56 protein-coding genes (1 of these 56 cut by a window edge) are annotated in these 56,026 nt (G+C 68.4%); 33 read left to right on the forward strand and 23 right to left on the reverse strand.

What is annotated here, in order from left to right; genetic code table 11:
- Positions 1 to 112: 112 nt before the first annotated feature.
- Entirely contained in the window at positions 113 to 430 is a 318-nt protein-coding gene (locus ACJH6H_RS22120; protein WP_318986416.1) for a hypothetical protein, read from the reverse strand.
- Between the two features lie 78 nt (positions 431 to 508).
- A complete protein-coding gene (locus ACJH6H_RS22125; RefSeq protein ID WP_318986417.1) occupies positions 509 to 2,308 on the reverse strand; it encodes an acetyl/propionyl/methylcrotonyl-CoA carboxylase subunit alpha in 1,800 nt (599 codons plus the stop codon).
- 180 nt (positions 2,309 to 2,488) lie between these two features.
- On the opposite strand from ACJH6H_RS22125, the gene ACJH6H_RS22130 reads away from it, so the two are divergent.
- A complete protein-coding gene (locus tag ACJH6H_RS22130) occupies positions 2,489 to 3,220 on the forward strand; it encodes an acyltransferase (RefSeq protein ID WP_318986418.1) in 732 nt (243 codons plus the stop codon).
- Positions 3,221 to 3,232: 12 nt separating this feature from the next.
- Here the strand turns inward: ACJH6H_RS22130 and ACJH6H_RS22135 are convergent, their stop codons facing one another.
- Entirely contained in the window at positions 3,233 to 3,661 is a 429-nt protein-coding gene (locus ACJH6H_RS22135) for a SufE family protein (RefSeq protein ID WP_163693044.1), read from the reverse strand.
- Entirely contained in the window at positions 3,658 to 4,554 is an 897-nt protein-coding gene (locus tag ACJH6H_RS22140; protein WP_073693458.1) for a sulfurtransferase, read from the reverse strand. Before ACJH6H_RS22140 ends, ACJH6H_RS22135 begins: the two co-directional genes overlap by 4 nt.
- A 123-nt stretch (positions 4,555 to 4,677) precedes the next feature.
- Here ACJH6H_RS22140 and ACJH6H_RS22145 point away from each other — a divergent pair, with 123 nt between their 5' ends.
- The 5 genes from ACJH6H_RS22145 (at position 4,678) to ACJH6H_RS22165 (ending at position 9,622) form a co-directional block, all read left to right on the forward strand.
- Positions 4,678 to 6,021, forward strand: a complete 1,344-nt coding sequence (locus tag ACJH6H_RS22145; RefSeq protein ID WP_061004685.1) for a nucleotide sugar dehydrogenase — start codon at positions 4,678 to 4,680, stop codon at positions 6,019 to 6,021.
- Entirely contained in the window at positions 6,014 to 6,994 is a 981-nt protein-coding gene (locus tag ACJH6H_RS22150) for an NAD(P)-dependent oxidoreductase (RefSeq protein WP_061004683.1), read from the forward strand. Before ACJH6H_RS22145 ends, ACJH6H_RS22150 begins: the two co-directional genes overlap by 8 nt.
- Positions 6,995 to 7,012: 18 nt before the next feature.
- Positions 7,013 to 7,771 (forward strand): DUF4333 domain-containing protein, encoded by a 759-nt coding sequence (locus ACJH6H_RS22155; protein ID WP_061004680.1) that lies wholly within the window; start codon positions 7,013 to 7,015, stop codon positions 7,769 to 7,771.
- Positions 7,772 to 7,835: 64 nt separating this feature from the next.
- Positions 7,836 to 9,194, forward strand: a complete 1,359-nt coding sequence (locus ACJH6H_RS22160) for a TIGR01777 family oxidoreductase (protein WP_406775828.1) — start codon at positions 7,836 to 7,838, stop codon at positions 9,192 to 9,194.
- Positions 9,191 to 9,622, forward strand: coding sequence for an SRPBCC family protein (locus ACJH6H_RS22165; RefSeq protein ID WP_061002698.1), 432 nt, complete (start codon positions 9,191 to 9,193; stop codon positions 9,620 to 9,622). Before ACJH6H_RS22160 ends, ACJH6H_RS22165 begins: the two co-directional genes overlap by 4 nt.
- Positions 9,623 to 9,637: 15 nt before the next feature.
- Here the strand turns inward: ACJH6H_RS22165 and ACJH6H_RS22170 are convergent, their stop codons facing one another.
- The 10 genes from ACJH6H_RS22170 to ACJH6H_RS22215 all read right to left on the reverse strand — a co-directional run bounded on the left by ACJH6H_RS22170 (position 9,638) and on the right by ACJH6H_RS22215 (position 18,658).
- Positions 9,638 to 10,585, reverse strand: a complete 948-nt coding sequence (locus ACJH6H_RS22170; RefSeq protein ID WP_061010728.1) for an SDR family NAD(P)-dependent oxidoreductase — start codon at positions 10,583 to 10,585, stop codon at positions 9,638 to 9,640.
- Positions 10,585 to 11,331 (reverse strand): anti-sigma factor domain-containing protein, encoded by a 747-nt coding sequence (locus ACJH6H_RS22175; protein WP_135355367.1) that lies wholly within the window; start codon positions 11,329 to 11,331, stop codon positions 10,585 to 10,587. The genes ACJH6H_RS22170 and ACJH6H_RS22175 overlap by 1 nt, the downstream gene beginning before the upstream one ends.
- Positions 11,324 to 11,962, reverse strand: a complete 639-nt coding sequence (sigK, locus tag ACJH6H_RS22180) for an ECF RNA polymerase sigma factor SigK (RefSeq protein ID WP_406775829.1) — start codon at positions 11,960 to 11,962, stop codon at positions 11,324 to 11,326. Before sigK ends, ACJH6H_RS22175 begins: the two co-directional genes overlap by 8 nt.
- Entirely contained in the window at positions 11,959 to 13,251 is a 1,293-nt protein-coding gene (locus ACJH6H_RS22185; protein WP_318986428.1) for a cyclopropane-fatty-acyl-phospholipid synthase family protein, read from the reverse strand. Before ACJH6H_RS22185 ends, sigK begins: the two co-directional genes overlap by 4 nt.
- Entirely contained in the window at positions 13,248 to 13,970 is a 723-nt protein-coding gene (locus ACJH6H_RS22190) for a DUF1365 domain-containing protein (protein WP_318986429.1), read from the reverse strand. Before ACJH6H_RS22190 ends, ACJH6H_RS22185 begins: the two co-directional genes overlap by 4 nt.
- Positions 13,967 to 15,271: an FAD-dependent oxidoreductase gene (locus ACJH6H_RS22195; RefSeq protein ID WP_318986451.1), complete on the reverse strand. Its 1,305-nt coding sequence runs from the start codon at positions 15,269 to 15,271 to the stop codon at positions 13,967 to 13,969. Before ACJH6H_RS22195 ends, ACJH6H_RS22190 begins: the two co-directional genes overlap by 4 nt.
- Before the next feature lie 83 nt (positions 15,272 to 15,354).
- On the reverse strand, positions 15,355 to 15,993 hold the full coding sequence (locus ACJH6H_RS22200; protein WP_406775830.1) for a Maf family protein: 639 nt from the start codon (positions 15,991 to 15,993) through the stop codon (positions 15,355 to 15,357).
- Entirely contained in the window at positions 15,990 to 16,244 is a 255-nt protein-coding gene (locus ACJH6H_RS22205) for an acyl-CoA carboxylase subunit epsilon (RefSeq protein WP_318986431.1), read from the reverse strand. The genes ACJH6H_RS22200 and ACJH6H_RS22205 overlap by 4 nt, the downstream gene beginning before the upstream one ends.
- Positions 16,241 to 17,869: an acyl-CoA carboxylase subunit beta gene (locus ACJH6H_RS22210; protein ID WP_061005204.1), complete on the reverse strand. Its 1,629-nt coding sequence runs from the start codon at positions 17,867 to 17,869 to the stop codon at positions 16,241 to 16,243. The genes ACJH6H_RS22205 and ACJH6H_RS22210 overlap by 4 nt, the downstream gene beginning before the upstream one ends.
- A gap of 60 nt (positions 17,870 to 17,929) precedes the next feature.
- A complete protein-coding gene (locus tag ACJH6H_RS22215) occupies positions 17,930 to 18,658 on the reverse strand; it encodes a bifunctional 2-polyprenyl-6-hydroxyphenol methylase/3-demethylubiquinol 3-O-methyltransferase UbiG (RefSeq protein WP_234785291.1) in 729 nt (242 codons plus the stop codon).
- Between the two features lie 444 nt (positions 18,659 to 19,102).
- On the opposite strand from ACJH6H_RS22215, the gene ACJH6H_RS22220 reads away from it, so the two are divergent.
- The 6 genes from ACJH6H_RS22220 to ACJH6H_RS22245 are packed head-to-tail and all read left to right on the forward strand — an operon-like array spanning position 19,103 to position 25,562.
- Positions 19,103 to 20,251 carry a glycosyltransferase gene (locus ACJH6H_RS22220; protein WP_234785290.1) on the forward strand — a complete coding sequence of 383 codons (1,149 nt, stop codon included), beginning with the start codon at positions 19,103 to 19,105 and terminating at the stop codon, positions 20,249 to 20,251.
- Positions 20,251 to 21,396, forward strand: coding sequence for a glycosyltransferase (locus tag ACJH6H_RS22225; protein WP_406775831.1), 1,146 nt, complete (start codon positions 20,251 to 20,253; stop codon positions 21,394 to 21,396). Before ACJH6H_RS22220 ends, ACJH6H_RS22225 begins: the two co-directional genes overlap by 1 nt.
- A gap of 54 nt (positions 21,397 to 21,450) precedes the next feature.
- Complete coding sequence (locus ACJH6H_RS22230; protein ID WP_406775832.1) at positions 21,451 to 22,128, forward strand: acyltransferase; 678 nt, start codon at positions 21,451 to 21,453, stop codon at positions 22,126 to 22,128.
- Positions 22,128 to 23,255, forward strand: coding sequence for a glycosyltransferase family 4 protein (locus ACJH6H_RS22235; protein WP_406775833.1), 1,128 nt, complete (start codon positions 22,128 to 22,130; stop codon positions 23,253 to 23,255). The genes ACJH6H_RS22230 and ACJH6H_RS22235 overlap by 1 nt, the downstream gene beginning before the upstream one ends.
- 31 nt (positions 23,256 to 23,286) lie before the next feature.
- The gene (locus ACJH6H_RS22240; RefSeq protein ID WP_406775834.1) at positions 23,287 to 24,423 is read left to right on the forward strand and encodes a hypothetical protein; all 1,137 of its coding nucleotides are present in this window, start codon (positions 23,287 to 23,289) and stop codon (positions 24,421 to 24,423) included.
- Entirely contained in the window at positions 24,420 to 25,562 is a 1,143-nt protein-coding gene (locus ACJH6H_RS22245; RefSeq protein WP_406775835.1) for a glycosyltransferase, read from the forward strand. The genes ACJH6H_RS22240 and ACJH6H_RS22245 overlap by 4 nt, the downstream gene beginning before the upstream one ends.
- Here ACJH6H_RS22245 and ACJH6H_RS22250 read toward each other — a convergent pair.
- The gene (locus tag ACJH6H_RS22250) at positions 25,553 to 27,097 is read right to left on the reverse strand and encodes a cellulase family glycosylhydrolase (protein ID WP_406775836.1); all 1,545 of its coding nucleotides are present in this window, start codon (positions 27,095 to 27,097) and stop codon (positions 25,553 to 25,555) included. The two genes, ACJH6H_RS22245 and ACJH6H_RS22250, sit on opposite strands and share 10 nt — an antisense overlap.
- A gap of 48 nt (positions 27,098 to 27,145) precedes the next feature.
- Positions 27,146 to 28,561 (reverse strand): O-antigen ligase family protein, encoded by a 1,416-nt coding sequence (locus ACJH6H_RS22255; RefSeq protein WP_406775837.1) that lies wholly within the window; start codon positions 28,559 to 28,561, stop codon positions 27,146 to 27,148.
- Between the two features lie 131 nt (positions 28,562 to 28,692).
- Here ACJH6H_RS22255 and ACJH6H_RS22260 point away from each other — a divergent pair, with 131 nt between their 5' ends.
- The 12 genes from ACJH6H_RS22260 to ACJH6H_RS22315 all read left to right on the forward strand — a co-directional run bounded on the left by ACJH6H_RS22260 (position 28,693) and on the right by ACJH6H_RS22315 (position 41,515).
- Positions 28,693 to 30,168: an AAA family ATPase gene (locus ACJH6H_RS22260; protein ID WP_406775838.1), complete on the forward strand. Its 1,476-nt coding sequence runs from the start codon at positions 28,693 to 28,695 to the stop codon at positions 30,166 to 30,168.
- Positions 30,168 to 31,451 (forward strand): lipase family protein, encoded by a 1,284-nt coding sequence (locus ACJH6H_RS22265; protein WP_406775839.1) that lies wholly within the window; start codon positions 30,168 to 30,170, stop codon positions 31,449 to 31,451. Before ACJH6H_RS22260 ends, ACJH6H_RS22265 begins: the two co-directional genes overlap by 1 nt.
- Positions 31,448 to 32,116 (forward strand): YveK family protein, encoded by a 669-nt coding sequence (locus ACJH6H_RS22270; RefSeq protein WP_061000786.1) that lies wholly within the window; start codon positions 31,448 to 31,450, stop codon positions 32,114 to 32,116. Before ACJH6H_RS22265 ends, ACJH6H_RS22270 begins: the two co-directional genes overlap by 4 nt.
- Entirely contained in the window at positions 32,113 to 33,366 is a 1,254-nt protein-coding gene (locus ACJH6H_RS22275) for an alpha/beta fold hydrolase (protein WP_061009598.1), read from the forward strand. The genes ACJH6H_RS22270 and ACJH6H_RS22275 overlap by 4 nt, the downstream gene beginning before the upstream one ends.
- Positions 33,363 to 34,592 (forward strand): acyltransferase, encoded by a 1,230-nt coding sequence (locus ACJH6H_RS22280; RefSeq protein ID WP_061000781.1) that lies wholly within the window; start codon positions 33,363 to 33,365, stop codon positions 34,590 to 34,592. The genes ACJH6H_RS22275 and ACJH6H_RS22280 overlap by 4 nt, the downstream gene beginning before the upstream one ends.
- Positions 34,593 to 35,849, forward strand: a complete 1,257-nt coding sequence (locus tag ACJH6H_RS22285; RefSeq protein ID WP_406775840.1) for a lipase family protein — start codon at positions 34,593 to 34,595, stop codon at positions 35,847 to 35,849.
- The gene (locus tag ACJH6H_RS22290; RefSeq protein ID WP_064858287.1) at positions 35,821 to 36,717 is read left to right on the forward strand and encodes a sialate O-acetylesterase; all 897 of its coding nucleotides are present in this window, start codon (positions 35,821 to 35,823) and stop codon (positions 36,715 to 36,717) included. Before ACJH6H_RS22285 ends, ACJH6H_RS22290 begins: the two co-directional genes overlap by 29 nt.
- Positions 36,704 to 37,279, forward strand: coding sequence for a YdcF family protein (locus tag ACJH6H_RS22295; RefSeq protein WP_064858286.1), 576 nt, complete (start codon positions 36,704 to 36,706; stop codon positions 37,277 to 37,279). The genes ACJH6H_RS22290 and ACJH6H_RS22295 overlap by 14 nt, the downstream gene beginning before the upstream one ends.
- A gap of 113 nt (positions 37,280 to 37,392) precedes the next feature.
- On the forward strand, positions 37,393 to 38,916 hold the full coding sequence (locus tag ACJH6H_RS22300; RefSeq protein ID WP_244602182.1) for a sugar transferase: 1,524 nt from the start codon (positions 37,393 to 37,395) through the stop codon (positions 38,914 to 38,916).
- Between the two features lie 37 nt (positions 38,917 to 38,953).
- Positions 38,954 to 40,183: a lipase family protein gene (locus ACJH6H_RS22305; RefSeq protein ID WP_406775841.1), complete on the forward strand. Its 1,230-nt coding sequence runs from the start codon at positions 38,954 to 38,956 to the stop codon at positions 40,181 to 40,183.
- On the forward strand, positions 40,173 to 40,976 hold the full coding sequence (locus ACJH6H_RS22310; protein ID WP_061000768.1) for a biotin--[acetyl-CoA-carboxylase] ligase: 804 nt from the start codon (positions 40,173 to 40,175) through the stop codon (positions 40,974 to 40,976). Before ACJH6H_RS22305 ends, ACJH6H_RS22310 begins: the two co-directional genes overlap by 11 nt.
- 20 nt (positions 40,977 to 40,996) lie before the next feature.
- A complete protein-coding gene (locus ACJH6H_RS22315) occupies positions 40,997 to 41,515 on the forward strand; it encodes a PH domain-containing protein (protein WP_061000766.1) in 519 nt (172 codons plus the stop codon).
- On the opposite strand, the gene ACJH6H_RS22320 is transcribed toward ACJH6H_RS22315, so the two are convergent.
- Positions 41,470 to 42,084, reverse strand: a complete 615-nt coding sequence (locus ACJH6H_RS22320; protein ID WP_061000763.1) for a GtrA family protein — start codon at positions 42,082 to 42,084, stop codon at positions 41,470 to 41,472. The genes ACJH6H_RS22315 and ACJH6H_RS22320 overlap by 46 nt on opposite strands.
- A 117-nt stretch (positions 42,085 to 42,201) precedes the next feature.
- Here ACJH6H_RS22320 and ACJH6H_RS22325 point away from each other — a divergent pair, with 117 nt between their 5' ends.
- From ACJH6H_RS22325 to ACJH6H_RS22340, 4 genes are read left to right on the forward strand one after another with little or no spacing between them, the layout of a single operon-like run.
- Entirely contained in the window at positions 42,202 to 43,419 is a 1,218-nt protein-coding gene (locus ACJH6H_RS22325; RefSeq protein WP_267886845.1) for a 5-(carboxyamino)imidazole ribonucleotide synthase, read from the forward strand.
- The gene (purE, locus tag ACJH6H_RS22330) at positions 43,412 to 43,927 is read left to right on the forward strand and encodes a 5-(carboxyamino)imidazole ribonucleotide mutase (RefSeq protein WP_061000797.1); all 516 of its coding nucleotides are present in this window, start codon (positions 43,412 to 43,414) and stop codon (positions 43,925 to 43,927) included. Before ACJH6H_RS22325 ends, purE begins: the two co-directional genes overlap by 8 nt.
- Positions 43,928 to 43,938: 11 nt before the next feature.
- Positions 43,939 to 44,763 carry a class I SAM-dependent methyltransferase gene (locus ACJH6H_RS22335; RefSeq protein ID WP_061000759.1) on the forward strand — a complete coding sequence of 275 codons (825 nt, stop codon included), beginning with the start codon at positions 43,939 to 43,941 and terminating at the stop codon, positions 44,761 to 44,763.
- A 56-nt stretch (positions 44,764 to 44,819) separates the two neighbouring features.
- Positions 44,820 to 45,980, forward strand: coding sequence for an acyl-CoA dehydrogenase (locus tag ACJH6H_RS22340; RefSeq protein WP_064861130.1), 1,161 nt, complete (start codon positions 44,820 to 44,822; stop codon positions 45,978 to 45,980).
- A 9-nt stretch (positions 45,981 to 45,989) separates the two neighbouring features.
- On the opposite strand, the gene ACJH6H_RS22345 is transcribed toward ACJH6H_RS22340, so the two are convergent.
- Together ACJH6H_RS22345 and ACJH6H_RS22350 are read right to left on the reverse strand one after the other, a co-directional pair.
- Positions 45,990 to 46,718: a TIGR03089 family protein gene (locus tag ACJH6H_RS22345; protein ID WP_406775842.1), complete on the reverse strand. Its 729-nt coding sequence runs from the start codon at positions 46,716 to 46,718 to the stop codon at positions 45,990 to 45,992.
- A gap of 2 nt (positions 46,719 to 46,720) precedes the next feature.
- Positions 46,721 to 48,157 (reverse strand): LCP family protein, encoded by a 1,437-nt coding sequence (locus ACJH6H_RS22350; protein WP_110783717.1) that lies wholly within the window; start codon positions 48,155 to 48,157, stop codon positions 46,721 to 46,723.
- Positions 48,158 to 48,292: 135 nt separating this feature from the next.
- On the opposite strand from ACJH6H_RS22350, the gene ACJH6H_RS22355 reads away from it, so the two are divergent.
- Together ACJH6H_RS22355 and ACJH6H_RS22360 are read left to right on the forward strand one after the other, a co-directional pair.
- Entirely contained in the window at positions 48,293 to 49,210 is a 918-nt protein-coding gene (locus ACJH6H_RS22355) for a glycosyltransferase family 2 protein (RefSeq protein ID WP_133426913.1), read from the forward strand.
- Positions 49,211 to 49,260: 50 nt separating this feature from the next.
- Complete coding sequence (locus ACJH6H_RS22360) at positions 49,261 to 50,337, forward strand: sugar phosphate nucleotidyltransferase (protein WP_406775846.1); 1,077 nt, start codon at positions 49,261 to 49,263, stop codon at positions 50,335 to 50,337.
- Here the strand turns inward: ACJH6H_RS22360 and ACJH6H_RS22365 are convergent.
- From ACJH6H_RS22365 to cofD, 3 genes are read right to left on the reverse strand one after another with little or no spacing between them, the layout of a single operon-like run.
- Entirely contained in the window at positions 50,319 to 50,864 is a 546-nt protein-coding gene (locus tag ACJH6H_RS22365) for an NUDIX hydrolase (protein ID WP_073696550.1), read from the reverse strand. The two genes, ACJH6H_RS22360 and ACJH6H_RS22365, sit on opposite strands and share 19 nt — an antisense overlap.
- On the reverse strand, positions 50,861 to 52,210 hold the full coding sequence (locus ACJH6H_RS22370) for a coenzyme F420-0:L-glutamate ligase (RefSeq protein ID WP_061000744.1): 1,350 nt from the start codon (positions 52,208 to 52,210) through the stop codon (positions 50,861 to 50,863). Before ACJH6H_RS22370 ends, ACJH6H_RS22365 begins: the two co-directional genes overlap by 4 nt.
- On the reverse strand, positions 52,207 to 53,199 hold the full coding sequence (gene cofD, locus ACJH6H_RS22375) for a 2-phospho-L-lactate transferase (RefSeq protein WP_061009600.1): 993 nt from the start codon (positions 53,197 to 53,199) through the stop codon (positions 52,207 to 52,209). The genes ACJH6H_RS22370 and cofD overlap by 4 nt, the downstream gene beginning before the upstream one ends.
- A gap of 536 nt (positions 53,200 to 53,735) precedes the next feature.
- Between cofD and ACJH6H_RS22380 the strand changes: the two genes are divergently transcribed.
- Positions 53,736 to 53,999 (forward strand): WhiB family transcriptional regulator, encoded by a 264-nt coding sequence (locus ACJH6H_RS22380; protein ID WP_406775847.1) that lies wholly within the window; start codon positions 53,736 to 53,738, stop codon positions 53,997 to 53,999.
- 23 nt (positions 54,000 to 54,022) lie between these two features.
- Here ACJH6H_RS22380 and ACJH6H_RS22385 read toward each other — a convergent pair whose 3' ends face one another.
- Positions 54,023 to 54,445 (reverse strand): metallopeptidase family protein, encoded by a 423-nt coding sequence (locus tag ACJH6H_RS22385; protein WP_061000795.1) that lies wholly within the window; start codon positions 54,443 to 54,445, stop codon positions 54,023 to 54,025.
- A gap of 119 nt (positions 54,446 to 54,564) precedes the next feature.
- Between ACJH6H_RS22385 and ACJH6H_RS22390 the strand changes: the two genes are divergently transcribed.
- Both ACJH6H_RS22390 and ACJH6H_RS22395 read left to right on the forward strand, forming a co-directional pair.
- On the forward strand, positions 54,565 to 54,996 hold the full coding sequence (locus ACJH6H_RS22390) for a DUF3499 domain-containing protein (protein WP_061000741.1): 432 nt from the start codon (positions 54,565 to 54,567) through the stop codon (positions 54,994 to 54,996).
- A 118-nt stretch (positions 54,997 to 55,114) separates the two neighbouring features.
- Positions 55,115 to 56,026: the 5' portion of a phosphomannomutase/phosphoglucomutase gene (locus ACJH6H_RS22395; protein WP_061000738.1), read on the forward strand. The gene runs 468 nt beyond the window's last position; the window shows 912 of its 1,380 coding nt (coding positions 1–912); its start codon is at positions 55,115 to 55,117; its stop codon lies beyond the right edge, outside the window.

Below are 56,026 nucleotides of genomic sequence, written 5' to 3' on the forward strand. Positions count from 1 at the left end.
GACACCCCAGCCCAACGCCTAGCCGCGCTCTTGAACCAAGCCGCCTAGCCACGTTGCACTAATCGATTGACTTTGAGCGTGAAAATTCGCCATCAAGTTCACGTTCGGCGCGTCAACCGAGCATCGCGGCCGCGAAGCGGCGCACTGACTCGACGCCCGTCGCGGCGGCGTCGTCGAACCCCTCGCGGGTGCGTACGGAAATCTCCCGCGTGGCGGGGTCCAAGGTGATCTCGGCCAGCAGCTCGCCGGTCGTCGGCTCGCAGACCGCCCACGAGTACAGCGTGTCGGATTCCCATTGCGCCGTACGGGTTTCGACGTGATCGGGGGAGTGCTCACCCAAGTCCGCGAGTGACGGCCGGTCATCCATGCGGTCGTCGGCACGCAGGGCGCGCAGGTACCAGGCTCCGGCGTTGATTTCGATGGGTTCCATGACGCTCCTCAAATGCAACTCAGGGCTGCGATCCGCGGTGGATCGCAGCCCTGAGTCGTAAAACCAGCGGACTGGAAACTAGTCCTTCAGCTCGGCGATGACGGTGCCCTGCGTGATGGCGGCGCCGGCCTCGACCGACAGGCCGGTCACGGTGCCGTCCTTGTGCGCGGTCACCGGGTTCTCCATCTTCATGGCCTCCAGCACCACGATCAGATCACCCGCGGAGACCTGCTGGCCCTCCTCGACGGCGACCTTCACGACGGTGCCCTGCATCGGCGCGGTGACCGAGTCGCCCGAGGCGGCCTTGCCGCCGGCGGCGCCACGCTTACGCGGCTTCGGCTTCTTCTTGATGACGCCGGTGGCCGCGCCACCACCGCCACCACCGATGGCCAGATCGCCGGGCAGCGACACCTCGACGCGACGGCCACCGACCTCGACGACGACCTTCTGACGCGGCGCGGCGTCTTCGTCGTCCAGCGCCTCGCCACCGGTGAACGGCTCGACCGTGTTGTTCCACTCGGTCTCGATCCAGCGGGTGTGCACGTCGAACTTGTCGCCGTCACCGATGAAGGCCGGGTCGGAGACCACGGCGCGGTGGAACGGGATGACCGTGGCCAGACCCTCGACGTTGAACTCCGCCAGCGCACGACGCGAGCGGGCCAGGGCCTCTTCGCGGGTGGCGCCGGTGACGATCAGCTTGGCCAGCATCGAGTCGAACTGACCGCCGATGACCGAGCCGGACTCCACGCCCGAGTCCATGCGGACGCCGGGGCCGGTCGGCGCCTCGAACTTGGTGACCGGGCCGGGGGCCGGCAGGAAGCCGCGACCGGCGTCCTCGCCGTTGATGCGGAACTCGAACGAGTGGCCGCGCGGGGCCGGGTCCTCGGTGATGTCCAGGGCCTCGCCGTTGGCGATCTTGAACTGCTGCAGCACCAGGTCGATGCCCGAGGTCTCCTCGGTGACCGGGTGTTCCACCTGCAGACGGGTGTTGACCTCGAGGAACGAGATCAGGCCGTCCTGGCCGACCAGGTACTCGACGGTGCCCGCACCGTAGTAGCCGGCTTCCTTGCAGATGCGCTTGGCCGACTCGTGGATTTCCTTGCGCTGCGCGTCGGACAGGAACGGCGCGGGGGCCTCCTCGACGAGCTTCTGGAAGCGGCGCTGCAGCGAGCAGTCGCGGGTACCGGCGACGACGACGTTGCCGTGGGTGTCGGCGATGACCTGGGCCTCGACGTGGCGCGGCTTGTCCAGGTAGCGCTCGACGAAGCACTCACCACGGCCGAAGGCGGCGACGGCCTCACGGGTGGCCGAGTCGAACAGCTCGGGGATCTCCTCGAGGGTGCGGGCGACCTTCATGCCGCGGCCGCCACCACCGAAGGCGGCCTTGATGGCGATCGGCAGGCCGTGCTCCTTGGCGAAGGCCAGGATTTCGTCGGCGTCCTTGACCGGGTCCGGGGTACCCGGCACCAGCGGCGCGTTGGCCTTGGCGGCGATGTGGCGCGCGGTGACCTTGTCACCGAGGTCGCGGATGGACTGCGGGCTCGGCCCGATCCAGATCAGCCCGGCGTCGAGGACGGCCTGGGCGAAGTCGGCGTTCTCGGACAGGAAGCCGTAGCCCGGGTGGATGGCGTTGGCGCCGGACTTGGCGGCGGCGTCGAGGATCTTGTCGAAGACGAGGTAGGACTCGGCCGAGGTCTGGCCACCCAGGGCGAAGGCCTCGTCGGCCAGCCGCACGTGCGGCGCGTCGGCGTCCGGCTCGGCGTAAACGGCGACGCTGGCCAGTCCGGCGTCCTTGGCAGCCCGGATGACCCGGACGGCAATCTCTCCACGGTTGGCGACTAGCACCTTGGAGATCTTGGAACTGGCGTGGTTGGCCACAGTGCCTCCTGACGGCGGTTCTCTAAGAAATGTCTTTAAGAATGTATCGCGTGCAGTGTAAGGCCTAACCGGCGGATCCCCACTTCGGGATACGCGGGCGCCGGGACGTTTTCTTAGAGATTGCCCAATCGACCCACTTGACCCGCGCTTTCTCACCGAACATCTGCTTGGGTGATACTGGTGCCGCACCGGACCCGCCGGGGAGCCACGAGTAAGGGGACACCGTTGTTCGTCGAGCCGCAGGCCTCAGACCCCGAATTGATCGCGCGCAAGCGGGCGGTCAACCCGAACGTCCGCATCCCACCGAAGATGCAGTGGGTGACCGACGAGGACGGCAACATCCTCAAGCACGAGCTGCCGGGCGAGACGCTGTGGCACCGAATCCGGGACACCTACGCCGCGCTGTTCTACAGCTCGATCGTCACCCACATCCCGTTCCACTTCATCCGGCTGGGCTACCTCCGGCTGTTCGGGGCGAAGATCGGCAAGGGCACCGCGATCAACCGCGGCACCAGCGTCTGGTCCATTCCGTACCTGGTGATCGGCGACCGGGTGTCCATCGGCTTCCGCTGCCTGCTGGACGCGCGCGCGGGCATCGCGATCGGCAACGACGTCGTCATCGCCAGCGACACGCACATCATCGCCGGCGGTCACGACATCAATCACCCGAACTTCGTGCCGGCACCCAACCCCCCGGACCCCATCGTGATCGACGACCACGTGTGGATCGCGACGCGCGCCATGATCCTGCCGTGCCTGCTCGGCCGCGGCGCTGTGGTGGCCGCACACACCGTCGTCAACAAAGAGGTGCCGCCGTTCGGCATCGTCGGCGGCGTGCCCGGCAAGATCATCGGCCAGCGCAACCCGGACGCGCTGCACTACAGCGGCAAGTTCAAGCTGCCGTTCTTCTGAGCCTGATCCGCATCAAGCGTCACGCAGCCGGCGCTTGATGCGCGTCAGCATCGCCGACATGCCCCGCAGGCGCAGCGGGCTGATCAGCTTGGCCAGCCCCAGGTCGGCGTAGAAGTCGTCGGGCACCGCGAGGATGTCGGACGCCGGCAGGCCGTCCAGACCGGCCGCGAGGATGGCCGCGAAACCCCGTGTCGTCGGGGCCTCGGCCGGCGCACTGAAGTACAACCGCACGTGCTCGGGGTCTGCGGCGTCGACGTGCAGGAACAACGGCGACTGGCATTCCGGCACCGGCTCCATCGCGGCTTCTTCGAGCGACGACGGCAGCGGCGGGAGTTCGTTCGCGAACTCCAGCAGCAGTGCCAGCTTGTCCTGTCCCTGGACGTCGGCGAAATCCGACACCACCTCGGCCAGGGCTTCAGGCATGGGGCCGGGGACGGTCATGCCGAGCCCGGCGCCGGCCCCGGTTCCTCACCAACGGCGACGGGCACCCGCACCGCGTTGCCCCACTCGGTCCACGAACCGTCGTAATTGCGGACGGCGGGCAGGCCGATCAGGTGCGTCAGCACGAACCAGGTGTGGCTGGAGCGCTCGCCGATGCGGCAGTACGCGACGGCCTTGTCGTCGGGAGAGATGAAGCCGTAGAGCTCGTCCAGTTCGGCGCGACTACGGAACCGGCCGCTGTCGTCGACGGCCTTTGCCCACGGGATGGACCGCGCCGTGGGGATGTGGCCGCCGCGCAGCGCACCCTCCTCCGGGTAGTCGGGCATGTGGGTGCGCTCGCCGGTGTACTCCTGCGGCGAGCGGACGTCGATCAGCGGCTCTTTGCCGAGGATCGCGAGGACGTCGTCCTTGAAGGCGCGGATCGGTGCGTCGTTGCGCTCGACCACCGGGTACCCCGTGGTCTGCTTGCTCGGGACGTCCAGCGTGGTGTCCCGGCCGTTGGTGATCCACAGATCGCGGCCACCGTCGAGCAGGCGGACATCCGGGTGCCCGAAGAGCGTGAACACCCACAGCGCGTAGGCCGCCCACCAGTTGCTCTTGTCGCCGTAGATCACCACGGTGTCGTCCCGGCTGATGCCCTTGCGGTCCATCAGCGCGGCGAACTGCGCGCCGTCGATGTAATCGCGGACATGCGGGTCGTTGAGGTCGGTATGCCAGTCGATCTTCACCGCGCCGGGGATGTGGCCGGTGTCGTACAACAGGACGTCCTCGTCGGATTCGACGATGGCCAGACCCGGGCGTCCGATGTTGCCGGACAGCCAGTCGGCGGTCACCAGCCGATCGGGATGCGCGTAGGTGGCGAAAGCGGGATGTGGGTCTGCAGGCAGCGGCACACTGGAAGCGTACCTAGGCCCGAAATGCGCCGCCGACCCGTAAGGTCGAAACTTGTTTGCGCGACAGCTGCTGCGGTATGAAAACAGCCGTCTCCCACAGGGCTGACTGGAGGGATTGAGGATTTGCCAGAGAAATACGACGTCGGAATCATCGGCCTGGGATATGTGGGGCTGACGCTGGCCACCGTGTTGGCCGAGGCCGGCAACTCCGTCATCGGAATCGAGACCCGTCAGGAATTGGTCGATATGACCAATCAGGGTTTGCCGCATTTCACCGAGACCGGCCTGCCCGACGCCCTCGAGGGCGTCACCCGATTCGGGAAACTGAAGGCCGTCACCGCATTTGACGACAGCTTCTCGTGCGACACCTACATCATCACCGTCGGCACGCCGTTGTCGGCGGACGGTGTCGCGCGCGTCGACATGATCGAGGCCGCGGCCCGCGACATCGCCGGAAACATGCAGGACGGCGCGCTGGTCATCCTGCGGTCGACGGTCAAGGTCGGCACCACCCGCGACGTGGTGGCGCCGATGCTGGCCGCCAGCGGCAAGAGCTTCGACATCGCGATGTGCCCCGAGCGCACCCTGGAAGGCAAGGCGCTGCAGGAACTGCGCGAGCTGCCGCAGATCGTCGGCGCCGACGATCCGGCCGTCGCCGACCGGGCGGCCGCGGTATTCCGAAAACTCACCAGCTCGATCGTGCTGGTCTCCGATATCGAGACCGCCGAGATCATCAAATTGGTGAGCAATACGTTCCGCGATGTTCAGTTCGCGTTTGCCAACGAGGTCGCCCGGATTTGCGACGCATTCGGCGTCAGCGCCTATGAGGTGATCTCGGCGGGCAAACTCGGATACAACCGCACCAATATCCCGTTGCCGGGTCTGGTCGGCGGGCCGTGCCTGGAGAAGGACCCGCACATCCTGATGGAGAGCGTCCGCGAGCGCGGCGTCACCCTCGACATCACCGCCGCCGGCCGCCTGGTCAACGAGCGGCAGCCCGCCGAGACGGTGCGGTTCATCAGCAGCGAGATCGCGCGCCGGAAGCTGGGCGCCGACGGGCCGCTGAAGATCAACCTGCTGGGCATGGCGTTCAAGGGCCAGCCCGAGACCAGTGACCTGCGCGGGTCGATGTCCATCAAGGTTTTCAACGAGCTGAAGGCCGCGCACCCGGATGCCGAGATCGGTGTCTACGACCCGGTCACGCCGAATGACGTTCTGGCCGAGGCCTTTCCGGGGCACAAGGTGTACAACCGGTTCGGTGACGCGGTGAGCGGCGCGGATGTCGTCGTCCTCGGCAACAACCACCCGTCGCTCGGCACCATCTCGCCGCGCACCATCAGCGAGTTCATCAGCCCCGACGGTTTCGTCTTCGACTACTGGAACCACTACAGCCACCTGCCGGCCACCGAACTGGGCGACAGCTACTTCGCGGTGGGCCGCAGCGGAAAGGTCGTCGAGCGTGTCTAAGCGGGTCGTGGTCACCGGTGGTGGCGGATTCATCGGCGCCTACCTGGTCAAGCGGCTGGTGCGGGACGGCTGGCAGGTCGCGGTGGTGGACTCCATGGTCCGCGGCGATGCCAGCAGATTCGCCGAAGTCGCCTCGGACGTAGAGCTTTTCACGTGCGACGTCCGCGATCAGGACGCCCTCGAGAAGGCATTCGCCGGCGCCGAGGTGGTCATGCACCTGGCCGCCATCAACGGCACCCAGAACTTCTACACCCAACCGGAACTGGTGCTCGAGGTCGGCATGCTGGGCGCGCTGGCGGTCGTCAACGCGGGCCGCAACGCCGGTGTGCCGGATCTGGTGGTGGCGTCCACGGCCGAGGTCTATCAGACACCGTCGATCATCCCGACGCCCGAGACCATCCCGCTGATGCTGCCCGACAGCCTCAACCCCCGGTACTCCTACGGCGGCGGCAAGATCGCCAGTGAACTGATCGCCTTCAACTACGGTCAGGAGCACTACCGCCAGGTGCAGATCTTCCGGCCGCACAACATCTACGGGCCGAACATGGGCTGGAAGCACGTCGAGCCGCAATTCATCCTGCGGGCGCTGGGCTGCCAGGAGCGCGGTGATGCGGTGTTCCCGATCCAGGGTGACGGCACGGAGACCCGGTCCTTCTGCTACGTCGACGACTGTGTCGACGGCATCATGACGATGTACGAAAAGGGCGGGCACCGCGAGATTTACCACATCGGCAGCGACGTGGAGATGTCGATCCGCGAGCTGGCCGACCGCATCGGCGCCATCGTCGGCGTCGAGTTGGACGTCCAGCCCGGCGAGTCGCCCGCCGGCCAGACGAAGCGGCGCTGCCCCGACATCACGAAGATGGGCAAGCTGGGCTGGTCGCCGCAGATCGCCCTGGACGACGGGCTGGCACGCACCGTGGCGTGGTACCGCGAGCACCGAAATGACGTGCCCGCAAACGACCTGATGTAGCCGGGCACAATAGCGGCTATGAGGGCACGCATCCTGGCACTGGTCGTCATCGCTGGGCTGCTGCTGACCGGCCTCGCGGCGCTCGTCTACAGCCTCACCCGTCCGGAACCGGAAGCCGTCCAGGCCAAGCCGTCGGCGCAGCTGCCGATGGTGGACAAGGCGTCACTGGAGCGGGCGATCCACGACGCCTTCACGAGCCAGCCGCCGCAGGCGGTGATCTGTGAGCGCGGCCTCATCGCGAAGGTCGGGCAGAGCACGCGGTGCGACGTCACCATGTCACCGGCCTACGGCATCCAGCCGACCATCACGGTGTCCGGCGTCGAGGGCGGCAAGGTCAGCTATTCGATGACCCCCGCGGTCTCCAAGACACAGCTGGAGGCGGCGGTGGCGGACATGGTGACCCGTGCGCGCAAGGCCGCCCCGGATGCCGTGGTGTGCCAGTCGGGTCTGGAGGGCAAGCAGGGCGCGGTGGCGCTGTGCGACATCACCGATGACGGATTCACCAGCCGGCGCACCGCGCTGGTGAGTGAAGTGTCAGGCCTGGCAATGAATTACGGACTGACACCCGTACTGGAGAAGTCGGTGGCGGAGAGTTCCCTTGCGACGCAACTGGGCCAGAGCCCCAGCACGGTCAAGTGCGACGGAGACGTGGACAGCAAGGTCGGGGCGACACAGCGGTGCACCGCGGTCGTCGGCGCTCAGGTCCGCGCCTACACGCTGACGGTCACCGACGTCGCCGATGGCAAGGTGTCGTTCAGTTACAAGCCGGCCAACTGACCAGACCCATCCGCCGGCCGGTTGGCTCCGAATCCCACTGAGACCGATTCGACTCGGAGGTTTGATGGGAATCGAGTACAGCAGCGTGGTCGACGCGCCACGCGACGACGTGTTCGCCTGGCATGCGCGGCCGGGCGCCATCCACCGGATGCTGCCGCCGTGGCAGCCCATGAGCGTGGTCGCGGAAGCCGAGTCGCTGGCCGACGGGCGCGCCGTGCTCGGCCTGCCCGGCGGACTGCGCTGGAGCGCGCAACACAATCCGGCCGACTACGCGCCGCCCGCGCGTTTCGTGGACGAATTGAGCCGGGACGGATTGCGTTCGCTGCCAACGGCTTTGGTTGGGCATTGGCGACACGAACACTGCTTCGACGCCGTCGGTGACGGGCGCACCCGGGTCACCGACCGTGTCGACGCGCCGGTACCCGGGCACCTGCTCGAGCCGACGTTCCGGTACCGCCATCGCCAGCTGAGCGACGACCTGGCCGCCCATCAGTGGGCGCACGAACACGGCCGGCGTCCCGGTTCGGTGGCGGTGACCGGGGCGTCGGGATTGGTCGGCAGCGCCCTGACCGCCTTTCTGTCCACCGGTGGTCACCAGGTCATCCGGCTGGTGCGCCGCGAACCACGCGATGACACCGAACGCCGCTGGGATCCCGAATCACCCGCCGACGATCTGCTCGACGGGATCGACGCCGTGGTGCACCTCGCGGGCGCGTCGATTGCCGGCCGGTTCACCGACGCACACAAGAAAGCGGTGCGCGACAGCCGGATCGAGCCGACTCGCCGGCTGGCCGAGTGCGCCGCGGCGGCGACGGACGGGCCGTCGGTCTTCATCGGCGCGTCCGCGATCGGCTGGTACGGAGACGACAGGGCCGACGAGCGCCTCGACGAATCGGCAGGGCCGGGCGACGGGTTCCTGGCCGACGTCGTCGCCGACTGGGAAGCGGCGACGGCGCCGGCCACCGCTGCCGGACTGCGGGTCGTCAACGTCCGCACCGGGATCGTGCAGACGCCGCGCGGCGGCACCCTGCAGTTGATGCGGCCGCTGTTCGCCGCCGGTCTCGGCGGTCCGCTCGGCGACGGGAAGCAATGGCTGTCCTGGATCGACATCGACGACCTCATCGACGTGTACCACCGCGCCCTGGTCGACACCGGACTCTCCGGACCAGTGAATGCCGTTGCGCCACAACCCGTCCGTAACGCCGACTACACCCGGACACTGGCCGGGGTGCTGCACCGGCCCGCCGTGTTGCCGGTACCCGCCCTGGGGCCGGCGCTCCTGCTCGGCCGGCAGGGGGCCCGCGAGCTGGCCATGGCCAGTCAGCGTGTGGTGCCCGGCCGGCTCATGGAGGCCGGACATCGCTTCCGGCGCCCGGACCTGGCGCAGTGCCTGCGCCACCAGTTGGGAAAGGCAGCCCGATGATCGACGCGCAGCGACAGGTGGTGGTGGCAGCGCCCGCCGACGCCGTCTTCGCGTACCTGGCGGACTTCACCACGACAACGCAGTGGGACCCCGGCACGATCCGCACCGAACGCATCGCCGGCGACGGCGGCATGGGAACCCGTTACGCGAACACGTCCCGCTTCGCCGGTCGCACCTCGGAGATCACGTACGAAGTCATCGGCCTGACGCCGGGGCAGTCGATCGAACTGCGCGGGGTCAATCGGCACCTGGTTGCGCGAGACACCATCACCGTGACCCCACACGTCGACGGAACCCAGGTCACCTACCGGATCCGGTTCGCTTTCCAGGGGTGGCTGCGGTGGATCGAGCCGCTGCTGCAGCTCGCGGTGGCGCACCTCCTCGACGACGGCGCGCGCGGGCTGCGGCGCGAACTCGCTCGAATCTGATTGCGCTGCAAGTCCTCACACACCGACGGCGGCGGCGCAGTACTGCCACACCTGCGCTACCTCGGCGGCGTCGTCATGCGCGGTGGGCAGGTAATGCGTGGGACGGATCCGGCGGTCGTGCCAGAACTGTCCCGACTCCGGCGGCGGGTTCGTCGCCGTCAGCCACACCGCGGTGTCGGCGGCCTGTTCGGGCGTCCGCAGGATCGGACGCGTCACGCGGCGGAACCCGGGCAGTGACTGCGCGACGCCGGGGGTGTCGGCCCAGCCGGGATGCATGGCCGCCACCATCAGTTCGGGCCAGCGCCGCGCCAGCAGCGGCGTCAACGCGACCTGGATGCGCTTACTGCGCGCGTACGCCGTGGCACCGCGGTAATGCCCGCGCCGGTACTCGATGTCGTCGACCGGAAGTGCCTGGGTGTACATGCCGCCGGAGGACATCAGCACGACCCGCGCTGCCGGGGTCAGCCCCGGCCGCAGGAGTTCCGTCAGCAACACCGGCCCCAGAACGTGGGTTGCCAGCGAGAGCTCATGTCCTTCAGCGCTTTCCGTGCGCTGTTCGGGCATGACGCCGGCGTTGTGGATCACGGCGTCGAGCCGTGGGCGCCGCGACAGCAGGTCTGCGGCGAACGACCGGACGGCCGCCAGGTGCGACACGTCGCACACCTCCACCGCGACGTCGGCAGCCGGCGCGACGGTGAGCACATGGTGTCGCGCGGCCTCGCCGCGGGCCCGGTCGCGCACCGTCATCAACACCGTCGCCCCGAGCGTCGCGAGTTCGGTGGCGATGGCCTTGCCGATACCGGAATTCGCGCCGGTGACCAGCACGGTGCGGCCGGCGAGGGCGCCGGCCGGCAGCTCGGGGTCCCGCCAGAGCTGTTGCCGCACAGCCAGCCCCAGTCGGGAGTACCCGAGTACGACGGTGCGGTCGAGGAGATCGTCGAAGAAGGCGCCGACCATGGTCATCAGGTCAGGGCGACGACGACGACCGGATCGCTCGTCGGCTGGCTGGACCCGGAGCCCGGCTCGACTGTCACGGCCACCTTGGCGGCCGAGTCCAGCGCCGGTATCACCTCGCCGCCGGGTGGCGGCATGGTGTCCGCGCTCATCGTCCCGGCGGATCGCGGCGCTCCCGACGCCGGGATGAACCACATCTGATAGACGTGGCCGGCCGGCGGCGCGGGCACATCGGACATGGCCACGACGACGGCGTTCGCCCGTTGTGACGCGCTGAGGGTGATGGTGCCGCCGGCAACCGGCGCCGAGTACGTGCGGATGTCCGGGTTGGCCAGCACCTGCGACACCGTCGGCTGTGCCGGGTGCTCGGTGAAGCGATCGGCGATCACCGTCGTGCCGATGGTGATCGCGCAGATCACGGCGGCAGCCGCCGCGAGCCGGACGATCAGCCGGCGTCGCCGGGTTCGCCTGAGTGCCAACTCATCCGAACTGCGCTCGGCCGCCTGGATGCCGATGGCCTGCAGGATGCGCACGCGCAGCTCGGCGGGCGGCGTCAGGGTGTCACCCGCGGTGAGCACTGCCATGGTCTCCTGGGTGTCGCCGACGATGCGGGCGAAGGCCTGCGCGGTGTGCGGCGCCGCGACGCCCAGGCGGCCGGCGATGTCGGAGCGTTCGGCCTCGGACACCGCATCGAGTGCATATACGTACGCGAGATCGAGCAATTGCTGTTCGTCGTCGGTGTAGCTGTCAGGCATCGGTGCCCACCCCCAAGCAGTTCTTCAGGCGGATCAGGCCGTCCCGGATTCGGGCCTTGATGGTGGGGAGTGTGACGGCGAGGTGCTCGGCGACCTCCCGATAGGTGTGGCCGCTGTAGTACGCCAGGCCGATGGCTTCGCGCTGGACGGCGGTCAGTCCGTCGAGGCAGTCGGTGACCTCCTGCTCGTCGAGTCGCTGGCCCACTTCGTCGGCGACGGTGTCGTGCTCGCGGCCGAGGCTCGAGGCGCCGTAGGCGTGGTTGCGGTCGGCGGCCGACTGTTCGGAGCGGACCCGGTCGATGCTGCGGCGGTGGGTCAACGTCATCAGCCAGCCGATCGGGCTGGCCAGCGCGGGGTCGTATTGCCGCGCCGCAGAGGACCACACCTGGAGGAAGACCTCCTGCACGACGTCCTCGGCCAGGGTCCGGTCCCGCACGACGCGATAGGCGAGGCCGAACACCCGTGGCGAGGTCAGATCGTAGAACTCGGCGAACGCCGCCCTGTCGCCGTCGGCGATCGCGGTGAGCAGAGCTGCGCGGTCCGGCTCGCCCTCCATGCGGGAATCGTCGCACGGCGGCGCGGGAACCGGGGCGATCTGGCGCAACCCGCCGGGTCCGGGCGGCGTGCTCACGATCGAGCCTTCGGACGCAGGACCAGTTGGTGCAGGTCCAGGTAGCCCGAGGCGAAGCCCGCCTCGGAGTAAGCGAGGTAGAAGCGCCACATCCGCCGGAAGATGCGGTCGAATCCCAGGGCATCGGCGCCGGCGCTGTTCGCGGTGAAGCGTTGCAGCCACAGTCGCAGGGTGTGGGCGTAATGCGGTCCGAACGAATGCCGGTCGGTGATACGCAGTGCGGTGTGCGCGCTGATCGACTTCTCGACGAGCTTGACCGACGGCAGGAATCCGCCCGGGAAGATGTACTTGTGCACCCAGGTGTAGGTGTCGCGGGACGCCAGCATGCGCTTGTGCGGCATGGTGATCAGCTGCAGTCCGACCCGGCCGTCGACATCGAGGAGGCGCTCCAGCGTGCGTAGATAGGCCGGCAGGTAGCGATACCCGACGGCCTCGATCATCTCGACGGAGATGATCGCGTCGTACTTCCCGGTGATGTCGCGGTAGTCGCACAGCTCGACGGTGATGCGGTCGGCCAGCCCGGCGGCGGCGATGCGCTCGCGCGCCAGCAGCTGCTGCTCGCGCGACAGGGTGACGGTGTGGACGTGCGCGCCGCGCTGCGCGGCACGGATGGCCAATTCGCCCCAGCCGGTGCCGATTTCGAGCAGCCGCGTGCCGGCGCCGACGCCGGTGGCATCCAGCAGCCGGTCGATCTTGCGGTGCTGCGCGGCCGCCAGGTCGCGCCATGACGGCGGCGGATCGAGCGTGTCGAACAGCGCGCACGAATAGGTCAGCGTCGGATCGAGGAACATGCTGAAGAACTCGTTCGACAGGTCGTAGTGATGGGCGATGTTCGCACGCGTATCCGCTTGCGCCCCATGGTGGTTGCGTGGTGTGCGCGGCAGGAGCACGGAACGCAGTCCCTGGAAGGCCGCCGGCACGATCGTGTCGATGCGCGATGCCAGCGCGGTCAGCACGGCGGTGAGCTCGGGCGCGGACCAGTCACCGACCATGTACGCCTCCCCGAAGCCGATCAGGCCACTGTTCGCGACGCGGCCGAAGAAATCGTCGGGGCGGTGCAACAACATTCGCGGTGCGGCCGGATCATCGGCGCCGGCCGCGCCCTGGACGGTGCCGTCCGGATACTCCACCCGCACCGGCAGGTCCCGTACCGCGGCCCGGAACAAGGCCCGCGTGACGGGCGTACCCAGCCGGGTACGCAGACTGCTTGGCACCTGCGCGATTTCGGTCCACCTGGCCGGCAGGAACGGATCGTACGCGGCGGCACCGTCATGGAGTTGATTCGTCATAGGGCGGCCTCCTGGGGGCGGGGGTGCAGTTGCAGGCCGCGCGCCCAGAGGCGCACGCCCTGCCAGCGGATGCGTGCGAGAACCAGCAGCGGCGCCAGCGGCGCTGCCAGTGCGGTGGTCAAAACGGTTGCGGGACGGGCGGGGTGGACGGATCCGGTCCAGGTGGCGGTCATGACCACCCCGCCGGACGCGTCGAGCAGGGTGACCGCCACGTTGAGCCGGCCCCGCGCCGGTTCCGGGATGCGCAGCACGTATCGGCCACTGACCGGGTTGAACGGCGAGACGTAGAACACCTTCGGCACGACCACCGTGCCGCGATGATCGGTGTGCAGCAGGTAGCGGTGGCGTCCGCCGTAGGTGTTGTGCACCTCGGCGATGGCACAGACCAGTGCGCCGGCGGCGTCATGGCACCAGTAGACGGTCAAGGGGTTGAACACGAAGCCGAAGACCCTGGCATTGGCCAGCATTCGGATGGCACCGCCACCGAGGTCGATGCCGTGTTCGCCGAGATAGGCGTCGATGTTCTCGCGCAGCGTGCGCCGCGGATCGCCGGCATGGTCGGCGGCGTGGAAGCCGGCCAGCGGCCGCAGCAGGCGGGGAAACTCGGGCACGGCGTCGAGGTCGACCAGCCAGCTGTAGCTGCGGTAGGTGAACGCGTGCGGCACCGGAACGGTCCGCCTGTGGTGGATGCTGGTTCGCACGATCTGTGGTGGGCTCATGCCACGTTCCCCGCCGGGCGCAGCAGGGGCGGCACGGGACCGCTCCAGCTGCCACCGAGACGTTCCGCCGCGGCGACGCCGGACACCGCACCGTCTTCGTGAAAGCCCCAGCCGTGATACGCGCCGGCGAACGCCAACCGGTGATCGCCGAGCGTGTGCAGCCGCTGTTGCGCGGCGCGGAACTCGGGGGAGTACTGCGGATGGTCGTAGAGCATGGTCGCGATGACCTGGCCCGGGTCGACCCGACCGCCGCCGCCCAGCGTCACCACGAACCGCCGGTCGGTGCTCGCGTCGAGTCGCTGCAGCCGGTTGAGGTCGTAACTGACCAGGACGTCGCCGGCTTGGACGGTGCACGACGGCATCCGGTAGTTCCACGATGCACGGGCGCCCCGGCGACGCGGCAGCAGCGACGTATCGGTGTGCAGCACAGTGTGATTGATCGAGTACCGCAGGGCGCCGAGGATGTCGACCTCGTCGGCCGACGGCCGGTCCAGGATCGACAGGGCCTGATTCGGATGCGTCGCGATGACCGCCGCGTCGAACGGTTCGACCCGGTCCGCGTCGTCACGCACCAGCACCCCGTCGGTGGTCCGGGTGACGGTGCGGACGGGTACGCCGGCGCGTACCGACGGCAGGCGCGTGGTGATCGCCTCGACGTACCGTGCCGAGCCCCCGGTCACCGTCCGCCACGTCGGTGACCCGAACACCGTCAGCATCCCGTGGTGGTCGAGGAACGCCAGCAGGTAGCCGACGGGGTAGTCGAGCGCGACGTCCGGCGGGCACGACCAGACCGCAGCGACCAGCGGGACCATGAAATGCGCGACGAAGTAGCGGGAAAACCCTGCGGCCCCGAGGAATTCGCCGAGGGTTCGGCCGTCTGCCACGTCGCGCGCCAGTTCGGCGCGGGCGAGCCGGTGGAAGCGCGTCACCTCGGCGAGCAGGCGCAGATAGCGCGGTGAGAGCACCGCGCCCGGCGTGGCGAACAGGCCTGTCAGCCCCTTCGCGCCGGCGTACTCCAGGCCGCACCCTTCGCAGCAGACCGACATCGACATGTCGGATTCCTGGGTCCGGACACCGAGTTCGGCGAACAGCCGCAGCAGCGTGGGATAGGTGCGGTCGTTGTGCACGATGAAGCCGGAGTCGACGCCGACGACATCGGTGCTGCCGCGACGGGCCGCCAGTTCATGGGTGTGGGCGTGGCCACCGCATCGCGGTTGCGCCTCGAAGAGGGTGACTTCCGCGTCGCGGGCGAGCACCCACGCCGCGGTGAGCCCCGATATGCCGCTGCCGACCACTGCTATCCGCCGCACCGTGCCGTCCTTCCTGGTTTGTCACCAGGAGTTCGGTGCGGGATGCGGTGCGGATAGGTGGATTCGGGAAAAACCTACTGGGGCCGGTTGGCGGCCCACAGGTCCGCGACGGACACGCCGAGGCGGGCCAGCATACGGCGGAGCAGGGGCAGGCTCAGGCCGATGACGTTGGAGGGGTCGCCCTCGATGCCGTCGATGAACCAGCTGCCCAGGCCGTCGAGGGTGAAAGCGCCTGCCACCCAGAGGGGTTCGCCGGTGCCGATGTAGGCATCCAGGTCGGTGGTGCCGGGCTCGCCGAAACGCACTGTGGTGGAGCCGAGTTCGCTGACCTGAGCGGTGACGGCGCCGTCGCTCAGGCGCAGCACACAGTGGCCGGTGTGCAGGACGGCGCTGCGGCCGGCCATCGAGAGCCATTGCCGCCGGGCCACCTCGGGGGCGCCCGGCTTGCCGGTCAGCCGGCCGTCGAACTCGAGCATCGAATCACAGCCGATGACAACGCAATCCGATGACAGGGTCGCGTCGAGTGATTCGGCGACCCGCTGCGCCTTGGCTGTCGCCAGGGCACGTACGACGTCGCCGGGGCCGGCGTCGCCGAGAGACGCGATGATCGCGTCCTCGTCGACGTCGGATACCAGCACGACCGGTTCCACACCGGCCTTGCGCAGCACACTGAGCCGGCCCGCGGAGGCCGAGCCCAGGACCACCCGGGTCATCGCCGGATGAAGGTGCGCTCCACCAGGGTCACCAGCTGCCAGCTGGTGTACGCGTACCGCAGCTTGGAGACGGGGTGGCCCCAGTCGTTGCGGTCACCGGCCTCGGGGGCACCGCCGCCGCCCGAGGCGCCGGCCAGCACCGTCACCAGCGCAGCGAGCTCCTCGTCGGACGGGTTGCCTTTGACGACCTGGAACAGCGGAGCCACCGGGGCCTGCGTCTCGGTCTCGTCGACCACAGATTCGGCGCTCACAGGGGGATGTTCCCGTGCTTCTTCGGCGGCGTCTGCACGACCTTGCGCTCCAGCAGACGCAGCGAGTTGGCGATGTAGCCGCGGGTGTGCGACGGCGGGATGACCGCGTCGACGTAACCACGCTCGGCCGCGACGTACGGGTTCACCAGGGTGTCCTCGTACTCCTGCTGCAGCTGCAGGCGCAGGGCATCGACGTCGACGCCGTCCTTCTCCGCCTGCTTGAGCTCCTGGCGGTAGACGAAGCCGACCGCGCCGGAGGCACCCATGACGGCGATCTGGGCCGTCGGCCAGGCCAGGTTGACGTCGCAACCCATGTCCTTGGAACCCATGACGCAGTACGCGCCGCCATAGGCCTTACGGGTGATGACGGTGATCTTGGCGACGGTGGCCTCACCGTAGGCGTACAGCAGCTTGGCGCCGCGGCGGATTATGCCGTTGTACTCCTGCTCGGTGCCCGGCAGGAAGCCCGGGACGTCCACCAGCATGATGATCGGGATGTTGAAGGCGTCGCAGGTGCGGATGAACCGCGCGGCCTTCTCCGAGGCGTTGATGTCCAGGCAGCCGGCGAACTGGGTCGGCTGGTTGGCCACGATGCCGACCGGGCGGCCGTCGATGCGGCCGAAGCCGATGACGATGTTCTGCGCGTAGCCGGGCTGGATCTCGAGGAACTCGTCGTCGTCGAGGATGCGCGAGATGACCTCGTGCATGTCGTACGGCTGGTTGGGCGAATCCGGGATCAGGGTGTCGAGCTCGAGGTCCTCTTCGGTGAGGTTGTCCTCGACAGCGCCCGGGTGCGGCGGCGCGGGCAGGCGCGGCGGCTCGGCGTAGTTGTTCGGGGGCAGGTAGCTCAGCAGGTCGCGGACGTAGTCCAGGGCATCCTGCTCGCCCGAGGCGACGTAGTGGACGGTGCCGGACTTGGCCTCGTGGGTGTGGGCGCCGCCCAGCTCCTCCATGGTGACCTCTTCACCGGTGACGGTCTTGATGACGTCCGGTCCGGTGATGAACATCTGGCTGGTCTGGTCGACCATGATGATGAAGTCGGTGAGCGCGGGCGAGTACACGTGGCCACCGGCCGCGGCACCCATGATGAGCGAAATCTGGGGGATGACACCCGACGCCAGGATGTTGTTGCGGAAGATGCGGCTGTACAGACCGAGCGAGACCACACCCTCCTGGATGCGGGCGCCGGCGCCGTCGTTGATGCCGATCAGCGGGCGGCCGGTCTTGATGGCCAGCTCCTGGACCTTGACGATCTTCTCGCCGTAGACCTCGCCAAGGCTGCCGCCGAAGACGGTGGCGTCCTGGCTGAAGATGCAGACCTCGCGGCCGTCGATGGTGCCGTAGCCGGTCACCACACCGTCGCCGAGCGGGTGCTTGTCGGCCAGGCCGAAGTTGGTGCTGCGGTGCTTGGCCAGCGCGTCGAGTTCGACGAACGAGCCCTCGTCCAGCAGCGCCAGGATGCGCTCGCGGGCGGTGAGCTTGCCCTTCTGGTGGACCTTCTCCACCGCGGCCTCGCCGACGGGGTGCAGGGTCTCTTCGGTACGCCTACGCAGGTCTTCCAGCTTGCCTGCGGTGGTGTGGATGTCGATCGCCTTGTCCACCGGTGGCTCGGTCACGCTCGTCATGGCGACGATGTTAACGGTTCTCTAAGAAAGTTGTGAAGGTGGGGGTGCCCACTCGGCGCGTCACGCCGGTTTGCGCAGGACGACCGCCGCGAAACTGGTCAATGCCGGCACGGGGTGCTTAAGAAGGAAGCGGCTCTTGGCACGCTCGAGGGCGTCGAGCGGGGGGAGCATGCGGTAGTAGCCGTGGCCGTAGGCGCCCGACCAGGATTCGACCTGGAAACCGACGCTCTCGTAGCGCTTGATGGCCTTCTGAGTGGGGCCGGTGGTCCAGCGGTAGTAGGCCGGGAACTTCTCGTGGTGCGGGTTCTGCAACCGCCCGGGCTGCAGCTTGCTGATGACGGTGCGCGCCGCCTGCTCGGGGATGAGCAGGTTCACCACGAACGGGAACGCGAACAGCGTCGGGAAGAAGTGCACCGAAAGTCCGCCTGGGCGAAGGAGTTTGAAGCAGTTCTCGTGGAACGTGCGGGCGTCGGGCAGGTGCTCGCAGAGCATCTTGGAGAACACCAGATCGTACGCGTTCAGCTCGTTGTCGATCGGTTTGCACAGATCGGCGACGCGGGTGTGCACGCGGCTGTTGGCCTTGGCCAGCTCGGTGGCGGAGATGTCGATGACGACGCGCTCGTCGGCGAAGCTCCAGTCGTCGCCGCCGATGATCGGGTTGGCGCCACCGCCGAGTTCGGCGACGGCCTTGACGCCTTCACGCTCGGCCAGGGTGCGGACAGACTCGTCGTAGCCCTGCCAGAGGGTGTCGAGGTCCTTGTAATGGACATCCACGTCTGTACCGCTCATTTGCGCACCGTTCATAGATTCTCCCGCCCCCGCGGCTTACGCGCCCTGCGTCAGCAGTTTGCTGGTAGGTAAATATACACTTCGCGCGCGACTCCTGCCCGTAACTCGTGTTGAACAGCGTTCAGGCGGTGGCATTTGCTGAGCGGGCCCTGAGCGCGGGTGTCACCCGGCGTCGCGCGGGCAGCGGGTAATGCCTGGTCGGAGGTGTGGGACCGGGGTGTCATCGGGGGAACGGGGCGCTGGGAAAGGCGAACCGATGGTACCGAATCGCGCTTAGCTGAGGGAGCGCGTGTGCACCGCAGGCAGTGCGTCCTGCGCAGGCGCGATGCATTTAGCTTGTCATTTGCGTAAGTTTGCGGTTCGATATGCGTGCCCGCTCTTTCCGGGTAGCTGACTCTACGACCGCGAAACGATCAGCAGATCGGCGCAAGGGGATATTCAACAGTGCATTCGACGCGCAAGTACGACGGAGTGGACGGGCCGAAGGTGGCCATCGCCCACGACTATCTGACCCAGTTCGGCGGCGCGGAAAAAGTTGTCCTGTCGATGACGAAGGCGTTCCCGGACGCCCCGCTCTACACGATGCTGTACGACCCCGAGCTGACCTACCCGGAGTTTGCCGACCTGGACATCCGGGTGTCGGCGCTCAACAAGGTGGGTCTGGCCCGCAAGTACCACCGGGCCGCGCTGCCGATCTATCCGCGCGTCGCCGAGTCCATGTACGTCGACGCCGACATCGTGCTGGCGAGCTGCAGCGGCTGGTCGCACGGTTTCCGGACCAACGGCAAGAAGCTCATCTACTGCTACAACCCGGCGCGCTGGCTGTACCAGACCGAGGCCTACCTCGGAGACCACGCGAACCCGATCAAGCGTCTGGGCCTCAAGCTCACCAAGAAACGCCTGCTGGACTGGGACCGCCGGCAGGCGCTCGCGGCCGACAAGTACCTCGCGATCTCGACCATGATCAGCGGTTACGTCAAGAAGGCCTACGACATCGACGCCGAGGTGATGTTCGCGCCGGTGGCGATGTCGCGGTCGTACGCCGTCGAACCCGTCGAGGAGCTCGAGGACAAGGTCGATCTGAGCGATCCGGACGGCAGCTTCTACCTCGTCGTGTGCCGGCTGCTGCCGTACAAGAACGTCGACGTCATCGTGCGGGCATTCGCCGGCAGTGACCGGCAACTCGTGGTCGTCGGCAACGGGCCGGAAGCCGAGCGGCTGCGGTCGATGAAGACCGACAATGTCACGATGCTCCACAACCTCACCGACGGGCAGATGGCCTGGCTCTACAAGAACTGCCGCGCGCTGATGTCGTCGAGTTTCGAGGACTACGGCCTGACCCCCATCGAGGCGGGCGTGTGGGGCCGGCCCAGCGTCGCGCTGCGGTTCGGCGGCTTCCTCGACACCATCGACGAGGGCACCACCGGCCTGTATTTCGATGAGCCGCAACCGGATTCGGTTCGCGAGGCGCTCGACCGATTCGAGTCGAGGACGTGGGACCAGGAGAAGATCAAGCACCACGTCTCTCAGTTCACCGAGGACGCGTTCAGCGCTCGACTGCATGAAGCGGTCGACAAGCTGGCCGGGTACTGATGGCGCCAGAAGCGACCCCGGTCGCCTCGCTGAAGGACTACCGCCTGGTGTACGTCGGTCCGGCGGACCACGAGACCGCGGTGGGCGACTACGCGGAGAACCTGACGCGGGCGCTGCGGCCACATGTCGGCGAGTTGGTCGAGCACCGCACGCTGGGACCGGGCTCGGACAGCGCGCGGGAAATCCTGGGGCACCGGCGCGCGGTGGCGGAGCTGGTTGCCGGCGGGCAGCCGGGCCGGGTGCTGGTGCATGCGGAGCTGGCGGCCGGTGCGGTGTCGGCGTTCTGGTCCATCGCGGGGTTGCGTGGGGTGCCGGTGACGGCGACGGTGCACGATCCGCCGCAGGGCATCTGGTGGCCGGGCCGCACGAAATTCGTGGCCCGGCACAAGCTGGTGATGCACGGTCTGCACTACCCGCTGCGTCCGGTGTCGCGGATGTTGGAGGGCATGGTCAACGGCGACCGGACCCTGTTCGCGCTGAGTCAGATCGGCGCCCAGTCCATTCGCGACGTGTATCCGAACACCGATGTGGCCTACGCCCCCTACCTCGTCTGCGAGCGGCCCAAGGTCCGCCCGGTGATCGAGCGGCCCAAGGCCGTGGGTTTCTTCGGGCATGTGTACCGGGGCAAGGGTTTCGAGCAGATCGCCCGCATCCGCCGCGAGCTGCCCGACGACATCGTCATCCGGGTCGCGGGCCGCGGGACCGAGGCACTGCCGAGTGGCCCCGGCGTGGAGATCGTCGGTGCCGTCGACGGCGCTGCCGAGGACGCGTTCTTCGATTCGGTTCGCGCCGTGGTGATTCCGTACGGCAAGCGCCATTTCTACGCCGAGACCTACCCCGCGTCGTCGGTCGCGGCACATGCCATGGCCTATCGCACCCCGGTGGTGTGCACCGACTACGGCTCGCTGGCCGAGTTCGGCACCGAGACCGGCGCGGTCGTCGTGCCGATGGACTCCGACGATCCGAAGGCGCTGCCGGCCGGCTTCTCGGCGGCCATCGCGGCCCTGCTGAACGACGAAACGCGGCTCAAGGAACTGGAGACGAACGCCGACCGGACCCGCGGGGAGCGGTCGCCGGAGAACGTCGCCGCCGCCTACGCCGCAAAGTGGTCGGAGATGCTGACGCGCCAGGGCCGGCTGCACTGACGGGGCCGAAACACTGTGGTTAACTCGGAATCCGGGACGACGGGAGCGAAGAACGTGATTGGCGAGCCGGCAACGGCAGACCCGGCAGATGTGGCACGCAAGAAAGCGGCCGCGCCGACCTTGAAATTGCCGCCGGAGCCCGAGTGGGAGCTCGGTGAGGACGGCCGCGTCACCTACTACAAGATGCAGAAGATGAGCGTTCGCCGTAAGGCGCGCAACCGCATCGGCGAACTGCTGTTCAACATGTTCATCACGCACATCCCGTCGCACACCATCCGCCAGGGCTTCCTGCGGCTGTTCGGCGCCACCATCGGTGAGTGGTCGACCATCATGCGCGGCACCACGATCCTGGACATCGAATTCCTGACGGTCGGCAACGGCACCACCATCGGATTCCGCTGCCTGCTCGATGCGCGGGCCGGCCTGTGGATCGGCGACAACGTCACGATCGCCAGCGATGTCCACCTGCTCGGCGGCGGGCACGACATCAACCACCCGGATTTCCTGCCGATCCCGATCCCGACGGTCATCGAGGACTACGTCTGGATCGCCAGCCGGGCCATGGTGCTGCCCGCCCTGATCGGCCGCGGCGCCGTCGTGGCCGCGCAGGCGCTCGTGGTCAAGGACGTGGCCCCGCTCGATGTGGTCGGCGGCAACCCCGCAAAAGTGTTCGCCAAGCGAAATCCGGATGCATTGGGCTACAGCGCAAAGTACCGGCCGTTGTTCTGCTGATGCCGGTCGATCTACGCGAGTACCGGCTGGTCTACATCGGTCCGGCCGAAGGCCAGACCGCGGTGGGCGACTACGCCGAGAACTTCGTCAACGCCGTACGGCCGCTGTTCGGTGAGGTCGTGCAACGCCGCACGCTGGGCCCCGGGGCCGAGACGGTGGCCCAGGTGCGGGGACACCGGCGTGCGGTCGCCGACCTGATCGCCGGTGGGCAGCCGGGCCGGGTGCTGGTGCACGCCGAACTGGCGGCCGGTGCGGTGTCGGCGTTCTGGTCCATCGCGGGATTGCGCGGGGTGCCGGTGACGGCGACGGTGCACGATCCGCCGCAGGGCATCTGGTGGCCGGCGCGAACGCGGTTCGTCGCGCAGCACCGGCTCGTCATGCACGGCCTGCACTACCCGCTGCGCCCGCTGTCGCGGCGCATCGAGGGTGTCGTCAACGGGGACCGCACGATGATCGCGCTGAGCCAGATCGGTGCCGACTCCATCAAGGCCGTCTACCCCCGCAGCACCGTTGCCGCCGTGCCGCACATCATCTCCGAACGGCCGCGCCTGCGCCCGCTGACCGAACGGCCGAAGGCCGTCGGTTTCTTCGGACATGTGTACCGGGGCAAGGGTTTCGAGCAGATCTCCCGCATCCGCCGGGAACTGCCCGACGACGTCGTGATCCGGGTCGCGGGCCGCGGGACCGAAGCGCTGACAGGTGGCCCGGGCGTCGAGATCGTCGGTCCGGTCGACGGTGCCGCCGAGGACGCGTTCTTCGACTCGGTTCGCGCCGTGGTGATTCCGTACGGCAAGCGGCACTTCTACGCCGAGACCTACCCGGCATCCGGCTCGGTCGCGCACTCGATGGCGTACCGCACGCCCGTGGTCTGCACCGACTACGGCGCCCTCGCCGAACTGGACGAGCGGACCGGCGTCCTCGTCGTCCGCATCGGCGACCAGAACGCCGAACAGGTGGCGACGTCGTTGGCCGAGGCCATCGTGTCCCTCGTCGACGACGATCAGCGGCTGGCCGAATTCGGCCGCCACGTCGAGGCCTACCGCGAGGCCTGCTCGGGCCCGCGCACGGCCGAGGCGTTCGGCCGCGTGTGGACCGAGATGTTGACCCGAGCAGCTGTGAGCGTGTGACCTGACTGCCCCCGAAGCGCCCACCCGCAATGTGGCGAAGACGCTCATCTCCCTGATCTGGATCTACGGCGGACGCGGGGTGGGTCTGCTGTGGACGCTGATCCTCGTCCAGCGCCTGGGCGTCTCCGAATACGGTTTGTACGCCATGGCGACGGTGCTCAACGGCATCGTCGGCAACACCGTCGACAACTCCTTCGCGGTGCGGGCCATCCGGGAATCCGAGGAGCACTTCCTCCGTGAGCGCACCATGCGCTATCTCGTCGCGGTGGGCCTGGTCACCGCGGGCGCCGTCACGTTCGACATCAACTACGTCATCGGCTTCGGCCTGATGGTGGCGGGCGGCGAGATGGCCCTCAACGTGGTCAAGAGCCAGTCCGCACGAGATGGCCACCCGGACAAGGTGTATCGGCTCGACACGGCGCGGCAGTTCGCCAGCGCCGGCATCGGCGCGGTGTACCTGTACACGTCGGCGCACCCGACGCTGACGCACGCCTCGCTGCTGTACTGCACGCCCTCCGTGCTGATCCTGCTGGTCGGCGCCAAGCTGGCCGTCGGCCACCGCCCCGCACCGCCGGGGCCGCCGCGGTTGATCGCGGCACTGACGGGCGAGATGCTCGGCACCACCTTGTATCTGGGCGGTGACGTACTACTGCTCGGCACCCTGGTGGATACGACAGCCGCGGGCTACTACCAGCTGGCGTGGGTGGTCGCGGCGGCCGTGGCGGCCGCCGGCCAGTCCTTCGGCATGACCTATCACGAGCCGTTGCGGGAGAGCGGTGGTGACCTGTCGGCAGCACCGCCACTGCGCAACATCCTGCGGATGGCGGCGCTCGGTGGTTCGTTGCTGCTGATCATCGGTATCTGTCTGTTCGCCTTCGGAGCGCCGGCCCCGCTGGCCACGACCATGATGATCATGGGCGGCTTCGCCGCGCTGCGCATCTGCATCTTCGTGTTGCAGGTGATCCTGTACACCCAGCGGCGCGACGTCTTCCGGCTCACCATCGCCGTCGGCCTCGTGCCGGTGAAGCTCGGTATGGTCGCCGCCCTCGCGACGCTGACACCGCTCGGTGCCGTGGGTGCGGCCATCGCGGCCACCGTCGCCGACGCGATCATGCTCGCCGGGTTCACGTGGGCGGTCTACCGGCCGCGCGAGGTGGCGGAATCATGACCACACCCAAGACCGCGTTCATCCTGTCGAAAGACCCGGTACTCGAACACACCGGTGACGTCGCGCTGGCCCGCATGCTCATGCAGCTCGCCGCCGACTCCTCCGACGTCTCGGCCATAGCGCTGTCGCCCGAACCCGGCACCGTCACCGCCGACCTGATCCCCGGCGGCCTGCCGCTGGAGCGGGTCCACAAGCCGGCGGTGCGCCCGCACCGGCTGCTCATCGACTCCCTGCGGCGCCGGCGCAGCCTGGTGCACGTGCGGTTCGACACCGACGAACTGGTCCGCGCCATCGACCGCAGCGACGCCGACGTGTTCGTCGCCGAACACAGCTACATGGCCGAATCGTTCTTCCGCAGCAAGCATTTCGGCAGGAAGCGGCTCGTCGTCAACACCAACGTGAGCGAGTCACTGGTCTGGCGGGCATCGCGCGGCGCGCTGGGGCGCATCGAGGAACCGCGGCTCATCGGTGACGAACTGCGCGTCGCGCGCGCGGCCGACGCCGTCAGCACCTACGACGCCGAGGAAGCCGAGTACTACCGTGACAACGGCGTCCGCGACGCCCGGTTCATGGACATCACGATGCCGCCCGGCACACAGGTCGACGTCGCGGCGTCCCCACCGCGGCTGGTGTTCATGGGCACCCGCGACTGGCCGCCCAACCAGGAGGGGTTCCTGCGGGCCCTCGAACTTTGGCCGCGGATTTCCGCCGGAATCCCCGGTGCCGAACTGTGCATCATCGGCGCCAAGAAACCCGGTGCGGCCGATCCCACGTATCCCGACGGGGTCCGCGACCTCGGCTTCGTCGACGACCTCGGGGCGTTCCTCGGCACCTGCCGGGCCCTGATCGCGCCGATTCGCACCGGCGGGGGAGTCCGGGTCAAGCTGCTCGACACCATCCGCATCGGGCTGCCGGCCGTCGCCACCACCGCGGCCATCGGATCACTCGGGCCGATCTTCGGGCTGCGCCCGCTGGACGACGACGCCGCGTTCATCGCCGAGTGCCGACGACTGCTCACCGACGTGCCGGCCGCCGTCGACCTGGGAAACCAGCTGTACGAGATCAACCGGCAGCGGTGGCAGGACCGGTTGCCGCACAAGGCGGTTGCCGGTCTGCTGCGCGGCGACACTCAGGTGTAGTAGACCTTCACGCCGACCCACGGCGCCCAGACCATGTAACCGTGCTGGAAGTCGACGCGGTTGGACCCGTTGACGTAGCGCTCGTCGCTGGTGGCCAGGCCCAGCTGCGGCTTCCAGGCCTGCGCGAAAGCGCTCGAGGCCCAATGGGCGCCGGTCTCGGGCGACCACCACACGCGGAACGCCTGGCCACCGGTGAAGTCCTGTTGGCCATTGGCGAACACGCTCGCGGGCACCGAGTTGCGCTGCATCGCGATGTCGGCCACCGGCCGCGGCGACGACACGTAGCCGCTCGGCATCTCGTAGATGGTGTTGACCGTGCGGACCTGCGCCCACACCGTCTTGGTGGCCCTGAACACCGGGCTCAGGACCGAGCCGTGCGCCGGGTCGGTGATCTGCGAAAAGCGCAGGAACTCCGGCGATTTCGGTACCCCGGCGGCGATGGTCGCCGCCAGTTCGGCGGCCGCGGGCTTCGGGGTCCAGTCGCTGCGGTAGAGCCCCACGGTGGCGTCGGCCTGGTTGCTTCCGGTCTTGCGGTCACGCGTGGTGTAGACCATCAGCGGGCCGGTGTACGGCATCTCCTGCCACTTGGTGTAGATGTCCTTGAGGTAGGCGGCCTGCGTGGTCTCGTTGACGACCGAGGTGGGTTCGCCGTACTCGGTGGCGCAGATCCGCTTGCCCTCGTCGCCGTTGTCGATCATCACCTGGCGCATCTGAACCAACTGCAGGACAGGCGAATTCGCGATCAGCATGCCGTCGGAGAACTTCAGGTTGTAGTTGTACGGGTGGAACGACAGCGCGTCGAAGTTCCCCTTGGCGCCGGCGGCGTACATCCCGGCGATGAAACGCACCGGATTGATCGACCACGAGCCGAAATCCACCACGGCGCCGACGACACCGCCGATCACCGTCGCGTCCGGGTCGACGGCCTTGATGCGTGGATAGGCCGACTTGAGCAGATCGGTGTAGCCCGCGGGATCCGGTGCGGGACTGTAGAAGAACACCGCGTTGGGCTCGTTCCAGATCTCGTACGCGGAGATCTTCCCCTTGTAGCGGGTGGCCACCTTCGTCATGAAATTGCCGTAGGCGTCCGGATCCGACGGCCGGCTGCTCAGCGGCAGGCCGCCCTGCGACATGGCCCAGGGTGGGGTGGCGTTGACGAATGCGATGATCGACATGTTCATGGCGGCAGCGGCATTCACCGTCTTGTCGACCAGGCTCCAGTCGAGTTGGCCCAGGATCGGCTCGACGCCGGCCCACGGAATCATCAACCTGATGGTGTTCACCCGGTTGTTGGCCATCAGGGCCAGGGTCCGGTTCACGTCGTCCTGCGACAGGCCGTAGATGTCGGAGTCGGCGAAGCCGATGGTGGTCGGCAGGCTGACGACATTGGCCCGCTCGGCCACCGCAACCCGCTCCGGGGCGTCGCCGGGGATGCCGGTCAGGGCGATGAGGGCGCAGACCATGCTGCCGGCGATCGCCGATGCCACGCTCGAGAAGCGGTGGGCGGATCGTCGGGGGCGCTTCCCGGGCTTCATGCAACCGCCCTTCACCTATGAAGTGCGTCGCGAGGCGCAAACGCGCACTCAGTGTGCAGCAGCAATGGGCATTTGCTGTGAATCTGCTTGGGCGTGTCGCCGTATCTGATCTCGGCGTTCTCGGTCTATATGCACCAGGAATGCCAGCAAAATGGAGAATTTGAGCGTGGCCGGCGGGATACCGACCACTGGGTGATCGAGTTGCAGGGCGACAACGCAGAATCCGATGAAGATGCCGCCGTACACCGCCCACGGAAATGAATTCGAGCGGATCGCCCGGTAGCTCATGACGCAACCGATCAGCATGATCGCAAAGAACGCCAGACCGGTGAAAATGCCGCCGCGGTAAATCGTCAGCAATGGCGCGTTCGACACGTGATTGAGCACGAACGCATAGTTGCCGTCCCGGAATTCGAGCCGGTTCCAGCCCTTTCCGAACAGCCAGTAACCGGCCATGGTGTCGGGGAATTCGCGGATGGCATCAATTCGTGACGTGGACCCGACGTCGTCACTGCTGAACGAGTGCATGAACCGGGTGCGCACCTCGGGTATCGCGGCCGCCATGCCCACCGCGGCGATCATGGCGGCGATGGCGAGCCCGCGGTCCTTGCCCCGCATGGTGTGGAAGGCCAGCACCAGCAGCGCGCCGGCCACGACGGTGAACATGCCGGCGCGACTGAGGGTGAGCAGCAACGCGACCGCGAAGATGCCGGTCACCACGATGCGCTGCCAACCGGCCAGCACCACCAGGGCGACGGCGATCGAGACCACCAGCGCGATGCCCTCGGCGTTGGGATCGACCGAGGTGCCGCCGAGGCGCATGGAACGTTCCATGCCGCCGTCGGTGAAGGCGAAGCGGGTGGCGGTGTATTCCGCGGCATAGCCGAAGACCCGCAGGTATTTGAACGACGTCTGGTTGGGGTCGAAAGCCACGATGTGCAAGCCGAATACGGCGTTGAACAACGTCGCGTAGACGAATATGCGGCCGAATTTCTCCAGATGCTCGGTCGTCAGGCTGCTCAGGGCGATGGCCACGAGCGTCACGACCGACCACCGGACGATCTGGATGATGTCGCCCATGCCGACACCGGTTACCGCGACGGACGCGATCGAGGTGAGCACGAGCGCGATGATCGACCATTCCATCGGATGAATCGGGCGGGCCAGTCGCGGATGCACGAACAACGCGACCACCGCACCGAATGCGAACGGCAGATATAAGGGGACGTGAACACCGGGGAAATATCCGAAAGGCAGGGCGCCGGTCACGACCGCCAATCCGTACAAGAACCACAGCGGATGCCGTAATCCGACATAGATGCCGGCAACCACTGCGGCAATAGCGACAATGCCCAACAAAGTGACCTGGCCGAAAGACGTCGCCAACCAGACCAAGCCCAAGATCACGGCCAGAATCCCGGCCGATGATTTAAGATTGCCGAGTTGACCCAAACGGGCGTTCATGCCGACTATGTTCTCAGCTCGACCAGCTAAGCTCAAGCAGGTTGCCCGGACCCGTGGCGCGTCTGAATGGTCGGTCCGGTTCCCAGCCGTTAATCTGTGAGCCGTCGCATTGCTGAATAAGGGGCACGACCTTGGAGATCAAAGAGTACCTGCGGATATTTGGCCGGTACTGGTGGGCGATCGTGGCGCTGGCGGTTGTCGGTGGTGTCGCGGGCTGGTCGTGGTGGGAATTCGGAGATCGCGAGTACCAGTCCAGCGCGACGCTGTTCGTGGCGACACAGAACGGCACCTCGGTCACCGAGGCCTACCAGAACAACCTGTTCTCCCAGGACCGCGTGAACTCCTACGCCACCCTCGCCATGAGCGAGCAGGTCGCCGCCCGTGCGGTGGACCAGCTGAAGGCGACCATCTCGGCCAACGAGCTGCGGGCCAAGGTCACCGCCATCCCGTTGCCGAAGACCGTGTTGCTGCAGGTCTCGGTCACCGACAAGGATCCGGGCCAGGCCCAGACCTACGCCAGTGCGGTGGCCGACCAGCTCGCCGGCCTGGTGGGCGAGCTCGAGACCTCCCGCCGCGGCGGCAGCCCCGCCGCGGGCGCCATCGTCGTGGACGAGGCCGGCTACCCGACCAAGCCCCTCGGGTATTCGATGGTCACCCGGATCGGGATGGGTCTCGCCGGCGGCACCGTCCTCGGTCTCCTGGCGGCCATCGTGCTCGGCATCATCGACCGCCGCGTGCGCGGCCGCGACCGGGTGGCCGACGCCAGCGGTTCGCTGCTGATGGGCGCGCTGCCCGCGGACTCGGCCCGAAGCCACGCGCCGGTGGTCGACCTGACCGCCGACGGCGCCTACCCGGAGGCCCTGCGCGAGCTCCGCAACAATTTGCGGTTCACCGTGCCGGCAAATCGTGATGAAGCCGCTCGCGTGATCGCGGTGGCCAGCCCGTCGCCGTCCGACGGACGGACCACGGTCGCCATCGACCTGGCCGCCGTGCTCGCCGAGACCGGCAAATGCGTGGTCCTGGTCGACGGTGACCTGCGGAATCCGGCCGTGGCACAGCGACTGGACCTGACCGCCGCGGCCCGGCAAGGTGCGGCCGATCGCGGCCTGACCACCGTGCTCGTCGGCGAGAACACCGTCGCAGAGAGCCTGATCCCCGAGGTTTCCGTCGGTCAGCACCGGATCGCGGTGTTGCCCGCGGGCCCTGCCACCACGCGCCCCGGGGAGCTGTGGGCCGGTGACCACACCGCGAGCCTGTTCGCCGAGCTGTCCGGCCAGTTCGACTACGTCGTCGTCGATACCCCGCCGCTGGGCAAGTTCAACGACGGTGCCGTCGCCGCCGCGCTGTCGGACGGTGCGCTGCTGGTCGGCCGCATCCGGCACACCACGAGCAACGCGCTCACCCGGGCCGTGCAGACCCTGAAGTCCGCCAACGCGGTGCTGATCGGCTCGGTCGCCACCGACGAACCGGTCGAGTTCAAGCTCCACATCGGCGGGTCCGACGGCCCCAAGTCCGGTGGCTCCAAGTCGGGCGCCGGCAAGAGCAAGAAGGCGGCTTCCAAGGTGGAAGCATCCGAGGCCAATACGGCGGCGCACCAGAAGCCGTGATGCGTCAGGTTGAGTTGCGGCGCACCGTACTGGCACTGGCTGCAGTGCTGGTCACCGTGGCTGCGTGCGGCCAGGCGGGCCCGGTGCCGCCGCGACCGGGTGACGACGTGCGTCCCACCCGGGACCTCACCCCGATGTTTCCGGGGGCCGAGGCACTCCCGCCGCCCGACCTCACCGACGACGGCCCGGGTTCCCTGGTCGAGCTGAAGCCCGTCAAAGGTGACCCCAGCTTCGACGAGGCCGGCGCCACCGCGGCACGCATCGTGTACCGGTCCACGAGCGGCGTGGACGGCCGTCCCATCCAGGTCAGCGGCCTGATCGCGGTGCCCCCGGGCCCGGCGCCCAAGGGCGGCTGGCCCATCATCTCGTTCGGGCACGACACCACCGGGCTGCTGCCCAAGTGCGCGCCGACCCTCGCGCCGCAATTCTGGGGCTACTCGACCGGGATGACGGTGTATCTGCGGCGCGGCTTCGCCATCGTCCTGTCCGACTACCAGGGGCTGGGCATCGACCCGGGCTCCAGTGCCCGGCAGCACTCCATCCTGGATGCGAACAGCCTGGGGAACAGCATCATCGACGCCGCCCGCGCGATCCATCGCGCCGCTCCGTCCACCAGCACCAACTGGGGTGCGCTGGGCGCCGGCGAAGGCGGCCTGGCCGCGTGGGCCGCGGCCGAACGCAACGGGACCTACGGCGCCGGCATGAACATGGTCGGCGCGGTGGCGGTCAACCCGATCGCGGATCTGGCGCCGCTCGCCGACCCGGACCGCACCGCCGCGCTGGCGACCGCCGATCAGTACCGGCTGCAGATCCGGGCGCTGCAGAGCCTGGAAACCATGCAGCCCGACTTCGACCTCGACGCGCACCGCTCGGCGAAACTCAAGGACCAGTGGGACCTGTTGGTCGACTGCGCACCGCGCGACGTCGCGGCCGCCCAACTGGCGCTGAATCAGTTGACTCCCAACGACTTCCAGGCCAAGGATGCGGCCGCTGCGGCAGACCTCAAGCGTCGCCTCGGTGCCGTCGCGTTGCCCAGTCCCGGTGCGGGCCCGAACGATCCGCCGGTGCTGGTGGCGTTCGGCACGGCCGACACCGTCAACCCGGCGGCCGGCGTGCTGACGGCCACCGCGGCCGCGTGTGCCCGCGGCCAGCAGATCGTCGTGATGCGCGGCGTCGGCGACACGGGCCAGATCAACGACCAGACGATGCAGAACGCGCTGGCGTGGCTGCAGGCGCGGTTCGACGGCGAGCGCGTGGCCGATGTCTGTGTGGGGGCGACGTGATCACGCCGGCCGGAGTGCCGCGGGTGCGCGACTACGCGCTGTTCGTCAAGAACAGTTGGGTGCTGGTGTTGGTCACCACCATCGCGAGTGCACTGGTGGGCTGGGCGGGCTGGGAGCACGCCAAGCCCGAATACCGATCCACGGCATCGGTGTTCGTCCGGACCGAGGGCAGCGCATCGCCCCTGGACGCCTACTACGGCGACGCCGGCATGCTCGGCCTGATGGAGACCTACCGAAACCTGGCCACCAGCTCGCAGATCACCGCGCCCATCATCCAGAAGCTTGGCCTGATCGAGTCCGACAAGGAACTCGCCGCCCGGATCGTCATATTGCCCAGTGCCACAGCGATGTTGAACGTCACGGTCACCGGCGGTGATGCCGACCAGACCACACAGATCGCGCACGAGGTCGTCAACGACCTGGTCGCGGTGGGCAACCGGCTGGCCCTGGTCGCCGGTACCAGCGCGACGCTCGTCGTCATCGACGACGCCAGCCCCGCCGAGCGGGTGGGCAGCGTGGCGTCGTATGTGATGACCGGGACGGTCCTGGGTTTCGCGCTGTGTGTCATCGCGGTCATCGCGCGGGCGCTGATCTTCGACCGGGTACAGAGTCGCCGGCACCTCGAGCGGGTTATCGGTGACGCGACCGCCGGAGCGTCGGGATGAACTCGCGGCAGCTGCGGCGTCTGGTCGCCGCGGGCCTGCTCGCCGCGGTGTGTCTGACCGCGCCGGCCTGCCAGAGTGATCCGGCACCGAAAAAGGCCGGGCCCCCTACGGCTGGGGGTATCGACCTCAAACCTGACACCACGGGCGCCGGTCACGTGCCCGGTGCGCTGGTGTCGGCGTCGACGTTCCCCACGCTGGACCTGCGGCTGAAATCGGCCGTGTCGCTGGCCGCCCGCATCGGGTACACGTCGACGTCGGGGATCACCGGTGAGCACACCGAGGTGTCGGGCTCGGTCTTCGTGCCGAACGGGACACCGCCGCCGGGCGGCTGGCCGATCATCGTCTTCGGCCACGCGACGTCCGGCGTGCAACGCGACTGCGGACCGTCGGGGTCGTCGACGCTGCAGGGGCTGTCCGCGCCGATCACCACGCTGGTCAAGGCCGGCTACCTGGTGAGCCTGCCGGACTATCAGGGCCTCGGCCCGGGCACCGCCGGCCATCCGTACGCCGATGCCACCACGGTGGGCTACAACGTCATCGACTCCGTGCGCGCGGCGCACAAGCTGGTACCGCAGTCGTCGGACCGCTGGCTGGCCGTCGGGGTGTCCCAGGGCGGCCAAGCCGCCTGGGCCGCAAACGAACTCGCCGCCCGCTACGGCAGCGGGCTGAACCTCGTCGGCACCGTCAGCCTGTCGCCGGCCACCGATCTCACCGGCCTGGCCGCCGGGGCCGCGGCCGGCAGCCTGTCGAAAGAGCAGGGCGCCATCCTGCAGCTCATCCTGGCCGCCCTGGCGACGGAGAACCCGTCCCTGAACCTCGCGGACTATCGCCACGGCGAGATCGTCGAGCACTGGGACGTCCTCGCCTCGTGCCGCACCGAGGACGCGGCGGCGCGGACCGCGGCGATCGACAAGATCACGCCCGACGATCTGCGGCCCGCGACCCCGCAGGCGGAAGCGACGCTGCAGGGCCTGCTGGCCAAGCGCAGCCTGCCCAAGGAGCCGACGTCCGCGCCGATGCTCGTGCTGTACGGCGGCCAGGACACGCTGCTGCCGCCGGACTGGACGAACAAGGCGCTCGCCGCCGCGTGCCGCCTCGGCGACGTCATCGACATCATGTTCCAGCCGACCAAGGGGCACGCCGACATCGACGTGGCGATGTCCTACGACTGGATCAAGGACCGGTTCGGCGGCGTCCCCGCCCAGAACAGTTGTCCGTCATTCAATTCCATGCAGGGAGCAGGACAGTGAACGCGCCGACCTCGGCACCGGTCCGGACCCGGGCCCGCATCATCGGGCTGGACGGCGCCCGCGGGCTGTCGTGCCTGGGCGTCGCCGTCATGCACGTCACGGGGCACTACTCACCGCAGACGGCCTACCACTGGAAGACGAACCTCGTCGGGCTGTCGCTGATCTTCTTCTACGCGCTCAGCGGGTTCCTGCTGTTCCTGCCCTACGTACGCAACCTGATCGAGCAGCGCGAACTGCCCAGCACCGCGAACTTCGCCGTGCACCGCATCGCCCGGATTCTGCCCGGCTACCTGGTCATCTTCCTGCTGTGCAACTACCTGCTGCAGATCGTCTACATCGAGAACGCGTCGCTGCAGCCGACCCGCACCGAAGACGGCACCGGCATGATCACCGACCCGTGGCAGTTGATCGCCAACCTGACGCTGATGCAGTCGTACATCCCGAAGTACTTCCAGACCGGCCTGAACCCGTCGTGGTCGCTGACGCTGGAATACGCCTTCTACCTTTCGATCCCGCTGCTGGGCATGCTGCTGTTCGCCCTCGGGCGGCGGTCGAACCTGCGGCCGTGGCTCGTCGTGTCGCTCGGGCCGGCGCTGCTGATCGCGCTGGGCTTCATCGGCCGGGCCTTCGTGCCGTGGATGATCTCGGCGTTGCACCTGACCGATCCGACGGAGATCAACTGGGGCGCCAACTGGGTCGCGGTCTACACCAAGACCTTCCTGACAAACTCGGACACCTTCGCGTTCGGCATGGCCGCCGCGGTGCTCGTCGTGGCCATGGAGCACAACGCGATTCGCGAGAAGCTCAGCCGCCGCGTCCGGCTGTACAGCTTCCTGGCGATGTTCCCGGCGGGTGTGGTCATGCTCGGCCTGATCGCCCTGGCCAACCCGTACGCCACGTCGGCCCTGGCCGTGCTGTGCGCGCTGGGCATCCTGGTGATCGTCGCGCCGCTGTTCCGCGGCGAGCGGTCCGGGCTGGCCGAGCTGCTCGACACCGCGCCCTTCCGGTTCGTCGGCAAGGTCTCGTTGTCGGCGTATCTTTGGCATTTCCCCCTCATGCTGCTGCTGGGCCGCTGGGGCCTGATGGCCGGCGACACCGTGCCCGGCATGCTGCGCAACGTGGCGCTCGTCCTGGCGGTGACACTGGTGGTCTCGGCCGTCACGTACTACGCAGTGGAAGAGCCCGTCATGAAATTCGCCAAGCGGTACCGCACCAGGTGGTCCTGAATGCGCCGTGCGATCCAGTGGGGCGCCGCGCTCGCGGCAGTGCTCCTGATCGCGGCGTCGTTGCCGGTGATGTGGCAGGTCGGCAGCTGGGCCCTGGACAAGTTGCGGCACGGCGGTGCCGGTGACCCGGTGCCGATCCGCACGGCCGATCTGACGGGCTCGGGCCCGGGCAGCCTGATCAGCGCGATGACGATGCCGGCGCTGACCAACTCGGTGGAGGGCAAGGATTTACAGGCCGCCCGCGTGGTCTACCGATCCACCTCCGGTGACACCGACGCGCCGACGGTGGTGTCGGGATCGGTGTTCACGCCCCGGGGCCAGGCGCCCGACGGCGGCTGGCCGGTGATCGCGCTGGCCCACGGCACGACCGGCATCGACTACCCGTGCGCGCCGTCGCTGTCGGCGAATCTCCTCGGCAACGTGGTCTTCGTGCAGGGCTTCGTCAACCTCGGTTTCGCCGTCGCCCTCGCCGACTACCAGGGCCTGGGCGCACCTGGTGTCCACCCCTACACCGACAACCGCACGGCGGGCCGCAACGTCATCGACTCGGTGCGCGCCCTGCGCCACACGTTCCGCGACATTTCCAACCGCTGGGCGGTGTTCGGCGGTTCGCAGGGCGGCGGCGCGGCCTGGGCCGCCGACGAACAGGCGCGCACCTACGCGCCCGAACTCGACCTGATCGGCGCGGCCGCCAGCGTGCCGTCGGCCGACGTGGCGGGCATCGTCGACAAGGCCGGCATCTTCGATCAGGGCAAGGCCGGCACCATGACCAAGGACCAGGAGGCGGCGTTCCAGGCGATCGTCGAGTCACTGGCCCGGCTGCATCCCGACCTGAACCGCGACGACTACCGCCGGGGCGCGGCGGCCAGGTACTGGAAGGTGCTGTCGGCGTGCTCGGGGCCCGACGTCGCGTACCGCGCCACCGCCATCGACGCGATCGGACCGACCGACCTGGCACCGGTCGATGCGGCGGCCGCCGACCGACTGCGTCGGTACCTGCAGGACTGGGCCCTGCCGCAGCAGCCGCTGTCGGCCCCCATGTCGGTGGTCTACGGCGGCAAGGACACGTTCCTCGACCCGGAATGGACCAAGGCCGCCATCGCCCGCGCATGTTCGCTGGGCGGTACGGTGGTCTGGAATTTCCAGCCGGACGGTGGACACGGCGATATTGACGGGCCGGGTCAATTGCGGTGGCTGGCAGAACGATTCAGGGGAGGCGAGGCGGTCAATGACTGTCCTGCGCAGGGGACCACGTAATCCCGACGGCGACAGCCCGATTCATCAGCAGTTGCTGATCGAGGCGAAATGCATCGTGAAGCGACTCATCGCGCCCCGCGGCACCGCGGTCGGCGAACCCGAGCGGCCGTATCTGATCCTGCCGATCCTGGGGCAGTCCAACGCGTTCGGCATGGGGCTGCCGGTCGAGCCCGACGGGTTGGACCGCCCCCACCCGCTGGTGCACCAGTGGGCCATGTGCGGGCCCTCCAAAGGCACCGCGGTGCTGGCGACGCAACCCCTGCTGCACGAAATACCTTGCAAATACGTCGGTTTCGGCCCAACCTTCGCTAAGCAACTCGCCGACGACACCGGACGCCCGGTGCTGCTGATCCCCGGTGCCCGTGGCGACACCTCGTTCACGCCGAAGAACGGGCACACGTGGGATCCGGCCGACCGCAAGACCCGGGTGAACCTGTACCGGCGGGCCGTGGCGGCCATCGACGCGGCGCTGGCGCGGTTTCCCGGCAGTGAGATCGCCGCGGTGCTCTGGCACCAGGGGGAGACCGACGTGCCGCTGATCTCCGGCGCGCAGTACCAGGCCAAGCTCGACTCGCTGATCGGGGACCTGCGCGCGCGGTACGGCGAGAGCCTGCCGTTCGTCCTGGGGCAGATGGTGCCCGAGGAGATGGAGCTGAGCGGCAAGCCCTACGCCGCGATCGACGCCGTGCACGCCGATACCCCGAACCGGTGGCCGCTCTGCACCTTCGTGCCCGGCCCGCGCGATTCGTACAACAGTCCCGACGATCGCCACTACAGCGCTGCCGGGCAGCGCGAGTTGGGTCGCCGGATGTGGCAGCAGTACCGCGAGATGTGCGCCGAACAACTGGCGGACTATGGCGCGCGGTGAACTCGGCCGGGTCATCCGCCGTGTCATCGGTGTGGTCACGATCGTCGTGCTCGTCGATGTCGGGCTGGCCGGGCTGGTGCTGTTCGCGGGCGCCAAGTCCGATCAGCTCCAGCGGGCCGACGCGATCATCGTGCTGGCCGGCGAACACGACGGCCGCGAACAGTACGGGCTGAGCCTGGCCCGGCAGGGCTGGGCCCGCACCGTGGTGCTGTCCAACCCGTACGTGCCGGGCGACCCTCAGATGAAGAGCGCCTGCGCGCCGGCCACCGACATCGAGGTGATCTGCCGGAAGCCGGAGATCCTGACGACCCGCGGCGAGGCCATGATGATGCGCCAACTCTCCGAGGGCCGATCCTGGCACCGGATCATCGTCGTCAGCTGGCGGTACCACCTGCCGCGCGCCCGCCTGATCTTCCGGCAGTGCTATTCCCCGGACCACGGTTCGGTTGTCGCGGTGGCTTTGCCCAGGGACTATGACTTCTCGCCCGTCGGGTGGGAGCTGACGTTCTTCTATCAGTTTGCCGGGTTCGCTAAGGCCGCGCTGCAGGGTCGCTGCGGTTGACCTGCCTATTTTTCTGATCGGTGGTATTTTCGAGCAAACGATGCGATAGTAGTCGCAGTTCGCTGAGCGGGGGCTATAGCGAACAGCCAGCAAATGGGAGGGAGTACGCGTCAGTGTCAGTGGCAGAAGAACTCTACGTTCCCGAGGCTTCTCCCGCGCGTCCCGTACGGGCCGTCGCGCCTTTAGCTGACCGGGCCTGGCAGACGCGTTACCGCTGGTGCCTCATCGCATTCGATCTGGTCGTGGTCGTGTTGGCCCTGGCGAGTGCCCAGTTCGTCAAGCTCGGTACACCCGACGCCTCCCTGGAATTCACTTCGACGTATCTGCACGTCTTCTCGTACTACTCGGTCCTCTCGCTGTTCGTCGCCGTGATCTGGCTGGCCATGCTGGCCGCATACCGCACCCGATCGCCGCGCATCGTCGGCGCCGGCGTCGAGGAGTACCGCCGGGTCTTCTCCGCGACGCTGGCCACCGTCGGCATCATCGCCGTCGCACTGATGATCTTCCGCCCTGAGTACGCTCGCGGCTACTTGGCCGTCGCGCTGCCGCTCGGCCTCGTCGGCCTCGTCGTGGGCCGGACCATCTGCCGCCGGGTGCTCGCCCGGCTGCGCCGGCGCAACAAATGCGTCGCCAACGTGCTGGCGGTCGGTGACCCGCGCGCCGTGAGCAACCTGGTGCAGTCCCTGCACCGCGAATGGTGGTACGGCTACTCGGTCCGCGGCGTCTGCCTCACCGGACGGCCCGCCGGCGGCACCTTCGAGGTGGCTGGGGTCGGCGAGTTGCCGGTGCTCGGCAACGAGACCCAGGTGTCCGACGCCATCACCCAGGCCGCCTTCGACGCCGTCGCACTGACCACGACCGACCACCTCGGGCCCGAGGGAGTGCGCGAACTGTCGTGGGAGCTCGACAAGCTGGGCATGGACATGGTCGTGTCCCCGAGCGTCATCGACGTCGCCGGCCCCCGGCTCACCATGCGTCCCGTCGCCGGTCTGCCGCTGATCCACGTGGAGCGTCCGCAGTACAGCGGGACCAAGAAACTCCAGAAGCGCGCCTTCGACGTGTTCGTCGCGCTGTTCGCGCTCACCGTGACCTCGCCGCTGATGGTGTTGTCGGCCATCGCGATCAAGCTCACCAGCCGTGGTCCGGTCTTCTACCGCTCCGAGCGAATCGGCTTGGACGGCAAGCCGTTCCAGATGACGAAGTTCCGCACCATGGTGCAGGGCGCCGACCGCATGGTCGACGACCTGATCAGCCTGGACCTCAACGAGAGCGGCAGCGGCGTGCTGTTCAAGATTCACGAGGACCCGCGCGTCACGCTGGTCGGAAAGTACCTGCGGCGCTACAGCATCGACGAACTGCCGCAGTTCTTCAACGTGCTGCGCCGCGACATGAGCGTCGTCGGGCCGCGCCCGCCGCTGCGCCGTGAATTCGACACGTACAACGAGCAGGTGCGCCGTCGGCTGCTGGTGCTCCCCGGCATCACGGGGCTGTGGCAGGTGAGCGGCCGGGCCGACCTGTCGTGGGAGGACTCGGTACGGCTCGACCTGTCGTACGTCGAGAACTGGTCCATCACCAACGATCTGCTGATCGCGGCCAAGACCTTCCGCACCATCATCGGCGGTTCTGGCGCCTACTGACTCCGGACGGGCGACCGTCGGTGAATAATCCCCTTTGATGCGTAAAGCCCTGCCGTGGATAGTGGTGGCCGTCCTGGTCGTCGGTGGTCTGACCGCCGCGACCTACCTGCGACCGCTGGCGCTGATCGGGACCTCGAAGGTCCTCGACATGTTCATTCCGCTCTCGGGCGCACCGGAGCCGATCGGTTCGGCCGATCTCGCCGGCTCCGGCCCGGGCAGCCTGCTGTCGGCGACGACCATGCCGGGCGTCACCAGCACCTTCACCGGGCAGGGGATTCGTGCGGCCCGCGTGGTGTATCACTCCACCTCGGGTGACACCGGCGCGCCGACCGTCGTCTCGGGCGCGGTGCTCACGCCGCTGGGCCAGGCGCCCAAGGGCGGCTGGCCGGTGGTGGCGCTCGGGCACGGCACCCTGGGCATCGACAACAACTGCGGGCCGTCGCTGTCGCCGACCCTGATGAACCTGCTGCCCATCGCGAAAGTCGTGATCAATCTCGGGTACGCCGTCGCGCTGGCCGACTATCAGGGGCTGGGCGTCAAGGGTGTGCACCCGTACTCCGACGCCCGCACCGCGGGCCTCAACATGATCGACGCCGTCCGCGCGGCACGGCACGTGTTCGGTGACATCTCCACGACGTGGGCGGCGTTCGGCGATTCGCAGGGTGGCGCGGCGGCCTGGGCCGCCGACGAGCAGGCCGAGCCCTATGCCCCGGAACTGAACTTGGTGGGTGCGGTCGCCGTGGCGCCCGCCGCCGATATCAGCGGTCTGGTGGCGAAATCGCAGACCGGCACGTTGACCAGCGAGCAGCGGCCGGTGCTGCAGGCGCTGATCGAATCGCTGGCCCGGCTGCACCCCGATCTGAACCGTGATGAATACCGGCACGGCGGTGCGTCCCGCTACTGGAACGTGCTGACGGACTGCAGCGCCGGCGCGGCCTACAAGCGTGCCGTCGCCGCCGGACAACTCGGGCCGCGCGACTTCCTCCCGGTGTCGCCGGATGCGGCCCAGCGACTGCAGAATCTCTTGCAGGCGTGGGCAATTCCGCAGCGCCGGCTGACCGCGCCGCTGTACGTCTGGTACGGCGGTCAGGATCCGTTCATCGATTCCGCCTGGACGAAGGCGGCCATCGGGCGGGCCTGTTCGCTCGGTGGCACGGTGACGACAGAGTTCGACCCGCAGGGCGGCCACAATCCGCCCGCGGCGCAGGAGATGCTCGACTGGATGGCGGATCGGTTCGCCGGGAAGAAGGTAACCAATGACTGCTGAGCTGCTGCCGCTGGACGCCGCGGCGATCCAGGCGTCCGTCGGTGACGGCTGGCGCGTCGAGGTGGTGGCCGAAACCGGTTCCACCAATGCCGATCTGGCGGCGCGGGCCCAGTCCGGCGAGAACGTGGCGGGTGTGGCGCTGTTCACCGAGGACCAGACCGCGGGCCGGGGACGCCAGGGCCGCAGCTGGACGGCGATGCCGCGGTCGCAGATTCTGATGTCGATCGGGGTGGACACCACCGACGTGCCGAGCGAGACCTGGGGCCTGCTGTCACTGGCGGCGGGGGTGGCTGTCGTCGAGGCCGTCGCCGAGGTGGCCGGCGTGCAGGCCGCACTCAAGTGGCCCAACGATGTGCTGGTGGGCACCGGCAAGCTGGCCGGGATTCTCGCCGAGGTCGCGGCCCCGGCCGGGGAGCCGCCCGTCATCGTCGTCGGTATCGGTCTGAACGTGTCGCTCGCCGCCGCCGAACTGCCCGACCCGGTGGCCGTGTCCCTGTTGAGTCTCGGTGTCGCGCAACCGGATCGGCAGCGGCTGGCGGTGGCGCTGCTGAACCGTCTGCACGCCCGCATCGCCGAGTGGCGCGTGGGCGGGAACGTCGAGCTGTTGGCCGTCTACCGCAAGCACAGCGCCACCCTCGGACAGTCGGTGCGGGCCGAGTTGCCCGGCGGGCGTGAGGTGGTCGGGCCGGCGACCGACATCGACGCGGGCGGTGCGCTGGTGATCGATTCGGCCGACGGCGACGTGGCCGTCTCGGCGGGCGACGTCGTCCATTTGCGTCCCGCCGCCGGCTGAGCACCGCCTAGAGTCTGGGTATGGGTTACCCGGACAACGTGCTGGCGGCCGACGAACATGTTGTGCTGCATCGGCACCCGCACTGGAAGCGCCTGATCGGGCCGGTGCTGGTGCTGCTGGTCGCGACGGCGCTGGCCGCTTTCCTCGCGGCGGTGGTCAATCACACCAACTGGGATTCGAACGCCAAGAACATCATCTTCGCGGTGGTCGGCGTGGTCTGGCTGGTGGTGATCGGCTGGCTCACCGTCTGGCCGTTCCTGACCTGGCGCTCAACGCATTTCGTGATCACCGACCGGCGGGTGATGTTCCGGCGCGGCGTGCTGACGCGGTCGGGTATCGACATTCCGCTGGCGCGCATCAACAGCGTGGAGTTCCGGCACCAGCTACTGGACCGGATACTGCGCACCGGCACGCTGATCATCGAGTCGGCATCGCAGGATCCCCTGGAATTCCATGACATTCCGCGGGTGGAGCAGGTCCACTCGCTGCTGTATCACGAAGTCTTCGACACCTTGGGTTCCGAGGAGTCGCCCAGCTGAGGGTCGTCGCCGAGTTCGTCGTAGGCCTCGGCGAAACCACCGGCGGTGATCGTCGCCTCGAGCGTCATGTCGGGTGCGTGCTTGGCCATCTCATCGGGGAACACCCAGCGCCGGAAGGCCCAGAACCGGAACGCCATCTGCAGCAGGTTGCCGATGATGTACGCCGACACGAAGTCGGCGATGTTCTCGACGGTCAGCGACACGTTGGGCTGGCGCAGCTGCAGCACGTAGCTGGACACCCACAGCGGGGCCATGCTCAGCAGCACGCCGACGCCACTGACCGCGAAGAACAGCAGCGCCTCGTGGTGGCGCAGGCGGCCACCGCGGTTCTGGAAGCTCCATTCGCGGTTCAGCACGTACGACGCGATGACCGCGACGATGCCGGCGATGATCTTGGCCGTCACCGGCTTGGGCTCGAGCACCGTGAGCTTGAGGGTGTAGAAGATGCCCGAGTCGATGACGAACGTCGTGGCGCCGACGATGGCGAACTTGATGAGCTCGTGATGCCGCTCGGCAAACGGCCGAATCACTCGGGGGAGCCGCGCGATCGTGGCCTCGGTGAACGACATAAGCGGCCAGTTTACGGAAAGTACCTGCATTTCACGTACCCGTGCAGGTAGCGGGCGGTAGCTAGGCGGCATAGGCAGATTCGGGGGACGCCCTCGGCGCGTGACAAACTAGGCGCCGTGACGCAACCCCCCGTCGTGGCAATGATCGGTGGCGGCCAGCTGGCCCGCATGACCCACCAGGCCGCCATCGCACTCGGTCAGACCCTGCGGGTCCTGGCGGTTTCCGCCGACGAGCCCGCCGCCCAGGTGAGCCCGGCGGTGGTGCTGGGCTCGCACACCGACCTCGAGGCGTTGCGCCAGGTGGCGGCCGGTGCGTCGGCCCTGACGTTCGATCACGAGCACGTGCCGACCGAGCTGCTGCAGACGCTCGTCGCGGACGGCGTCAACGTGGCCCCGCCGCCGTCGGCGCTGGTGCACGCGCAGGACAAGTTGGTCATGCGCCGCCGGCTGGCCGAACTCGGCGCGCCGGTGCCGCGCTACCGCGAGGTGGCGTCGACCGCCGAGCTGGATGCCATCGACGAGCTCGCCGCTGAGACCGGTGGTGCGCTGGTGGTGAAGGCCAGCCGCGGTGGTTACGACGGCAAGGGCGTCACGCTGACCGACGACGTCGCGCAGGCCCGCGCCGCCGCCGAGGGCTACCTGGCCGCCGGCGTGGCGGTGCTGGTGGAGGAGAAGGTCGCCATGCGCCGCGAGCTGGCCGCGCTGGTCGCCCGCTCGCCGTTCGGGCAGGGCGCGGCGTGGCCCGTCGTGCACACCGTGCAGGAGGACGGCATCTGCGTCGAGGTGATCGCGCCGGCGCCGCAGCTGGACGCCGCGTTGGCGACGGCGGCCGAACAGCTCGCGCTGCGGATCGCCGATGAGCTCGGTGTGGTCGGCGTGCTGGCGGTCGAGCTCTTCGAGACGGTCGACGGCGCGCTGGTGGTCAACGAGTTGGCCATGCGTCCGCACAACTCCGGGCACTGGAGCATGGACGGCGCGACGACGAGCCAGTTCGAGCAGCACCTACGCGCGGTCCTGGACTACCCGCTGGGGTCGACGGCACCGCTGGCGCCGGTGACGGTGATGGCGAACGTGCTCGGCGCGCCGACTCAGCCGGCGATGACGATGGACGAGCGCCTGCACCACCTGTTCGGCCGGCTGCCCGAGGCCCGGGTGCACCTGTACGGCAAGGGGGAGCGGCCTGGCCGCAAGATCGGTCACGTCAACATCGTCGGCGCGCCGGGCGGCTCGCTCGACGACGAGGACTACGTGGCCGACGTGCGCGAGCGCGCCGTCCGGGCCGCGCATTGGTTGTCGCACGCTGAGTGGACCGACGGATGGAGTGGACATGAGTGAACGCGCGGGAGGCCCCCGGGTCGGCCTGATCATGGGCAGTGACAGCGACTGGTCGGTGATGGAGGACGCGGCCACCGCGCTCGCCGAGTTCGAGGTGCCGTTCGAGGTCGGCGTGGTGTCGGCGCACCGCACGCCGCAGCGCATGCTCGACTACGCCAAGTCCGCCGCGGACCGCGGCGTCGAGGTGATCATCGCCGGCGCCGGTGGCGCCGCGCACCTGCCCGGCATGGTGGCGTCGGCCACTCCGCTGCCGGTGATCGGGGTTCCGGTGCCGCTGGCCCGCCTCGACGGCATGGACTCGTTGCTGTCGATCGTGCAGATGCCCGCCGGCGTGCCGGTGGCCACGGTGTCGATCGGCGGCGCGCGCAACGCGGGCCTGCTGGCGGTACGCATCCTGGGGTCGGCCGATGCCGCGCTGCGGGCCCGGATGCAGCGCTTCCAGGCGGACCTGGAGCAGATGGTGCTCGACAAGGACGAGGCGCTACGGAATCGGTTGCTGGGCAAGTAAGCTCACGATCGATGAAATCTTCATTCGCGCGGTACCGCAGCGTCGGCCACAAACTCGTCACGGGATTCATGGAGCCGGAGGTGCTCCTGGTCGCCGGTGCGCTGGACGAGGCCCAGCGGGCCAGGTCCGTCGGCGGCGCGGTCGCCGAGATCGGCGTGCACCACGGCAAGCTGTTCATCGGCCTGAACCTGCTGCAGCGGGACGACGAAAAGTCCGTTGCCATCGACATTTTCGGCGACCAGGACCTCAACATCGACGGTTCCGGGGCCGGTGATCTGGCGAAGTTCACCAGCAACGTCGACGTCTGGTCGTCCATGGACAGCGTGGTGATCCACCAGGGTGACTCCACGAAGCTGACCCCCGAGGTGCTGCTGGAGGAGGCCGGCGGGCCCGTCCGGTTCTTCAGCGTCGACGGCGGCCACACCGAGGAGATCGTCTACAGCGACATGCAGCTGGCCGAGGCCACCCTGGCCGACGGCGGCATCGTCATCGCCGACGACGTCTTCAACGAGTTCTGGCCCGGCGTCGCGGTGGGCACGCTCAAATACCTCGATGACGGCGCCGGCCTCGCCCCATTCGCGATCGGCTTCAACAAGGTGTTCTTCACCCAGCCGGAGTTCTGCGATTACTACCAGGCCGAACTCGAGTCGGCGGCGCACCGCTCGGCCCGGATCCAGCACACCACCTCGGTTTTCGCCGGGCATCCCGTGCTGCTGCTCGGCCCCGTGACGGCCGTCGACGTGCTGCGCCGCAGCGAGACGTTGCGCACCGTCTATCACCGCACTTACCGCGAGTTGGTCCGTGGGCTGCAGAAGGTGTCGGGTCAGGGGCGGTAAAGTTACCGGCGAGTAGCACCCCGCATCTCGCCACATGGGCAGGCAAGGAGCCATCAATGTCTATCGGTAACCCGTCATTCGATCTGTTTCAGCTGCCGGAAGAGCATCAGGAGCTGCGTGCCGCCATCCGGGCCCTGGCCGAGAAGGAGATCGCGCCGTTTGCCGCCGAGGTCGACGAGCAGGCCCGGTTCCCGCAGGAGGCCAGTGACGCGCTGACGGCCTCCGGTTTCAACGCCGTGCATGTGCCCGAGGAGTTCGGCGGTCAGGGTGCGGACTCGGTGGCCGCGTGCATCGTCATCGAAGAGGTGGCCCGGGTCGACGTGTCGGCGTCGCTGATCCCCGCGGTCAACAAGCTCGGCACCATGGGCCTGATCCTGAACGGCTCCGACGAGCTCAAGCGCAAGGTGCTGCCGGACCTGGTCGACGGCAAGCTGGCGTCGTACGCGCTGTCCGAGCGCGAGGCCGGCAGTGACGCCGCAGCGATGCGCACACGCGCCAAGGCCGACGGTGACGACTGGATCCTCAACGGCGCCAAGGCCTGGATCACCAACGGCGGCAAGTCGAGCTGGTACACCGTGATGGCCGTGACCGATCCCGACAAGGGCGCCAACGGCATCTCGGCGTTCATGGTGCACATCGACGACGAGGGCTTCTCCATCGGCCCCAAGGAGCGCAAGCTCGGCATCAAGGGTTCGCCGACCACCGAGCTGTACTTCGAGAACTGCCGCATCCCCGGTGACCGCATCATCGGCGAGCCGGGCACCGGCTTCAAGACCGCGCTGGCGACGCTCGACCACACCCGTCCGACCATCGGCGCGCAGGCCGTCGGTGTGGCGCAGGGTGCGCTGGACGCCGCGATCGCCTACACCAAGGACCGCAAGCAGTTCGGCAAGGCGATCAGCCAGTTCCAGGGTGTCGAGTTCATGATCGCGGACATGGCGATGAAGACCGAGGCGGCCCGTTTGATGGTCTACAACGCCGCGGCCCGCGCCGAGCGCGGTGAGGGCAACCTGGGCTTCATCTCGGCGGCGTCGAAGTGTTTCGCCTCGGATGTGGCGATGGAGGTGACCACCAACGCCGTGCAGCTGTTCGGCGGCGCCGGTTACACCGTCGACTTCCCGGTGGAGCGCATGATGCGCGATGCCAAGATCACCCAGATCTACGAGGGCACCAACCAGATTCAGCGGGTCGTGATGTCCCGCGCCCTGCTGCGCTGACGTCAGGCGCTACAGGTCGGCAGTGACCTTCTCCGTCGCGCGGCGCCGCTCCAGCGCGCCCGCGTCGGGGTTGGCCACCTGCACCAGGGAGGCGCCGCCGGCGAACACCGCCAGCAGATTGGCGACGAGTTCGTCGGGGCTGTCCCACGCGGCCGTCGACAGCAGCCGGGTGCCGGTGGTGAATCCCTTTGCCGCCGCACCGTGGCGGGCCGCGGCGAGGACATCGTCGACCGAGCGGCCGGCCAGGGCCGGCCCCGGGTTCCGTTCGGGCACGATCTGATCGCCGTGCACCCGCACGGATGTCGCGTAGTCGGCGACGCCGATCGGCAGGTCGGGGACCGGCTTGCCGAACGGATCGAGCGACAGCACGACGACTTCGCCGGCACCGGTCTCGTCGGCCGCGTCGATCCGGTCGGCCGTGCACAGCGCGATATCGCAGCCGGATGGGATCGATTCTCCGGCTGTGTCTTTCAACAAAACTTCCGCGCCGATGTACCAGATGCCGAACAGCACGCCGGCCGTCTGCCAGTGCGCGGGCAGCAGCACCGCGATCCGGCTGCCCGGACCCGCGCCGAGTTCGTCACGCAGCAGGTTGGCGGTCTTGGCGGCCCAGTTGCCCAGTGTCACCGCCGACAGCTCGATGCGCTCGCCGGTGGCGTCGTCGTAGTAGGTGATGCGCGGTCCGGCCGGGTCGTCACGCAGCAACGGGTCGAGGACCACACTGGACAGGTTGGTCATGGTCAGTCCACGCACTTGGGGTCGGCCGCGCCCGCGGTGATGATGGGCGACGGCGGGACCTGCGTGGTGGTGCCGGAATCGGTGGTGTCGGAAGCGGATTGCGTCACGGTGTGGCTGCCGCCCTCCAGCCCGGAACCGGGACCCGCGTAGTCGTGCGAGAGCACCACCCGCACCGCGCCGCTCGGCACGGAGGCGTTCTCCACCACCGGCAGGTTGCCCAGCTGTTCGGCGATGGCCCGCGCCCCGAGGTCGTCCGACTTCGCGGCCTGGATCTGGCTCGACGTCACGTGGTCGGCCTCGTTGTTGCCGACTTTGCCTGCGACGAAGCCCTTTTCGGTGAGGACCTCCGACACCGCCGCGGCCAGTCCGTTGATGTCACTGTCGTTGACGACGTCGACGGTGGTGTTGCCGGGGGTGTACGCGAGCTTCTCGGTCTTGCCCTCGGCCTGGTCCTGCAGCAGACCGGCCACCCACTGCTGCACCTGTGCGGGGTCGACGCGCACGACGCTCTGGGTGCCGTCGTCGCTCCAGCCGTCCTCGGCGAGCACCGGGATGGTGGCGAACGCGACGTTGCCGCCCGCCAGCTTCTGCATCTGCTGGACGAAATCCATGATGTCCCAACCGTCGGACAGGACAACCGACCGCTGCACGGCGCTGCGGAGCCGGCTCAGGGTGCTGGGGCTGGACAGCGTCTGCCCGGAGATGATGTCGTGCGCCAGCGACGCCATGAAGACCTGCTGGCGCGTCACCCGGTCCAGGTCGCCGCGGGGCAGATCGTGCCGCTGCCGCACGAAGCTCAGGGCCTGCGGGCCGTTGAGTTTCTGCCAGCCCGCCGGGAAGTTGGCGCCCGACAACGGTTCGTCGACGGCGTTCTTCAGACACACGTTGACGCCGCCGAGGGCATCGGTGATCAAGGCGAAGCCCAGCAACCCGACCTCGGCGTAGTGGTCGACGGTGACGCCTGTGAGCTTTGCCACGGTTTTGATTAGCGCCTCGCGGCCGGCCTCGACGGCTTTCGGCTCGGCGGTGGCGGCGTCCTCACCCTGCTCCTCGACGAGTTCCTTCATCTTCTCGAGCTTCACCTGACCGAAGACACCGTTGATCTTGGTCTTGCCCAGCCCCGGCGCCTGCACATAGGAGTCGCGCGGGATGGAGATGGCGGTGGCCGAGCGCCCGTTGTTGGGGATGCGCACCAGGATGATGGTGTCGGTGTTGGTGGACACGTCGTCGCCGGCGCGCAGCGTCGCGAGTTCGTCCTCTGACAAGGGATTTCCGTGCGCGTCGGTACGGCTGTCCATACCCACCAGGAGGATGTCGACGGCACCGTCGTCGCCCCCGCCGCCGAGGGCCGCGGTGCTGATGCGGTTGATGCCGGATTCCAGCGAACGCAGGCTGCTCCAGGCCACGCCGGTGCCCACCATCACGAGCACCGTCGTCATGACGGCGAGGATGCGGAACAGTCGACCTGGCACCAGGACAGGCTACTGGTGAGCGCTTGCCGTGGCCGGTAGCCCGGGGTTCGGCGGGTCACACCCTGGTGCGGGTACGGCCGTCGGCCCGCTAACCTCTAGGCCGTGATCGAGCAGCCATCCGTACCGCAATCGGATCGCCCGCTGCTCGTGGTGACGGTGACGTATTCACCCGGCGCGCATCTGGACCGTTTCCTGAAGACGCTGGCCCACGCGACGGAACGCCGCCTGCTGGTGGTGATGGCCGACAACGGCTCGACCGACGGTGCGCCCGAGTCGGCCCTGGAGCGCTACGCCGACGTCGAGTTGTTCCGCACGGGCGGCAACCTCGGCTACGGCACCGCGGTGAACCGCGCCGTCGCGGCCTACCTCGACACGCCCGACAGCGTCGTCGACCAGGAGTTCTTCGTCGTGGTCAACCCGGATGTGCAGTGGGGACCGCACAGCATCGACGAGTTGTTCGCCGGGGCGGCGCGGTGGCCCGCGGCCGGTGCGGTGGGTCCGCTGATCCGCGACCCCGACGGCTCGGTCTATCCGTCGGCGCGGCATCAGCCGAGCCTGATCCGCGGCGGCATGCACGCCGTGGTGGGCCCGTTCTGGAAATCCAACCCGTGGACGGCGGCCTACCGCCAGGACCGGCTGGAGCCCAGTGAACGCGCCGTCGGCTGGTTGTCGGGCTCGTGTCTGTTGTTGCGCACCAAGGCGTTCCGGCAGATCGGCGGATTCGACGAGAACTACTTCATGTACATGGAGGACGTCGACCTCGGTGACCGGCTCGCGCAGGGTGGCTGGCAGAACGTGTACGTGCCGGCCGCCGAAATCCTGCACGACAAGGGACATTCCACAGGACGGGACCCGGCCCGCAATCTGGCCGCGCACCACCGCAGTACCTATACATTCCTTGCCGACCGGCATCCGCACTGGTGGCAGGCCCCGCTGCGGTGGACCATCAAGTCGGCGCTGAACGCGCGCGAACGCGCGGTGGTGGGCAATTCCAGGCGTAAGCGCCGTCGGGCGAACTAGGCTACCGGCGATGACCTCGAGGCTTGAAAGGACGCGAGTTGAGTGACGCGGTGAATCCGGTTGACGTCGACGCGGTCATCCTGGTGGGTGGGCAGGGCACCCGGCTGCGCCCGCTGACCCTCTCGGCGCTCAAGCCGATGCTGCCGACGGCGGGAGTGCCGTTCCTGTCCCACCTGCTCGCCCGGATCGCGGCCGCGGGTATCCGCCATGTGGTGCTGGGTACCTCGTACAAGGCCGAGGTCTTCGAGGCGGAATTCGGCGACGGCTCCAAGCTGGGCCTGGAGATCGAGTACGTGGTCGAGGAGGAGGCCCGGGGCACCGGTGGCGGTATCGCCAACGTGGCGCCCAAGCTGCGCCACCCGACCGCCATGGTGTTCAACGGTGACGTGCTCTCCGGGCTGGATCTCGGTGCGATGGTCGCCAGCCACCGCGAGCGGCAGGCCGACGTCACGCTGCACCTCGTGCGGGTGAGCGACCCGCGCGCGTTCGGTTGTGTGCCAACCGATTCCGAGGGCGTGGTGACGGCGTTCCTGGAGAAGACGCAGGACCCGCCGACCGATCAGATCAACGCGGGCTGCTATCTGTTCCAGCGTGCGGTGATCGATGAGATCCCCACCGGCCGTGAGGTATCGGTCGAACGCGAGGTGTTCCCGAAGCTGTTGTCCGACGGTTTCAAGGTGTGCGGTTACGTCGACGCCAGCTACTGGCGTGACATGGGCACGCCCGACGACTTCGTCCGTGGCTCAGCGGATCTGGTGCGCGGTATCGCACCGTCGCCGGTACTCGACGGGCACCGCGGCGAGAGCCTGGTGCACGAGGGTGCCGCGGTGGCGCCCGGTGCGCTGCTGATCGGCGGGACAGTGGTGGGCCGCGGCGCGGAGATCGGCGCCGGCGCCCGGCTGGACGGTGCGGTGATCTTCGACGGCGTCAAGATCGAGGCCGGGTCGGTGATCGAGCGGTCCATCGTCGGGTTCGGCGCCCGGATCGGCCCGCGGGCGCTGATCCGTGACGGCGTCATCGGCGACGGCGCCAACATCGGCGCCCGCTGCGAGCTGCTGCGCGGTGCGCGGGTGTGGCCGGGGGTCACCATCCCCGACGGCGGTATTCGCTACTCCACGGACGTCTGAGCGGCCCGCGCGAGCCGCTGCAGACCCGGGTCCGGGTCCGGCAGCGCGTCCAGCGGCCACCACTGCAGATCCAGTGACTCATCGCTGCAGTGAATTTCGGCGTCCTGCGGCGCGACAGCCAGATATTGCACGTCGAGATGCCGCGTCGGGACGCCCAGCGAGCACGTCAGCGCGTGGACGTGCAACGCCGCGGGCAACTCGGCGATCTGCAGTCCGGTGATGCCGGATTCCTCGGTCGCCTCGCGTAGTGCCGCGGCGCGGATGTCGGTGTCGACGTCCTCGCAGTGCCCACCCAGCTGCACCCAGCGGCCCAACCGCGGGTGCAGGGTGAGCAACGCCTTGGTCCGGGTGTGGTCGAGTACGAGCGCCGACGCGGTGATGTGGCCGGGTACGCAGGCGCGCCGGCAGGCGTCGGGGCGGGCCGCGACGAACGCCGCGACGGCGTGCCGGAGGGTGTCCTGATCGGCGTCGGGCGCCGGCCAGTCGTGCAGCGCGGTCAACACCGAATCGTGCAGCGAGTCGCTCATCGCCGGATCAGCAGTTCGTCGGTCGGCACCGGCGGCCGTGGCCGACGGGGCTCATCGCTCTCCGGGAAGTGGCCGATGGCGATGGCGCCCAACGGTTCCCAGTCGGCCGGCAGCTCGAGCTCGGCGCGCACGATGTCGCCGGCGAAGATCGTCGACCCGATCCAGCAGCTGCCGACGTCGCGCGCCGCCAGGGCCACCAGGAGTCCCTGCACGGCCGCGCCAACCGCGACGGTGAACATGGTGTGCTCGGCTTCGGTACGGGCCGCGTCCGGATAGCTGTGTGCGCCATCGGGGACCAGGAACGGGATGACGAATTCCGGTGCGTCGTACAGAATCTGGCCGCGGCCCACACGCCGGTCGACGGAGTCGGCGGGCCGCCCATCGGCGGTCAGGTCGGTGCGCCACTTGTCTTTCATGCGGTCCAGCAAGCGGATTCGGGTGTCGTGGTCCTGCACCCAGACGAACCGGACCGGGCGGGTGTGGTGCGGTGCGGGCGCGGTGAGCGCCTCGGCCACGGAGTCCTCGATGAGTTCCGGTGCCACGGGCTCGGCGCTGAAGGTGCGCACCGAACGGCGCATCAACTGCGCCTGCCTGCGGCCCAGTGCCAGTGCTTCCTCGGTGCCCAGCCAGAACAGATCGTCCTGCCCGGCGCGCACCAGGGTCCGGCCGTTCGAGCCGTCGTCGCGCGGTGACAGGCCCCGCACCACGGCGACCGGGATGCCGGTCAGCTTGCCCTTGACCAGGTCGGCGGCGGCCGCGATCTCGTCGGCGACGGCCACCTCGGTCACCAGCAGCTCGTTGCCGTGGGTGTCCTGGACGCCGGAATACCCGTGCAGCACGGCCAGTCCGGCGGCGCCGATGGCGGCATCGATCTGCCCGTTGCGCCAGGCCCGGCCCATGGTGTCGGTGATGACGACGGCGACGGTCACGCCGAGCCGCTCGGCCAGGCCGGCCCGCAGCCGCGCCGCGCTGCCGTCGGGGTCGACCGGCAGGAGCGCCAATTCGGTTGTACTGACGTTGGATCCGTCGACGCCGGCCGCCGCCTGGACCAGCCCGATGGCGTTCTCGGTGATCAGGGTGCGGCCCTTGCGGGCCAACACGCGCACGGCCTCGTCGTCGATCAGCCTGCGCCGCAGGGCGTCCCGTTCGTCGGGGTCGGTCGGCGCGGCGACGATCCGGCCCTCGGACTTCGACAGCACCTTGCTGGTGACCACCAGCACGTCGTCGTCGCGCAACCAGGGGGCGGCGGCGGCGATGGCGGCGGCCACGTCGTCGCCGGGGCGGAATTCGGGAAGTCCGGGAACCGGAAGGATTTCGACGGCGGCCGCGGCGCCATGCTCGGTCACAGCTGAATTCCGGCCAGTTCGAGTCCGGCGCGGACCATCTCTGCCGTGGCCGCCGGATCGGTCATCAGCAGCGGCACGGCCTTGACGTTGACGCCGTCGATCTCGGCGTGGTCACCCTCGTCGATGAGCCAGCCGTCGAGGATGCCGGTCGCGCTGCGGGCGCCGTAGTGCGTGCCCACGGCCTCGGAGGTGCTGTCGATGCCGATCACCTTGAGGCAGTCATCGGCCATCCCGCGCAACGGCTTTCCGGCGACGATGGGGGAATAGCCGATCACCTGTGCCGGGGTGGACCGCAGCGCGCTGCGCAGGCCGGGCACCGCCAGGATCGCGCCGATGCTGACGACCGGGTTCGAGGGCGCCACCAGCACGACGTCGGCGCCGGCGATGGCATCGGCGACTCCCGGTGCGGCCTTTGCCTTCTCGGTGCCGATGAACGCGAAGCTGTGGGTGGGGATTTGGGCGCGGTAGCGCACCCACCATTCCTGGAAGTGGATGGCGCGCTGATCGCCCGATTCGGGATCGGTTACCACCACGTGGGTTTCGCTGCGTTCGTCACTGGCGGGCAGCAGCCGGGCGCCGGGCTGCCAGCGGTCACACAACGCCTCGGTCACCTGGGACAGCGGGTAGCCGGCCCGCAGCATCTGGCTGCGCACCAGGTGCGTGGCCAGGTCGCGGTCGCCGAGTCCGAACCAGTCCGGTTGCACGCCGTACGCCGCGAGCTCTTCCTTGGCATGCCAGGTCTCGTCGCGGTGTCCCCAGCCGCGTTCGGGGTCGATGCCGCCGCCGAGGGTGTACATGCAGGTGTCGAGGTCGGGGCAGATGCGGACGCCGAACATCCAGGCGTCGTCACCGACGTTGACGATCGCGGTGAGCTCGTGCGGCGAGGGGTCCGCACCGGGTTCGGCGAATTGACCCAACCCCAGCAGTTTCTGGACGCCGAGCAGAAACCGAGCGCCGCCGACGCCACCGACCAGAACCGTCACCTTCACGTCGACTCACCCTAGGCGATGACGCGCGGGCGGAATGACGCGCCCGGACGGCAATTTGGCGCGCAGCAAACTTAAAACCTCAGTATTCACTTGAGTAACAGCCGCATCAGTTATCGCCATTTCCAACTACGTTGTGCGGCAGCGTGTTATTGGTCACTATCGCGACACGCCGCGGTAACGACGCGCCGTAATCAGGTCACACGATGGTAGGAAATGCGCTTCATCCGCTTGACCGTGGCAGCTAACCCGTGTGTAATCACAACAGTGTCATTCCCGGTTTGTTTACCGGTTCCGGTGCAGCAGACCGAGATTCGACCGTTTGTTCGAATATTGTTCGCCACTCACGGCACGCAGGGCAAGTAGTTGGACTCCGTTTTGAGAACTACGTAAAGCAGGGGAGGAGGCGGCAAATGTCTTACGAACACGCAGATTTCGATCACGTGGTGCAATTCGACGGGCGGATGCTCGGCTCTGTTGGGACCGCACCGCACACGAACACCGGACCCGTTCAGCACGTCGTCGCCGGACGGCCGCAGCTGAGTCTGGTGCTCGATCACATCGACAACGAACCCGAGCTCACGGAAGACCAGTGGCAGGAGCGTGCCCTGTGCGCGCAAACCGACCCCGAGGCTTTCTTCCCTGAGAAGGGTGGCTCGACCCGCGAAGCCAAGCGCATCTGCCAGGGCTGCGAGGTGCGCGACGCGTGCCTCGAGTACGCCTTGGCGCACGACGAGCGCTTCGGCATCTGGGGCGGTCTGTCGGAGCGCGAGCGCCGGCGGATCAAGCGCGGCGTCATCTGACACACCGCGGGTAGATCGACCGACTAGTCGTCAAGGATGGTCGGGTCGATCACCGACGGTTCAACGCCGAGATAAGTGGCTACCTGCGCCACGAGAATTTCGTGCAGAAGGTCGGCGAGGTCAACGGAGTCCTTCGCCCGCCGTTCAATGGGCTTGCGGAACAAGACGATTCGCGCCCGTGTCGAATTACCCCGAACGTCCACGCCGGCCGGGATGAGCCGCGCCAGCGCCACCGGCCCGTCGGCGATCACCTCGGGCGGCCACTGGATGGCATCGGGATCCTTGGGGGAGATCCGCGGAATCTCGTCGACGGCGACGTCGAGTCCGGACACCCGATTGCGCCACCGGCGCTCGATGGGTTCGTAGGCCTCGAGGACCGCCATGTCGAATCGCTCGGCGCGACTGCGCCATCCGGGAACGGTCGGGGGGAGTAGCGGGCCGCGCATGCCGCGACGGCGGCGCACACGCGAGTGGGCCATCGGCCGATAGTAACGGTTGGAGATCGACGTGCCCGCGACGCGCGTGTCCGGCAGTGGGCGCGTCGGCGGCGCGATAATCTCGCCGAGTGAATGTTCCCCGTCGCTGCTGCCGGCCAGGTTGCCCGCACTACGCCGTGGCGACGCTGACGTTTGTCTACTCGGATTCCACGGCAGTCGTAGGTCCGTTGGCCACCGCGTCGGAGCCGCATTCGTGGGACCTGTGTGTGTCGCACGCCAGTCGCATCACCGCGCCCCGCGGGTGGGAGTTGGTCCGCCACGCCGGTCCGCTGCCCACGCCCTCTGAGGACGACGACCTCGTCGCGCTCGCCGATGCGGTGCGCGAGGGGCGCGACGCGCCGTCCCGCGGTGGCATCCCAACAGGTTTCACCGATCCGCTGCCCGGCAGCCACGCCGGCACACCCGGCGGCACGGTCATGGCCCCGCCCGCACCGCGCACGCAGCACAACGGGCGGCGGCGCGGCCATCTCCGGGTGTTGCCGGATCCGCCTGAGAGTTAGCGACACAAGTCCTACCGAACCCCACCGACCGTCCGCGGGCAGATGGGTCAGCCGATAGGCTGACTGTCACAGACCCTCGGTAATGCAGTGGTCTGCGAACGATGAGATCGGGAGGGCTATGTCTCGGCCTGCTGCCTCTGTACAGCGCGTCATCAAGGCATATGACGTGCGTGGGCTGGTCGGCGAGGAGATCGACGAGTCGTTCGTCGCCGATGTCGGCGGAGCATTTGCCCGGTTGATGCGCGCCGAGGGCGCCACCCGGGTGGCCGTCGGCTACGACATGCGGCCCAGCTCACCGTCATTGGCCACGGCGTTCGCCGAGGGGGTCACCGCGCAGGGTCTGGACGTGGTCCGGATCGGGCTGGCGTCGACCGATCAGCTCTACTTCGCCTCGGGTCTCCTCGACTGCCCGGGCGCCATGTTCACGGCCAGCCACAACCCGGCCGCCTACAACGGCATCAAGTTGTGCCGGGCGGGCGCGAAGCCCGTCGGCAAGGAGACCGGTCTGACCGACATCAGCAATGAGGTCATCGACGGCGTGCCTGGTCACGACGGAGCGGCCGGCACGGTCGAGGAGCGCGACGTGCTCGCCGAGTACGGCACATTCCTGCGTTCGCTGGTCGATGTGTCGGCGCTGCGTCCGCTGCGGGTCTCGGTCGACGCCGGCAACGGCATGGGCGGGCACACCACGCCGGCCGTGCTGGGCACCGTCGGGTCGATCACCTTGCTGCCGTTGTACTTCGAACTCGACGGCACGTTCCCCAACCACGAGGCCAACCCGCTGGATCCGGCCAACCTGGTGGACCTGCAGAAGCACGTCGTCGAGAACGGCGCCGATATCGGCCTGGCGTTCGACGGCGACGCCGACCGCTGCTTCGTCGTCGACGAGAAGGGCGACCCCGTGTCGCCGTCGGCCGTGACGGCGCTCGTCGCCGATCGCGAGCTGGCCCGCGAGTCCGGCGCGACCGTCATCCACAACCTGATCACCTCACGCGCGGTGCCCGAGTTGATCGAGGAGCGCGGCGGCACG

Origin of the sequence: Mycobacterium sp. SMC-21, from assembly GCF_045310825.1 — a bacterium.
In the GTDB taxonomy this organism is placed as follows: domain Bacteria; phylum Actinomycetota; class Actinomycetes; order Mycobacteriales; family Mycobacteriaceae; genus Mycobacterium.

What these genes read in the sequence shown, in the direction of transcription:
- ACJH6H_RS22250 (WP_406775836.1), bottom strand. Translation starts at nt 27,097, where the DNA reads ATGAAGCCCGGGAAGCGCCCCCGACGATCCGCCCACCGCTTCTCGAGC.
- ACJH6H_RS22285 (WP_406775840.1), top strand. Translation starts at nt 34,593, where the DNA reads ATGCGCCGTGCGATCCAGTGGGGCGCCGCGCTCGCGGCAGTGCTCCTG.
- ACJH6H_RS22290 (WP_064858287.1), top strand. Translation starts at nt 35,821, where the DNA reads ATGACTGTCCTGCGCAGGGGACCACGTAATCCCGACGGCGACAGCCCG.
- ACJH6H_RS22190 (WP_318986429.1), bottom strand. Translation starts at nt 13,970, where the DNA reads ATGAGCCCACCACAGATCGTGCGAACCAGCATCCACCACAGGCGGACC.
- ACJH6H_RS22210 (WP_061005204.1), bottom strand. Translation starts at nt 17,869, where the DNA reads ATGACGAGCGTGACCGAGCCACCGGTGGACAAGGCGATCGACATCCAC.
- ACJH6H_RS22295 (WP_064858286.1), top strand. Translation starts at nt 36,704, where the DNA reads ATGGCGCGCGGTGAACTCGGCCGGGTCATCCGCCGTGTCATCGGTGTG.
- ACJH6H_RS22345 (WP_406775842.1), bottom strand. Translation starts at nt 46,718, where the DNA reads ATGACCAACCTGTCCAGTGTGGTCCTCGACCCGTTGCTGCGTGACGAC.
- ACJH6H_RS22155 (WP_061004680.1), top strand. Translation starts at nt 7,013, where the DNA reads ATGAGGGCACGCATCCTGGCACTGGTCGTCATCGCTGGGCTGCTGCTG.
- ACJH6H_RS22340 (WP_064861130.1), top strand. Translation starts at nt 44,820, where the DNA reads ATGTCTATCGGTAACCCGTCATTCGATCTGTTTCAGCTGCCGGAAGAG.
- ACJH6H_RS22135 (WP_163693044.1), bottom strand. Translation starts at nt 3,661, where the DNA reads ATGACCGTCCCCGGCCCCATGCCTGAAGCCCTGGCCGAGGTGGTGTCG.
- ACJH6H_RS22275 (WP_061009598.1), top strand. Translation starts at nt 32,113, where the DNA reads ATGAACTCGCGGCAGCTGCGGCGTCTGGTCGCCGCGGGCCTGCTCGCC.
- ACJH6H_RS22225 (WP_406775831.1), top strand. Translation starts at nt 20,251, where the DNA reads ATGGCGCCAGAAGCGACCCCGGTCGCCTCGCTGAAGGACTACCGCCTG.
- ACJH6H_RS22265 (WP_406775839.1), top strand. Translation starts at nt 30,168, where the DNA reads ATGCGTCAGGTTGAGTTGCGGCGCACCGTACTGGCACTGGCTGCAGTG.
- ACJH6H_RS22310 (WP_061000768.1), top strand. Translation starts at nt 40,173, where the DNA reads ATGACTGCTGAGCTGCTGCCGCTGGACGCCGCGGCGATCCAGGCGTCC.
- ACJH6H_RS22335 (WP_061000759.1), top strand. Translation starts at nt 43,939, where the DNA reads ATGAAATCTTCATTCGCGCGGTACCGCAGCGTCGGCCACAAACTCGTC.
- ACJH6H_RS22215 (WP_234785291.1), bottom strand. Translation starts at nt 18,658, where the DNA reads ATGAGCGGTACAGACGTGGATGTCCATTACAAGGACCTCGACACCCTC.
- ACJH6H_RS22255 (WP_406775837.1), bottom strand. Translation starts at nt 28,561, where the DNA reads ATGAACGCCCGTTTGGGTCAACTCGGCAATCTTAAATCATCGGCCGGG.
- ACJH6H_RS22350 (WP_110783717.1), bottom strand. Translation starts at nt 48,157, where the DNA reads ATGACGACGGTGCTCGTGATGGTGGGCACCGGCGTGGCCTGGAGCAGC.
- ACJH6H_RS22120 (WP_318986416.1), bottom strand. Translation starts at nt 430, where the DNA reads ATGGAACCCATCGAAATCAACGCCGGAGCCTGGTACCTGCGCGCCCTG.
- ACJH6H_RS22235 (WP_406775833.1), top strand. Translation starts at nt 22,128, where the DNA reads ATGCCGGTCGATCTACGCGAGTACCGGCTGGTCTACATCGGTCCGGCC.
- purE (WP_061000797.1), top strand. Translation starts at nt 43,412, where the DNA reads ATGAGTGAACGCGCGGGAGGCCCCCGGGTCGGCCTGATCATGGGCAGT.
- ACJH6H_RS22315 (WP_061000766.1), top strand. Translation starts at nt 40,997, where the DNA reads ATGGGTTACCCGGACAACGTGCTGGCGGCCGACGAACATGTTGTGCTG.
- ACJH6H_RS22320 (WP_061000763.1), bottom strand. Translation starts at nt 42,084, where the DNA reads ATGTCGTTCACCGAGGCCACGATCGCGCGGCTCCCCCGAGTGATTCGG.
- ACJH6H_RS22175 (WP_135355367.1), bottom strand. Translation starts at nt 11,331, where the DNA reads ATGCCTGACAGCTACACCGACGACGAACAGCAATTGCTCGATCTCGCG.
- ACJH6H_RS22245 (WP_406775835.1), top strand. Translation starts at nt 24,420, where the DNA reads ATGACCACACCCAAGACCGCGTTCATCCTGTCGAAAGACCCGGTACTC.
- ACJH6H_RS22185 (WP_318986428.1), bottom strand. Translation starts at nt 13,251, where the DNA reads ATGACGAATCAACTCCATGACGGTGCCGCCGCGTACGATCCGTTCCTG.
- ACJH6H_RS22160 (WP_406775828.1), top strand. Translation starts at nt 7,836, where the DNA reads ATGGGAATCGAGTACAGCAGCGTGGTCGACGCGCCACGCGACGACGTG.
- ACJH6H_RS22200 (WP_406775830.1), bottom strand. Translation starts at nt 15,993, where the DNA reads ATGACCCGGGTGGTCCTGGGCTCGGCCTCCGCGGGCCGGCTCAGTGTG.
- ACJH6H_RS22165 (WP_061002698.1), top strand. Translation starts at nt 9,191, where the DNA reads ATGATCGACGCGCAGCGACAGGTGGTGGTGGCAGCGCCCGCCGACGCC.
- ACJH6H_RS22305 (WP_406775841.1), top strand. Translation starts at nt 38,954, where the DNA reads ATGCGTAAAGCCCTGCCGTGGATAGTGGTGGCCGTCCTGGTCGTCGGT.
- ACJH6H_RS22385 (WP_061000795.1), bottom strand. Translation starts at nt 54,445, where the DNA reads ATGCGCGGCCCGCTACTCCCCCCGACCGTTCCCGGATGGCGCAGTCGC.
- ACJH6H_RS22170 (WP_061010728.1), bottom strand. Translation starts at nt 10,585, where the DNA reads ATGACCATGGTCGGCGCCTTCTTCGACGATCTCCTCGACCGCACCGTC.
- ACJH6H_RS22365 (WP_073696550.1), bottom strand. Translation starts at nt 50,864, where the DNA reads ATGAGCGACTCGCTGCACGATTCGGTGTTGACCGCGCTGCACGACTGG.